This is a genomic window from Streptomyces iranensis, assembly GCF_017874715.1.
Taxonomy (GTDB): Bacteria; Actinomycetota; Actinomycetes; order Streptomycetales; family Streptomycetaceae; genus Streptomyces; species Streptomyces iranensis.
Map to the genome: position 1 here is coordinate 402,409 of NZ_JAGGLR010000007.1, position 47,925 is coordinate 450,333.

General features: G+C 70.8%; 38 protein-coding genes and 1 pseudogene (1 of these 39 only partly in view). 20 read left to right on the forward strand and 19 right to left on the reverse strand.

Annotated features, from left to right (window positions below; all coding sequences use genetic code 11):
* Positions 1–3,156 carry the 3' portion of an FxSxx-COOH system tetratricopeptide repeat protein gene (gene fxsT / locus J2Z30_RS15255; protein WP_044567980.1) on the forward strand. It extends 1,209 nt beyond the left edge of the window, so the window shows 3,156 of its 4,365 coding nt (coding positions 1,210–4,365); its start codon lies beyond the left edge, outside the window; the stop codon is at positions 3,154–3,156.
* Positions 3,157–3,214: 58 nt separating this feature from the next.
* On the opposite strand, the gene J2Z30_RS15260 is transcribed toward fxsT, so the two are convergent.
* The 3 genes from J2Z30_RS15260 to J2Z30_RS49585 all read right to left on the reverse strand — a co-directional run bounded on the left by J2Z30_RS15260 (position 3,215) and on the right by J2Z30_RS49585 (position 5,743).
* A complete protein-coding gene (locus J2Z30_RS15260) occupies positions 3,215–4,909 on the reverse strand; it encodes an HEXXH motif domain-containing protein (RefSeq protein WP_245387997.1) in 1,695 nt (564 codons plus the stop codon).
* Between the two features lie 132 nt (positions 4,910–5,041).
* On the reverse strand, positions 5,042–5,215 hold the full coding sequence (locus tag J2Z30_RS15265) for a hypothetical protein (protein ID WP_209468683.1): 174 nt from the start codon (positions 5,213–5,215) through the stop codon (positions 5,042–5,044).
* A gap of 162 nt (positions 5,216–5,377) precedes the next feature.
* Positions 5,378–5,743, reverse strand: coding sequence for a DUF4232 domain-containing protein (locus tag J2Z30_RS49585; protein ID WP_245387998.1), 366 nt, complete (start codon positions 5,741–5,743; stop codon positions 5,378–5,380).
* Between J2Z30_RS49585 and J2Z30_RS49590 the strand changes: the two genes are divergently transcribed.
* Both J2Z30_RS49590 and J2Z30_RS15275 read left to right on the forward strand, forming a co-directional pair.
* A complete protein-coding gene (locus J2Z30_RS49590; protein WP_245387999.1) occupies positions 5,736–6,125 on the forward strand; it encodes a hypothetical protein in 390 nt (129 codons plus the stop codon). The genes J2Z30_RS49585 and J2Z30_RS49590 overlap by 8 nt on opposite strands.
* Before the next feature lie 285 nt (positions 6,126–6,410).
* Positions 6,411–6,830 (forward strand): LysM peptidoglycan-binding domain-containing protein, encoded by a 420-nt coding sequence (locus J2Z30_RS15275; RefSeq protein WP_044580956.1) that lies wholly within the window; start codon positions 6,411–6,413, stop codon positions 6,828–6,830.
* Positions 6,831–6,917: 87 nt separating this feature from the next.
* On the opposite strand, the gene J2Z30_RS15280 is transcribed toward J2Z30_RS15275, so the two are convergent.
* Entirely contained in the window at positions 6,918–7,187 is a 270-nt protein-coding gene (locus tag J2Z30_RS15280) for a DUF1876 domain-containing protein (protein WP_037952439.1), read from the reverse strand.
* 35 nt (positions 7,188–7,222) lie between these two features.
* Positions 7,223–7,867: pseudogene (locus J2Z30_RS15285) on the reverse strand (phosphoribosyltransferase); the annotation flags it as partial.
* Positions 7,868–8,006: 139 nt separating this feature from the next.
* On the opposite strand from J2Z30_RS15285, the gene J2Z30_RS15290 reads away from it, so the two are divergent.
* Both J2Z30_RS15290 and J2Z30_RS15295 read left to right on the forward strand, forming a co-directional pair.
* Positions 8,007–8,246 (forward strand): hypothetical protein, encoded by a 240-nt coding sequence (locus tag J2Z30_RS15290; protein ID WP_044567983.1) that lies wholly within the window; start codon positions 8,007–8,009, stop codon positions 8,244–8,246.
* The gene (locus J2Z30_RS15295; RefSeq protein WP_044567984.1) at positions 8,243–9,001 is read left to right on the forward strand and encodes a DUF72 domain-containing protein; all 759 of its coding nucleotides are present in this window, start codon (positions 8,243–8,245) and stop codon (positions 8,999–9,001) included. The genes J2Z30_RS15290 and J2Z30_RS15295 overlap by 4 nt, the downstream gene beginning before the upstream one ends.
* An 18-nt stretch (positions 9,002–9,019) precedes the next feature.
* Here J2Z30_RS15295 and J2Z30_RS15300 read toward each other — a convergent pair whose 3' ends face one another.
* Genes J2Z30_RS15300 through J2Z30_RS15315 form a run of 4 tightly spaced genes read right to left on the reverse strand, consistent with a single transcriptional unit; the run spans position 9,020 to position 13,323 of the window.
* Complete coding sequence (locus J2Z30_RS15300) at positions 9,020–9,844, reverse strand: carbohydrate ABC transporter permease (RefSeq protein WP_037952443.1); 825 nt, start codon at positions 9,842–9,844, stop codon at positions 9,020–9,022.
* Positions 9,841–10,749 (reverse strand): carbohydrate ABC transporter permease, encoded by a 909-nt coding sequence (locus J2Z30_RS15305; RefSeq protein WP_044567985.1) that lies wholly within the window; start codon positions 10,747–10,749, stop codon positions 9,841–9,843. Before J2Z30_RS15305 ends, J2Z30_RS15300 begins: the two co-directional genes overlap by 4 nt.
* Entirely contained in the window at positions 10,746–12,164 is a 1,419-nt protein-coding gene (locus tag J2Z30_RS15310; protein ID WP_044567986.1) for an extracellular solute-binding protein, read from the reverse strand. Before J2Z30_RS15310 ends, J2Z30_RS15305 begins: the two co-directional genes overlap by 4 nt.
* A gap of 31 nt (positions 12,165–12,195) precedes the next feature.
* Positions 12,196–13,323, reverse strand: a complete 1,128-nt coding sequence (locus tag J2Z30_RS15315) for a carbohydrate kinase family protein (RefSeq protein ID WP_078956487.1) — start codon at positions 13,321–13,323, stop codon at positions 12,196–12,198.
* Positions 13,324–13,510: 187 nt separating this feature from the next.
* Here J2Z30_RS15315 and J2Z30_RS15320 point away from each other — a divergent pair, with 187 nt between their 5' ends.
* The 8 genes from J2Z30_RS15320 (at position 13,511) to J2Z30_RS15355 (ending at position 22,335) form a co-directional block, all read left to right on the forward strand.
* Entirely contained in the window at positions 13,511–14,272 is a 762-nt protein-coding gene (locus J2Z30_RS15320) for a DeoR/GlpR family DNA-binding transcription regulator (protein ID WP_044567987.1), read from the forward strand.
* On the forward strand, positions 14,269–15,621 hold the full coding sequence (locus tag J2Z30_RS15325) for a 6-phospho-beta-glucosidase (RefSeq protein ID WP_107073244.1): 1,353 nt from the start codon (positions 14,269–14,271) through the stop codon (positions 15,619–15,621). The genes J2Z30_RS15320 and J2Z30_RS15325 overlap by 4 nt, the downstream gene beginning before the upstream one ends.
* A 278-nt stretch (positions 15,622–15,899) precedes the next feature.
* The gene (locus tag J2Z30_RS15330; protein ID WP_044567988.1) at positions 15,900–16,661 is read left to right on the forward strand and encodes a DeoR/GlpR family DNA-binding transcription regulator; all 762 of its coding nucleotides are present in this window, start codon (positions 15,900–15,902) and stop codon (positions 16,659–16,661) included.
* Between the two features lie 51 nt (positions 16,662–16,712).
* Entirely contained in the window at positions 16,713–18,062 is a 1,350-nt protein-coding gene (locus tag J2Z30_RS15335; protein ID WP_044567989.1) for an ABC transporter substrate-binding protein, read from the forward strand.
* Positions 18,059–19,024, forward strand: a complete 966-nt coding sequence (locus J2Z30_RS15340; protein WP_044567990.1) for a carbohydrate ABC transporter permease — start codon at positions 18,059–18,061, stop codon at positions 19,022–19,024. Before J2Z30_RS15335 ends, J2Z30_RS15340 begins: the two co-directional genes overlap by 4 nt.
* On the forward strand, positions 19,021–19,899 hold the full coding sequence (locus J2Z30_RS15345; RefSeq protein ID WP_020866436.1) for a carbohydrate ABC transporter permease: 879 nt from the start codon (positions 19,021–19,023) through the stop codon (positions 19,897–19,899). Before J2Z30_RS15340 ends, J2Z30_RS15345 begins: the two co-directional genes overlap by 4 nt.
* A complete protein-coding gene (locus J2Z30_RS15350; RefSeq protein WP_044567992.1) occupies positions 19,896–20,885 on the forward strand; it encodes a zinc-dependent alcohol dehydrogenase family protein in 990 nt (329 codons plus the stop codon). The genes J2Z30_RS15345 and J2Z30_RS15350 overlap by 4 nt, the downstream gene beginning before the upstream one ends.
* 79 nt (positions 20,886–20,964) lie before the next feature.
* Positions 20,965–22,335 (forward strand): NAD(P)/FAD-dependent oxidoreductase, encoded by a 1,371-nt coding sequence (locus J2Z30_RS15355; protein WP_044567993.1) that lies wholly within the window; start codon positions 20,965–20,967, stop codon positions 22,333–22,335.
* A gap of 27 nt (positions 22,336–22,362) precedes the next feature.
* Here the strand turns inward: J2Z30_RS15355 and J2Z30_RS15360 are convergent, their stop codons facing one another.
* Positions 22,363–23,130: an HpcH/HpaI aldolase family protein gene (locus J2Z30_RS15360; RefSeq protein WP_044567995.1), complete on the reverse strand. Its 768-nt coding sequence runs from the start codon at positions 23,128–23,130 to the stop codon at positions 22,363–22,365.
* Between the two features lie 212 nt (positions 23,131–23,342).
* Here J2Z30_RS15360 and J2Z30_RS15365 point away from each other — a divergent pair, with 212 nt between their 5' ends.
* Positions 23,343–24,140: a DeoR/GlpR family DNA-binding transcription regulator gene (locus tag J2Z30_RS15365; RefSeq protein WP_245388000.1), complete on the forward strand. Its 798-nt coding sequence runs from the start codon at positions 23,343–23,345 to the stop codon at positions 24,138–24,140.
* Between the two features lie 102 nt (positions 24,141–24,242).
* Here the strand turns inward: J2Z30_RS15365 and J2Z30_RS15370 are convergent, their stop codons facing one another.
* Entirely contained in the window at positions 24,243–24,812 is a 570-nt protein-coding gene (locus J2Z30_RS15370) for a snapalysin family zinc-dependent metalloprotease (protein ID WP_044568001.1), read from the reverse strand.
* A gap of 158 nt (positions 24,813–24,970) precedes the next feature.
* Between J2Z30_RS15370 and recQ the strand changes: the two genes are divergently transcribed.
* Positions 24,971–26,851 carry a DNA helicase RecQ gene (gene recQ / locus J2Z30_RS15375; RefSeq protein ID WP_044568002.1) on the forward strand — a complete coding sequence of 627 codons (1,881 nt, stop codon included), beginning with the start codon at positions 24,971–24,973 and terminating at the stop codon, positions 26,849–26,851.
* A gap of 207 nt (positions 26,852–27,058) precedes the next feature.
* Here the strand turns inward: recQ and J2Z30_RS15380 are convergent, their stop codons facing one another.
* Together J2Z30_RS15380 and J2Z30_RS15385 are read right to left on the reverse strand one after the other, a co-directional pair.
* A complete protein-coding gene (locus J2Z30_RS15380) occupies positions 27,059–29,212 on the reverse strand; it encodes an OmpL47-type beta-barrel domain-containing protein (RefSeq protein ID WP_245388040.1) in 2,154 nt (717 codons plus the stop codon).
* Positions 29,213–29,274: 62 nt separating this feature from the next.
* Positions 29,275–31,695 (reverse strand): ThuA domain-containing protein, encoded by a 2,421-nt coding sequence (locus J2Z30_RS15385; protein ID WP_107073245.1) that lies wholly within the window; start codon positions 31,693–31,695, stop codon positions 29,275–29,277.
* A 280-nt stretch (positions 31,696–31,975) separates the two neighbouring features.
* On the opposite strand from J2Z30_RS15385, the gene J2Z30_RS15390 reads away from it, so the two are divergent.
* The gene (locus J2Z30_RS15390) at positions 31,976–32,980 is read left to right on the forward strand and encodes a multicopper oxidase domain-containing protein (protein ID WP_044568004.1); all 1,005 of its coding nucleotides are present in this window, start codon (positions 31,976–31,978) and stop codon (positions 32,978–32,980) included.
* Between the two features lie 102 nt (positions 32,981–33,082).
* On the opposite strand, the gene J2Z30_RS15395 is transcribed toward J2Z30_RS15390, so the two are convergent.
* Together J2Z30_RS15395 and J2Z30_RS15400 are read right to left on the reverse strand one after the other, a co-directional pair.
* Positions 33,083–34,276, reverse strand: coding sequence for a S1 family peptidase (locus tag J2Z30_RS15395; protein ID WP_044568005.1), 1,194 nt, complete (start codon positions 34,274–34,276; stop codon positions 33,083–33,085).
* Positions 34,277–34,418: 142 nt separating this feature from the next.
* Complete coding sequence (locus tag J2Z30_RS15400; RefSeq protein ID WP_044568006.1) at positions 34,419–35,129, reverse strand: FadR/GntR family transcriptional regulator; 711 nt, start codon at positions 35,127–35,129, stop codon at positions 34,419–34,421.
* A 232-nt stretch (positions 35,130–35,361) separates the two neighbouring features.
* On the opposite strand from J2Z30_RS15400, the gene J2Z30_RS15405 reads away from it, so the two are divergent.
* Positions 35,362–36,633: an SLC13 family permease gene (locus tag J2Z30_RS15405; protein ID WP_044568007.1), complete on the forward strand. Its 1,272-nt coding sequence runs from the start codon at positions 35,362–35,364 to the stop codon at positions 36,631–36,633.
* A gap of 39 nt (positions 36,634–36,672) precedes the next feature.
* On the opposite strand, the gene J2Z30_RS15410 is transcribed toward J2Z30_RS15405, so the two are convergent.
* The 3 genes from J2Z30_RS15410 to J2Z30_RS15420 form a co-directional block, all read right to left on the reverse strand.
* Complete coding sequence (locus J2Z30_RS15410) at positions 36,673–39,099, reverse strand: glycoside hydrolase family 65 protein (protein WP_044568008.1); 2,427 nt, start codon at positions 39,097–39,099, stop codon at positions 36,673–36,675.
* Between the two features lie 91 nt (positions 39,100–39,190).
* Positions 39,191–39,646 (reverse strand): lamin tail domain-containing protein, encoded by a 456-nt coding sequence (locus J2Z30_RS15415; protein ID WP_044568009.1) that lies wholly within the window; start codon positions 39,644–39,646, stop codon positions 39,191–39,193.
* A 255-nt stretch (positions 39,647–39,901) separates the two neighbouring features.
* On the reverse strand, positions 39,902–40,654 hold the full coding sequence (locus J2Z30_RS15420) for an SDR family NAD(P)-dependent oxidoreductase (RefSeq protein ID WP_044568010.1): 753 nt from the start codon (positions 40,652–40,654) through the stop codon (positions 39,902–39,904).
* Positions 40,655–40,907: 253 nt separating this feature from the next.
* Between J2Z30_RS15420 and J2Z30_RS15425 the strand changes: the two genes are divergently transcribed.
* Positions 40,908–43,469: a PA14 domain-containing protein gene (locus J2Z30_RS15425; RefSeq protein WP_372453279.1), complete on the forward strand. Its 2,562-nt coding sequence runs from the start codon at positions 40,908–40,910 to the stop codon at positions 43,467–43,469.
* Positions 43,470–43,526: 57 nt separating this feature from the next.
* Here J2Z30_RS15425 and J2Z30_RS15430 read toward each other — a convergent pair whose 3' ends face one another.
* Positions 43,527–44,192, reverse strand: a complete 666-nt coding sequence (locus J2Z30_RS15430; protein WP_044568012.1) for a TetR/AcrR family transcriptional regulator — start codon at positions 44,190–44,192, stop codon at positions 43,527–43,529.
* A 205-nt stretch (positions 44,193–44,397) separates the two neighbouring features.
* Between J2Z30_RS15430 and J2Z30_RS15435 the strand changes: the two genes are divergently transcribed.
* Together J2Z30_RS15435 and J2Z30_RS15440 are read left to right on the forward strand one after the other, a co-directional pair.
* The gene (locus J2Z30_RS15435) at positions 44,398–46,005 is read left to right on the forward strand and encodes a fatty acyl-CoA synthetase (RefSeq protein ID WP_044568013.1); all 1,608 of its coding nucleotides are present in this window, start codon (positions 44,398–44,400) and stop codon (positions 46,003–46,005) included.
* Between the two features lie 55 nt (positions 46,006–46,060).
* Positions 46,061–47,566, forward strand: a complete 1,506-nt coding sequence (locus J2Z30_RS15440) for an MFS transporter (RefSeq protein WP_245388001.1) — start codon at positions 46,061–46,063, stop codon at positions 47,564–47,566.
* Positions 47,567–47,925: the final 359 nt, after the last annotated feature.

Consider the following 47,925-nt stretch of genomic DNA (forward strand, 5'->3'; position numbering starts at 1 on the left):
CAGGGCATCCACCAGCCGGAGGGCAGTCCGGGCGATCTGGCCGAGGTCCTGCTGGGCGGGCTGCTGCGCAAGGTGGGGACCGCCGACCCGCTGGACGAGACGGGTATCGGCTACGAGTTCCACGACGGGGTACGCGAACTGCTGCTGTCCGCCGGGATGCGGGACGAGTCGCTGTACATCCTCGGCAGCGTCCTGGACCGGCTGGGCCGCCGCTGGAAACCGCTGCTGATGCTGCGGGATCTGCTCAATCACCCCTCGGGCTCGGTGGGGGACCTCCCCAGGACGGAGCGGCTGCTGCCGTACATCCGCCTCCAGGAGCAGGTCTACCAGGCTCTTTCTGGGCCGTACCTGGAGGGTGCGCGCTCCTTTCGCGCCCTTGTCCTGGCCCATCAGGCGCTCGCCCGCTCGGGGGAAAGCCCGCCCGATCCAGTTGAAGACGCATCACACAGGGGAAAATATGTGGTCTCCGAGGCGGTTGCGGCCATGACTGACTCCACGACTCCCCGACCAGACCCGCTGTCCCAGGCCGACGATTCACCATCCCCGCCGGCGCACGGCACGCCGGGCCCGGCGGGGGAGCATCTGAGAGGAACATTTGTGTCCGTGACCGCTGCCCGGACCCTGCCCACCGTGGAGGACCGCCAGCCCGGGGAACCCCCGTCCATTTGGGGAAATGTACCGCCCCGGAACAACAACTTCACCGGCCGGCAGACGTTGCTCGACACTCTCCACGAGCGACTGAAGAGCGAGGGCACCGCCGCCGTGCTGCCCGAGGCCCTGCACGGGCTGGGCGGGGTGGGCAAGTCACAGATCGCCCTGGAGTACGTCCATCAGCACGCCGCCGACTACGACGCGGTGTGGTGGATCCCGGCGGAGCGCCCCGAGCAGATCCGCCAGGCGCTGGTCCAGCTCGCCGACCGGCTCGGGCTGCACGCGGGCATGGAGGCCAACACGGCCGTGCCCAGCGTGCTCGACGCGCTGCGCACCGGACGGCCGTGCCGCAACTGGCTGCTGGTCTTCGACAACGCCGAGGAGCTGGAGACGGTTCGGCCGTTCTTCCCCGCGGGCGGGCCGGGCCGGATCCTGGTCACCTCGAGGAACGCCCAGTGGTCGCGCGCCGCCCGCACCGTCGAAGTGGACGTCTTCGAGCGCGAGGAGAGCATCGAGCTGCTGCGCCGCCGGGGTCCTGAGCTGCCGCGCGAACAGGCGGACCGGGTCGCCGACGCCCTGGGGGACCTTCCGCTGGCCATCGAGCAGGCGGCCGCGTGGCTCACCGAGACGGGGATGCCGGCCGACGAGTATCTCCAGGTCTTCGAGGACGAGCGGGCCGATGTCTCCACCCGCCGCAATGAACTGCTGGCGGCGGGCGTTCCGGTGGACTACCCCGAACCGGTCGCCGCCGCCTGGAACATGTCGCTGCGGCGGCTGGCCGAAACCCATCCCGGCGCCATCCAGCTCCTCCAGATGTGCTCGTTCTTCGCACCCGAGCCGATCTCCCGGCGGCTCTTCTCCGGCGTGCGCGGGGTGTCCCTCTCGCCCGAGCTGTCGGAGGTGCTGCAGGACCCCATCAGGCTCGGCCACGCGATCCGTGAGATCAACCGCTACGCCCTGATCAAGATCAATCACCGCAGCAACACGATCGAGATGCACCGGCTGGTGCAGGCCGTGCTGATCGGCCAGATGTCCACACAGCAGCAGGCGGACATGCGGCACAGCGCCCATGTGCTGCTGGCCTTCGGCGACCCCAACGACGTGGCACCCCCGAACTGGGGGCGGTATGCCGACCTCCTCTCCCATGTCCGGGCGTCGCGCGCGATGGAGTGCGATGACAAATGGGTGCGGCAGATGGTGCGGAACCTGGTTCGCTTCCTCCATGTCTGGGGCGACCACGACGGCGCGCTGGAGCTCGCCACCCAGGTGCGCCGAAAGTGGGTGGAGACGCTCGGCGAGGACAGTGCGGAGACGCTGGCCGTCTCCCGGTCCCTGGGCCATGTCCTGACCGTGCTCGGCCACTTCAACGAGGCCCGGGAGCTCAACCGCCGGACGCTGGAGCTCCAGCGCGCCCAGGAGGGCGACGACCACGAGAACACCCTGGTGACTCAGGGCGCGGTCGCCGTCGACACCCGCTACCAGGGCGAATACGCCCGCTATGTGGAGCTGGAGAAGGACCGCTGGACCAGGACCCTGCGGCTCGCCGGGGACGAGGACCCGTACTCCATCGCCGCGACGAACGACTACGCCGTGGCGCTGCGCGCGGCGGGGGACTACGAGCGCGCCCGGCAGCTGGACGAGAACGCCCGGCGCACCGCTGGTCTGGTGCTCGGCGAGGACGCCCTGCTCACCATCCTGGTGGAGGCCAACCTCAGCATCGACGTCCGCGAGGGCGGGGACTATCCGGCCGCCCGCGACATGCTGGAGCAGACCTGTAGCCGCGCCCGCCAATTGTTCCCGCCGAACACACCCACCGTGGTCTACGCCCTGCGCAACCTCGCCGTGGCGCGTCGTAAGGCCGGCGACCACGAGGGCGCCCTGGACCTCAGCCGGGAGGTGCTGGAGCGCTACCGGCTGCGCTACACCGAGCCCAACCTCCACATCACCACCACGGCCTTGGCCCTCTCGATGGATCTGCGGCAGACCGCAGATCTGGAGGGTGCCCGTGAGCTCGGCCGGAAATGTCTCGACGACATGCGCGTCCTGCTGGGGGAACGGCATCCGGCGACCCTGGGCGCGGCGGTCGACCTCGCCGTGACGCTGCGGCTGCTGGGCGAGACGGACGAGGCGCTGGCGCTGAACAAGGAGACGCTGCCGGTGCTCGTCGAGCGGCTGGCGGCCGACCATCCCACGGCGCTGGCCTGTGCCATCAACCTGGCCAGCGACCACTACACCCTCGCGGACTATCAGGAGGCCCATGACCTGGACGTCGAGACCCTGGCGGCCTGCCGGTCCCGGCTCGGTGAGGACCACCCCACCACGCTCGCGTGTGCGGTCAATCTGTCGGGGGATCTGCGTGCGCTGGGTGAGGGCAGGCAGGCGGAGGAGCTGCACCAGGACGCGCTCGGCCGGCTGCGCCGGGTGCTGACGGCAGGCCACCCGGCGACGGTCGCGGCGGCCCGGGGGATCCGGGCGGACTGCGATGCGGAGTCGATCTCCATCTGAGCCGTCGTCCGCGTCGCCGTTCGCGGGGCCCCGTGCGGGGCCCCGTGCCGCGCGCCGTTCACCCGCGCGTACGGGTCCCGATCCACCGCGCCAGCGCCACCGGATCGGGACCCGTGCCCGGTGCGGTGCGCAGCTCCCGGTGGACGGCCAGGACCAGTTCGGGGTGGTTCAGCAGCGTCGTCCTGGCCGCGCCGTCCGGCTGGCTGAGTGCGAGCCCCGCCCATGCCGCGATGTCGTCCGGGTCCGCGTCCAAGCGGGCCCGGTAGCCGCGCAGCGCGTCCGCGGTGTCCCCCGCGGCCCAGTCGAGATCGGCCCGGTCGGGGGCGTCACCGCCCCCGGGCAGCCCCGCTCCCCCGCCCTCGCACAGCCGCGCGAACCCCGCCGGATCCGCGAGCCGGAGCCGGGCGAGCGCGGGGCGTGCCGGCGCCTCGGGGCGGGTCGGCCGGACCGAGGTCCCGGGCAGCTCCCCGGGCGGGTCGGTCCGCTCCCGCCAGGCCCGCGCCCACCGGGCGGTCGGCTCCGGGTCCGCCGCCAGGTGGCGCATGCGGTGGACGAGCCGGTGGTCGTGGATCAGGTCGGACGCCAGGCGCGCCGGTACGGAGGGCACCCGCTGCGCGAGCCACAGGGTCAGCCGCTCCTCCAGCCGGTGGAGGAACTCCTCGCCCCTGGGCGTCAGTTCGGCGTGAGCGAGGAGCGTACGCAGCCCCGAGGCGGTCTGTGCCCGGCGCAGGGCGAACTCGAACGCGGCGGTGTCCCGGGCCGGTCCGGGCTCGGCGCGCCGCAGCCGGTCCCACCAGAATCCGGTCACGCCCAGGAACGCGTACACCCCCTGAAGGAGCCCGCGCAGGGGTCGCGGGTCCAGCCGCCAGGGCGCGTAGTGGATCTCCTCCAGGCCCCCTTCGATCAGGGGCACCAGGTCCATCAGGGCGCTGAGTTTGATGTGCTGGGCCTCGTGCACCAGCGCGGCGGCGAGGGTCAGTGGGTCCGCGGCCCCGTTGAGCAGCACACAGCCGTACGCCTCCGGCGATGAGGCGCTGAACGGTTCGGGCCAGGCGGCGTACGGCACGGGCACGACGGAGGACAGACAGGCGCCGATTCCCCGCGGGTCCACCTGACGCTGCTCCGAGACCAGCCGCCACGCATTGCCGAATCTCTCCTGCCAGCCCTGCCACTCTTCGTCGCCGAGCCGCTCGGGCTCCCGGATCCGGAGAAAGTCGCGATAGGGGTCGAGGTCGTCGACGAGGGGGGCGCACACAATCCCCTCGTGTTCTCCGCGCAGCCGCCGCAGTCCGTGCCAACCGGGAGCGTCCTCGGAGAAGTCGGCGGGCAGCGTCACCGAATACGGGCCGGATAACACCACCGACTTACGGCCGTATCTGACGACCTCGGCGACATCGGCGGTGTCCGGAATGCGGGCGAATCCCAGGGCGGGCAATATGACCCCGCCCTCGTGCACGGGAACGGTGCCGCGAAAGTCGATTCCGGCGAGAAGAGCGGCCGAGGCGGCTATGGCATGCAGATGACCCACCGCGCTCCACAGCGGCCCGTCCCCCGATTCCAGACCGCGCAGCCTGCGCAGACAGCGGTTGAGCCACACCCCCACGGACGGGTGCAGCAGCAGCGTCTCCACGGCTGCCGGGGAGCGGTGCTCGGCCCGAATCAGCAGGTGCCAGGCGTCCCGGGGCAGGGGAAGAGGGCCGGGCAGGGCGGGGTGCGCGGAGCCGATGTCCACCAGGGCGCGCAGCAGCAGCATGGCCCGGCTACGCTGTCCCGACCTCAGTTCGGCCACGGCCGAGGGGCCGCCCGAACCCCGCGCCAACTCGGCGAAACCCCCAGCCGATAAACGATGGTTGAGGCCCCGCGTGACGGAGGACGTCATAGCCGCCTAACTCACACAGGGTTCCGACGTCGACGAGTTGCCGATCGTCGGCGGGCGCTGGACGATGTCGAGCAGCCGCTCCGTCACCGCGGAAAGCCCTTCGTACCGCTCGAGGTCTTCGAGTGTCGCCCCCGAAAGGTCCAGCAGCTCTGTCTCGACCTCGGTCGCGACCCGCTCCATGACACCGTCCCCCTCCGGACGCTCCCTAACGGCTCGTATGAGGCATCCCTATGGTGGCCTACCCCTAATGATTGCGAAAGGGTGAACACGGCCAGTCGGCGCCTGCGTTGTCAAGATTTTCGGACACTTCCGCGCGCCTGGGAGCCCCCCGATATGCCGGTGTCATCCCCCCGTTCCGGATTGCATCGTCTCGACCTCGAACACGCCTCCGCACGCCCGGAACGACCGGGCCGAGACGTTCATCGCGTCGAAGGAATCCGGCGGATAGACCCGGATCCGCGCGGCGGTGCCGCGGCACGGGGTGTCGTTCATGCCCTCGTTGAGCGTGTGCAGACTGCTCGAGGCGCTGCCGCCGGGCGGCAGGGAGACCGGGGAGCGCGTGGGGCCGCGCCGGGTGGCGGGGTCGCCGATCACCGCGCCGGTGGAGTCGAGCAGCGAGACACCGGGGTATCCGGTGAGGGTGCAGGTCGTGGCGGACTTGTTGGTGAACACCAGGGGCAGGTACACATTGCCGGCCCCGATGTCCATCCGGCCGACCGCCAGCGTCAGCTGCGCCTTGGAGCAGACGCGGCGCTCCCCGGACGCGGCGGCGGGCCGTGAGGAGGACGGGTGCGAGGGCCGCGCCGAGGGCGGAGGGGACTGCGCGGTCCGCGAGGCGGGCCGTTCGTTCCGGGAGGAGCCGCTCTTGGAAGAGGCCGAGGAGGCGGCCGAAGGGGAGGAGGGTGGCGCGGCGGAGGAGGCGGAGGTGACGGACGAGGCGCGCCGCGCGGAGTCCCCGTCCCCGGTGTCGCTGCCGCACGCGGTGACCGTGGCCAGCGCGCCGATCAGCAAGGCGCATAAGACGGGCGGCCGGGAGCGCGCTGCCGCCGTGCGCCGAGTCGTACGCCGAGGAGCCGAACCGTTCCGTTGACTCATGTGACTCATGAGCGACCTCCCGAGGTCAGCCGTCTGCCGGGGGCCACCGGCATCGAGGGCGGGTGCCCCGATGCCTCAGGTGCGGTCCCCCTGGGACTCCCTTCCCCGCGCGCGGGCTCTTATGTACGGGGCACATTGATCGCGTCGGCGCTCAAATTCCTCACATTGGATTCTCTACCGCAAACATCCGAACACCTTGTCCACGCCGGAACCCTGGGATTACTGTTCGGCAGCCATCGCACTCGCCAACTGCCGTACCAGGACAGGAAGAAGGAACTCCATGGCCGCACGCGGACGCCATCGCCGGCCCCGGCCCCACCGTGTCTCCCGTACCTCGCTCGCGATCACCGCGGGCGGCGCGGGCGTCGCCCTGCCGCTCATCGGCATCGGCCAGGCGAACGCCGCCTCAGCCCCCACGCCCACCTCGCCGACCCCGAACGCCACCACCGTCTCGGCGGTCACGACCACGAGGGCCGAACCGCTGCTCATCGTCCCGAAGGCCGTGCCCGAACCACCGGCCAAGGCCCAGCCCCGGGCCGGGTCGTACACCGTCGTCCGCGGTGACACCCTCTCCCGGATCGCGGACAGGGAGCGAGTGGCGGGCGGCTGGGAGCGGCTCTACGAGATCAACCGCCAGGTCATCGGCGCCGACCCGGATCTGATCCGGCCCGGCCAGCAGCTCACCCTCGGCCACCGCTGAACGGGTCCGCACCCGGGCAGCGCATGCGCACAGAAGCCTCCGCCCGCGGTGGACCACCGCGGCGGACGCTCCTTCGCCTCAACGGCCTTACATCACCAAATGCGCCTTGGAATGGGTGACTTCCTCAATGTCGCCGCCCGCCTTGCCGATCAGCCGGTGCGCCAGATTGGTCAGTGCCCGCGCCGCCGCGATCTCCTCGCCGACTCTCGGCTGTGCCGGGTCGTCGGGGTTGCGGTTGGCACGGCCCTGGGCCAGCATCTCCGTGCCGTCGTGCATCCTCAGCCGGACGACCGCTTCGGTCAGCGGACCGATCTCACGGAACTCCATCTGAATGTCGCATCCCACGATCGTCTCCATCGCGCTCACCTCCTGCGTCACCTTCCAGGATGCGCCTCACCGGTCTCTCCGGTCGACCGGGACAGCAACTCCACCACCTCGTCGTCCGCGGTCTGCGAGAAGTCCTCGTACCACTCCCCCACCGCCGCGAAGTCCGAGGGGGTGGAGAGGGCCACCACCTCGTCCGCGTCCCCGCGCAGCGCGGCGACCGCGTCCGGTGGCGCCACCGGCACGGCGAGGACCACTCGCGCGGCGCCCTGGGCCCGCGCCACCCGGCAGGCGGCCTGGGCCGTGGCGCCGGTCGCGATGCCGTCGTCCACGATGATCACGGTGTGGCCCCCGGCCGGGATCCGCGAGCGGCCCTGGCGGAACCGGCGGGCCTTGCGGGCCAGCTCGTCCCGCTCGGTCCGCTCCACCTCGGCGAGGTCCGCCTCATCGGCCCGGCTCATCCGGACGATCGCCTCATGGATGACCCGTACGTCGCCCTCGCCGATGGCGCCGAACCCCAGCTCCCGGTGGTAGGGGACGCCGAGCTTACGGACGATGATCACGTCCAGAGGCGCATGGAGCGCGCGGGCTACCTCGAAGGCCACCGGCACCCCGCCCCGCGGCAGCCCGAGCACGACCGGTTTCTCATCCGCCAAGGGGCGCAGCGCCTCGCCGAGGCGCCGCCCGGCGTCCGTCCGGTCGGTGAAGATCATGGCTCACCCCCGCTCCTGAAGGACTCATCCACATATCAAGCCGACACCTGTCGAGCCGATGGTCCGCCCGTCCGCGAACCGGCGGTCCCCGGCCGGCGGCCGGGGCGCGCGGATACCGGAGACCCGGCACCCTGGAGGTATGGAGAACGCCACAGGTCCGGACGAGTCCGGTTACCCCGTCTTCGTCGAGTCAATCGGGGCCGACGGCCGCTACCGGCTGGTGCGGCTGCGTGGCCTGGGGTGCGAACCGCTGGAACGGGAGGAGTTCGAGCCGCGTGTCCGGCAGGTCTTCCCCGATATCGATCTGGACGACCCGGCCCAGGTGCACTGGGAGGACCGGCCCGGACAGTGGCCGCCCTGGCATCCGGGCGAGGCATGACCGCCCTGATCGGCACCTCGGGATGGCAGTACCGGGACTGGCGCGGCGATCTCTACCCCGAGGGCTGTCCGCAGCGGTTGTGGCTGGAGGAGTACACCCGCGCCTTCGCCACCGTGGAGAGCAACAACGCCTTCTACCGGCTGCCCTCGTACGACCAGTTCGCCACCTGGCGGGGGCGGCTGCCGGAGGGCTTTGTGATGGCGCTCAAGGCGAGCCGCTACCTCACCCACATCAAGCGGCTGCGCGATCCCGAGGAGCCGGTGGAGCGGCTGATGTCCCATGCGGCCGGGCTCGGCGACCGGCTGGGCCCGGTGCTGGTGCAGCTGCCTCCCACCCTGCGGGCCGACGGCGAACTGCTGGACCGCTGTCTGGGCTGCTTCCCCTCCGGGACGCGGGTGGCCGTCGAACCGCGGCACACCTCCTGGTGGACCGAGGAGATCCGCGCCGTGCTGGAGCGCCGCTCGGCCGCGCTGTGCTGGGCCGACTCCGGCTCCCGGCCGGTCACCCCGCTGTGGCGGACCACCGGCTGGGGGTATCTGCGCTTTCACGGCGGCCTCGCCCGCCCGGCCCCGCGCTACGGGCGCCGGGCGCTGGCCACCTGGGCGCGGCGGATCGGGGACACCTGGCCGGCCGACGCGGAGGTCTACGCGTACTTCAACAACGACACGGGCGGGGCGGCGGTGCACGACGCGGCCGTCTTCGCCCGCGCCGTGGCCCGCCTCGGCCGCCCGGTCAGCCACACCCCCTCGGCGTAGCGCGGGTGCGCTCCGGGCTCACTCCTTCACCGCCCCGCCCAGCATGCCCTCGATGAACCGGCGCTGCAGTGCCACGTAGACCACGACCACCGGCAGGGCGATGAGCACCGAGGCCGCCGCGAGCAGCGCCGCGTCGGAGCTGTGCTGGCCCTGGAAGAAGGCCAGGCCGAGGGGGACCGTGCGATGGGCCTCGTCGCTGACCATCACCAGGGCCATCAGGAACTCGTTCCAGGTCCACATGAAGGTGATCACGACCATGGTGGAGATCGCCGGGCGGCCCATCGGGACCAGTACGCGCCACAGCGTGGTCCAGGTGTTCGCCCCGTCGATCCGGGCCGCCTCGATGACCGACCGCGCGCTGCCGCGGAAGTACGTGCGCATCCAGAAGACCCCGAAGGCCAGCGACTGCGCGGTCTGCGGCAGGATCAACGCCCAGTAGCTGTCGGTGAGTTCGGCGTAGCGCAGATCGAAGTAGAGCGGGACTACCAGCGCCTCCTGGGGCAGCGTCAGCCCGATCACGAAGAGGTGGAACAGCACCGTGGAGCCGGGGAAGCGCATCACCCCGAAGGCGTACGCGGCGAGGATGGCCAGCACGGTGGTGGCCGCCACCACGACCGCCGTGACCAGCACCGAGTTCCCCAGATAGGTGCCGAAGTGGCCACGGCTCCAGGCGTCGGCGAAGTTACTCCAGTGCAGACCGTCCTTCGGCAGTGAGAAGCCGGTGTCCAGGGAGTTCTGTGAGCCGAAGGCCGTGGAGAGGATGCCGATCACGGGGGTGAGGGCGAGGACGGTGAAGAGGGCGAGGATGCCGTAGGTGACGTTGCGTTCCAGGCGTGTGGTCATGCCCGCCGCCCTTCCACGAGCCGGGAGACCGTGACGGTCAGGACGAAGATCAGGACCGTGAGGGCCACGCCGACGGCGGCGGCCGAGCCGACCTGGTTGGTCTCGAAGGCCCGGTGGTAGACCTCGTAGGCGGGGACGGAGGTGGCGTTTCCTGGGCCGCCGCTGGTGGTGATGTAGATCAGGTCGAAGTTGCGCAGCCCCGCCACGATGGTCAGGGTCAGCGCCACCGCGATCTGCGGCCGCAGACCGGGCAGGGTGACGGTGCGGAACTCGCGCAGCGGCCCGGCGCCGTCCATCCGCGCCGCCTCGTACAGCTCGCGCGGGATGCGCTGGGCCCCGGCGAGGAAGAGGACCATGCACAGCCCGGTGCCGACCCAGGTGCCGACGACGCCGACGGCGGGCAGCGCCCAGGTGTAGTCGCCCAGCCAGGGGCGGGCGAGGCCGCCCAGGCCGACGGCGCGGAGGGCGTCGTTGAGCAGCCCGTCGGGGGCGAGGATCGAGCGCCAGGCCACGCCGACCACGATCAGCGCCAGGACCTGCGGCAGGAACAGGACCGTACGGAAGAAGGTCATCCCCCGGACCCGGGCCCGGGACATCACGGCGGCCAGCAGCAGCCCGATCGCCACCGGCAGGGCCGCGTAGAAGACGAGCAGCAGCAGCGCGTGGAGGAAGGGGGCGCGCAGGCTCGGATCGGTGAACAGCGCGCGGTAGTTGTCGAATCCGGCGGGGGTGGCGACCGTCAGCCCGTCCCAGTGCACAAAGGACAGCCACACCGACTGCCCGAAGGGGTAGAGCAGGAAGACGGCGTACACGATCAGCGCGGGCAGGATGTAGAGGTAGCCGATGGCACGCGGCTCACCGGGCGCGCGGCGGCGGTATGCCCTGGTCAGGGCGGCGAGCCTCATCGGGGTCCCGCCGAGGTGTGCTGCTCGCGCTGCTTCTTCGTGAAGGCGCCGTAGTCCTTCTGGAGAGTCGCGGCGAAGCTGTCCGCAGAGGTCTTGCCGCTGACCACGCCCTGGAGGGCGGCCGAGAGGGTGTCGTAGAAGGTGGGGGTGGAGTAGTCCAGGTACGGGACGAGTCCATCGGCGGCGCTCAGCCGCTTCCACCCGGCGATCATCTGGCCGTCGGCGCTGTCCGGGCTCACCCCGGCCGCGGCCTTCGCGGGGACGGCGGGCAGCACTCCGTGCCGGGTCATCACGTCCGCGGCGTGTGCGTCGGTGAGGAAGTCCAGATAGGCGGCGGCCACTTCCGGGTGGCGGGAGCGGGAGGTGATGGACCAGGCGAGGCCCTGGCCGCCGGTGGTGACGGGGTCGCCGCCGGCCTTGGCGGGCGGGGGCGGCATGATGCCCAGCTTGTCCCCCATGGGCTTCTTCAGGTCGGCCAGCTGCCAGGTGCCGGTCAGCAGATACGCGCCGTCGCCGGAGGCGAACTTCTTGGCGGCGTCGTCGTAGCCGAGGCCGTTGGCGCCACCGGGGAGATAGCCGCGCTTCGCCCAGTCGGCGAGGGTGGCCGCGGCGTTCTTGGTGGCGGCGTTGTCGAAGCCGTCGCCGCGGCCGAGGACGGTGTCGCGGGCGTCGGCGGCGCCGAGCTGGTCGTGCAGCACCCCGAAGGTGTGGATGGCGGGGTACTTGTCGAGGTTGCCGAACTGGATCGGCAGCTCGCCCCGGTCCTTGAGCCGGGCCAGGCCGTCGGTGAACTCGCCCCAGGTGCGCGGGGGTTGGAGCCCTGCCTTCCCCAGTACGCCCTTGTTGTAGTAGAGGCCGATGTACTCGCCGGTCTGGGAGATGCCGTACAGCCGCCCCCGGCCGAAGTCGTCGCCGTCGGCGGAGACCCGGTTGAGGCCCAGGAGAGTGGCGGGGTAGCGGGTGTTCCAGTCGTAGATCCCGGCGTAGTTGTCCAGCGGGGCGAGCAGCCCGGCCCGGACGAAGGCCACCATGTCCGGGTAGCCCTGGTTGGCCTGGATGACATCGGGCGGATGGTTGCCGGAGACGGCCAGCTTCAGGGTGGTCTTCAGATCGGTGAAGCTCCGGGCGACCCGCTTGATCCGCACATTGGGGTACTTCCGCTCGAACTCCCGGTTCAGCTGCTGTATCTCGCCGTTGGTCCCGCCGCGTATCTCCTGGTCCCACACGGTCAGCGTGGTCTTTCCGGCCTTCGCCGGATCGGGTATGGCGGTGGCCGCGCCGGTCCCGGCACCGGCGGCCCCCGAGCCGTCGGTGCCGGGGACACACCCCGCGGCGAGCAGGACGGCGCCGATGGCGAGCGCGGCCGGGACGGCCCTGCGGCGTGTCCGGCGCGCCCCGGTACGGGCGAGTTCCATGGGGTTCTCCTCGATGCGGTGATCAGGACCGTCAGGACCGTTGGGCGCTGTCATGCACCCGGAAACCGATGGTGGGCAGGGCCCGCGGCCGGGGGCAGTCGCGCACCCGGTCCGGGATCAGATCGCCCAGGAAGGCGTAGCGGCGGGCGAGTCCGGACGCCTCCGCGCCGCCATCGGCCGCCCGGCGCACACGGTTCCACCAGGCGGCCACCTCCGGCCAGCCGGGCGCGGCCAGGGAGCCGCCGAAGTGCTGGACGGAGAGGGCGGCGGTGAGGTTGGCGAAGGCGAGCCGGTCGGCGAGCGGCCAGCCCGCGAGCGTGCCGGTCATGAATCCGGCCACGAAGACATCGCCGGCCCCGGTCGGGTCCAGCGCGTCCACGGGCAACCCGGGCACCTCGGCACGCTCCCCGGTGAGCGAGTCGATGGCCACGGCGCCCTCGGCGCCCCGGGTGACGACGGCGATCGGCACCAGCTCCGCCAGGGCGCGCACCGCCCGCTCGGGGCTGTCGGTGCGGGTGTAGCGCTGGGCCTCGGCGGCGTTGGGCAGGAAGGCGTGGGCGTAGGGCAGATCGGGGAGCGCGGCGGGGTCCCAGCGGCCGGTCTCGTCCCAGCCGACATCGGCGAAGATCTTGCTGCCCTGGGCGTGCGCCCGGCCCACCCAGTCCTCCTGCCGCCCCGGTTCGAAGGTGGCCACGCAGGCGCGGGAGCGGGGCGGCTCGCCCCGGACGGCGGGCGGCGGGGCCGGGTGCTCATGGGTGACCATGGTGCGCTCGCCCTCGTACGCCATGGAGACGGTGACCGGGGAGTGCCAGCCGGGGACGCGGCGGGAGGGGGTGAGGTCCACGCCCTCGCCGAGGGCCAGGCTCTCCCAGCAGTAGTCGCCGTAGACATCGGTGCCGAAGGCGGCGGCGAGCGTGGTGTGCAGGCCCAGCCGGGCCAGGGCGGTGGCCATGTTGGCGATGCCGCCGGGGCTCGATCCCATACCGCGCGCCCAGGACTCGGTGCCGCGGACGGGGGCGTGGTCGAGCCCGGTGAAGATGATGTCCAGGAACACGGTGCCGGTGAGGTAGACGTCGTGCTCGGGGTCCGTGGAGGCGCGCAGCGCCGCGAGCGGGTCGATCGGGTGGATCGGATCGGGGGTTCCGGCCGTGGTGCTCACCGACGTGCCTTTCCTTGTTCGGCGGGGCCTGTTGGCGCCCGGGGCCCTCCTGACGGACCTCCTTCGCCCACGGAAATCCGTCAGAAGGACCCTGGTGGCGTGAGCGACACCTTGCACCTGACTTGAGGTGAATGCAAGAGGTCGATCAGAGTCGCGCACACTCGCTCATCTGCAGTACGTTGCCACCATGCTGCGAGAGAGCCGCCACGAGAAGCTGCTGAACATCCTCGGCGAGGAGGGCGTGCTGCCCATCGGGGAGATCGCCACGCGTCTCGGCGTCAGCGAGGCCACGGCCCGGCGGGACATCACCGAGCTGGGCCGGGCGGGGCGGCTCACCCGGGTCTACGGCGGCGCGGTGGCCGCGCCCACTCAGGACGAGGAGCGCCCGTTCAGCGAGGTGGTGGTCGACGACCTGGCCGACAAGGAGGCCGTGGCCCGCGCCGCCGCCGAGCTGGTGGCGGACGGCGATGTGCTGCTGCTGGACATCGGCACCACCACCCTCCAGCTCGCCAAGCTGCTGCGCGGCCGTCCGGTCACCGTGGTGACCAGCAATCTCGCGGTCTACGACGAGCTGCGCGACGACTCGCGGGTGACCCTGATCCTGCTGGGCGGGCAGGTGCGCGCCAACTACCGCTCCGTGGTCGGCTTCCTCACCGAGTCCAATATCCGCCAACTGCGGGTCGGCCGGCTCTTCCTCGGCGCGAGCGGGGTGCTCCCCGACGGCAGCGTACTGGACAGCACCCATGTGGAGGTGCCGGTCAAACGGGCCATGCTCGGCGCGGCCCGGGAGGTGGTGCTGCTGGTCACCGCGGGGAAGTTCCCCGGCGATACGGGTCTCGCCCGGATCTGCGGACCGGAGGGCATCGACACCCTGATCACCAACAAGACGTCCGACCCGGTGACGCTCGCCGTTTTCCGCGAGGGCGATGTGGAGGTAGTGACCGTATGAGGCTGACTGTGCTGGGCGGCGGAGGGTTCCGTATGCCCCTGGTGTACCGGGCGCTGCTCGATGACACCGGGGACGCGGCGGGGCGCTGCACCGAGCTGGTGCTGTACGACACCGACCAGCGCCGGCTGGACGCGATCCGCGCGGTCCTGGCCGAACAGGCCACGGGCCGCCCCACCGCCCCCGCGGTCCGGGCCACCACCGATCTCGACCAGGCGCTGCGCGGCGCCGACTTCGTCTTCTCGGCCATCCGCGTCGGCGGCCTGGAGGGCCGGGCGAACGACGAGCGGATTCCGCTCGGCGAGGGGGTGCTGGGGCAGGAGACCGTCGGCGCGGGCGGGGTGCTCTACGGGCTGCGCACCCTGCCGGTGGCGCTGCGGATCGCCGAGCGGATCGCCACCGTGGCCCCGGACGCCTGGGTCATCAACTTCACCAACCCGGCGGGCATGGTCACCGAGGCGATGCAGCGGGTGCTCGGCGACCGGGTGATCGGCATCTGCGACTCCCCGGTCGGCCTGTGCCGCCGCGCCGCACGGGCGGTCGGCGCCGACCCGGACCGGGCCACGTACGACTATGTGGGCCTGAACCATCTGGGCTGGCTGCGCCGGGTGGTGGTGGACGGCCGGGACCGGCTCCCGGAGCTGCTCGGCGACACCGGCGCCCTGGAGTCGTTCGAGGAGGGCAAGCTCTTCGGCGCCGAGTGGCTGCGGGCGCTCGGCGCGCTGCCGAACGAGTATCTGCACTACTACTACTTCAACCGGGAGGCGGTGGCCTCGATCCGGCAGGCCCCGGCCACCCGCGGCGAGTTCCTGCGCGACCAGCAGGCCCGGTTCTACGCGACGGCGGGCTCGGGCGCACCCGGGGCGCTCAGGGAGTGGGAGCGCACCCGGCTGGAGCGCGAGGCCACGTACATGGCGGAGAGCCGCGAGGCCACCGGCGGCTGGGAGCGCGACTCCTGCGATCTGGACGGCGGCGGCTACGACCGGATCGCGCTGGCCATCATGCGGGCGATCGCCCGCGATGAGCGCGCCACGCTGATCCTCAATGTGCGCAACCGGACGGCCGTCCCCGGTCTCGACGAGGACGCCGTGGTGGAGGTGCCCTGTGTGGTGGACGCGGGCGGGGCGCGGCCGCTGGCGACCGGCGCGGTGGCGCCGGACCAGCTCGGCCTGATGCTGTCGATCAAGGCGGTGGAGCGCTCGGCCATCGAGGCGGCCACGACCGAAGCGGGCAGCGATTCGGGCATCGCCCGCGGTGCGGCCCTGCGGGCCCTGGCACTCCACCCGCTGGTGGACTCGGTCAAGGTCGCGGGCCGGATTCTCGACGCCTCCGGGGCACTGACCCGCCATTAGCACATGTCCGTTCGGGCATTCCCCAGTATCTGAACCCGCCCGGACGGGCTCCGTTCACGCCCTTTTTCGGAGAACGGGCGAGAAACGGGCCCGCCGGGTGGACAATCAGGCAGCCGAGTTCCTCACCGTCCGTTGCCTCATCCGCCATGACCTGCTCTTATAACGGTTGTGAAACGGGCGCATACGGTCACGATCTCTGTGGTGCCAAGACTGGCTTCCCCTGTTGCACGCTTGTAAAACTGCCACGCAAGCCGAAAGACCTAGGCAGGAGGTGCGGCGTGGACGCGGAGGAACGCCGTCGGGAGATCCTCGACACGGCTCGCCGTGCCGGCGTCGTCGACGTCGGCAAGCTCGCCGCCGATCTCGGGGTGTCCAAGGAGACGGTCCGTCGCGATCTGCGGGTCCTGGAACAGCACGGACTGGTGCGGCGCACCCATGGCGGCGCCTACCCGGTGGAGAGCGCCGGTTTCGAGACCACCCTCGCCTTCCGCACCACCATGCACGTACCGGAGAAGTCGCGGATCGCGACCGCGGCGGCCGATCTGCTGGGCGATGCCGAGACGGTCTTCATCGACGAGGGATTCACCCCGCAGCTGATCGCGGAGGCCCTGCCCAGGGACCGGCCGCTCACCGTGATCACCGCTTCCCTCACCACCGCCACCGGCCTCGCCACCCGTGACAACACCACCGTGCTGCTCCTCGGCGGACGGGTGCGCGGGGGCACGATGGCCACCGTCGACCACTGGGCGACGCATATGCTCTCGGGCTTCGTCATCGACCTGGCGTTCATCGGCGCCAACGGCATCTCCCGCCAGTACGGCCTGACCACCCCGGATCCGGCGGTCAGCGAGGTCAAGGCGCAGGTGGTGCGGGTGTCCCGGCGCAAGGTCTTCTCCGGGGTGCACACCAAATTCGGAGCCGTCAGCTTCTGCCGGTTCGCAGATGTCTCGGACTTCGAAACGATCGTGACCGACACGGGTCTGCCGCTGACCGAGGCACACCGCTATTCGCTGCTGGGCCCCCAGATCGTCAGGGTCTGACGCCCTTCCCCCGCTGTTTTCCTTCCCCACGTCCCTTCGATTGGACCCGTTATGCCAGTCCTGACTCTTCGTGCTGCCCGGATACCGGTGGTGGCCCTGACCGCGGGCGCGCTCCTGACCGGTTGCGCCGGTATGGGGGGCGGCAGCTCAGGCGACAAGACCATCAATGTCCTGATGGTGAACAACCCCCAGATGGTGGACCTGCAGAAGCTCACCAAGAAATACTTCACCAAGGAAACGGGCATCACGGTCAAATTCACGATGATGCCCGAGAACGAGGTCCGCGACAAGATCAGTCAGGACTTCGCCAATCAGGCGCGCCAGTACGACGTGGCCACCATCAGCAATTTCGAGGTGCCGTTCTACGCGAAGAACGGCTGGCTGATGCCGCTCGACGGCTACGCCGCCAAGGACAAGGCATTCGATCAGAAGGACGTCCTCCCCTCGATGCGGCAGTCACTGACCGCCGAGGACGGCAAGCTCTACGCCGAGCCCTTCTACGGTGAGTCGTCGTTCCTGATGTACCGCAAGGACGTCCTCGCCGAGAAGCATCTGAAGATGCCCGAGCGGCCCACCTGGCAGCAGGTCGCGGACATCGCGGCCAAGGTGGACGGCTCCCGCAAGGGGATGAACGGCATCTGCCTGCGCGGACTGCCCGGCTGGGGTGAGCTGATGGCCCCGCTGACCACTGTGGTCAACACCTTCGGCGGCACCTGGTTCACCAAGGACTGGAAGGCGCGGCTGGACTCGCCGGAATTCACCAAGGCGACCAAGTTCTATGTCGACCTGGTGCGCAAGCACGGTGAGGCCGGTGCGGCCCAGTCGGGCTTCGCCGAGTGCCTGAACAACCTCACCCAGGGCAAGAGCGCCATGTGGTACGACGCCACCTCGGCCGCCGGGTCGCTGGAGGCGAGCAAGTCCCCGGTCAAGGGCAAGATCGGATATGTCCAGGCACCAGTGGTGAAGACCCAGAGCTCGGGCTGGCTCTACACCTGGGCATGGGGCGTCCAGAAGGCGTCGCGCCACCCCGACAACGCGTGGAAGTTCATCTCCTGGGCATCCAGCAAGAAGTACGAGGCCCTGGTCGGCAAGAACTTCGGCTGGGCCAATGTGCCCGCGGGAAAGCGGTCGTCCACCTACACCTCTCCGGAGTACCGCGAGACCGCCGGCAGCTTCTCCGAGGAGACCCGCAAGGCGATCCTCAGTGCCAAGCCGCGTGATCCGGGAGTGCAGCCGCGGCCGACCATCGGCATCCAGTTCGTCGACATCCCCGAATTCGCCGATCTCGGCACCAAGGTCGCCCAGGAGATCAGCGCGGCCATCGCCGGAAAGCAGTCCGTCGAGTCGGCATTGAAGAATTCGCAGAAGCTGGCCGAGAAGGTCGGCGAGGAGTACCGATGAGTAATCCGACGACGGCAGTACCCGTGAGTGGCCAGCGGCCACCGAGCGCGGCCCCCGCCTCCGCGGGGCGCCCCAAGGCGACCCGGAACCGGGCCCGGGAGTGGGCCACCCGGGCGCCGCTGCTGCCCGCGCTGATCTTCCTGATCGTGGTCACCCAGCTGCCGTTCGTGGCCACGCTGGTGATCTCGCTCTTCGACTGGAACTCCTTCCGGCCCGACCGCCGCGCGTTCGCGGGGCTGGAGAACTACAAGACGGTGCTCAGCGACGAGTCGCTGCGCGAGTCCATCGTCACCACCGTGCTGCTGACCGCCTCCGTGGTGATCGTCAGTGTGGTGCTGGGGCTGCTGCTGGCGCTGCTGCTGGACCGCAAGTTCCGCGGCCGGGCCCTGGTCCGCACCATGCTCATCGCGCCGTTCCTGCTGGTGCCGGTGGCCTCGGCGCTGCTGTGGAAGCACGCGCTGTACAACCCCGAGTACGGCCTGTTCAACGGCGTACTCAACTGGCTGGGCGGGCCCCAGCCGGAATGGCTCACCGATACGCCGCTGATCGCGGTGGAGGCGTCGCTGATCTGGCAGTGGACGCCGTTCATGATGCTCATCCTGCTGGCCGGGCTGCAGAGCCGCCCGCTGGACATGGTCGAGGCGGCCCGGCTGGACGGGGCCGGCAGCTGGCAGATCTTCCGCTTTCTGACGCTTCCGCATCTGCGCCGCTATCTGGAGCTCGGCACCCTGCTGGGGTCCATCTACATCGTGCAGAACTTCGACGCCGTCTTCACCATGACCCGCGGTGGCCTGGACACCGCGAACCTCCCCTACACCATCTACGAAACCTTCTACAACGCCCACGAGTACGGGCTGGCATCGGCGGCGGGAGTCGTGGTGGTGATCGGCACGATCGTCATCGCCACCTTCGCGCTGCGCGTGGTGTCGTCCCTCTTCCGTGAGGAGGCGTCCCGCGCATGACCGCCGTGAGCACCCCGGTGCCCATCACATCCGTTCCGGAAGCCACCCGCCGGGCCAAGCGGCGCGGTGCCGCGCTCGGCGTGCTGGCCTGGTTCGTCGGCATCGTCTTCGTACTGCCCGTGCTGTGGATGCTGCTGACCTCGTTCCACTCCGAGGCCGACGCCGCCACCAACCCGCCGTCGCTGGCCGCCCCGCTGACCCTCGACGGGTACAAGGACTTCTTCGGTGTGGGCGGCGGGGCGAGCCCCTGGCCCGCGCTGCTCAACTCGGTGGGCACATCCCTCTTCTCCACCTGCTTCGTGCTGCTGCTGGCGCTTCCGGCGGCGTTCGCGCTGTCGATCCGGCCGGTGCGCAAGTGGACGGATGTGATGTTCTTCTTCCTGTCCACGAAGATGCTGCCGGTGGTGGCCGGACTGCTGCCGGTGTTCCTGTTCGCCAGGGACATCAACTTCCTGGACAACGTCTGGCTGCTGGTCATCCTCTACACCTCGATGAACCTGCCGATCGCGGTGTGGATGATGCAGTCCTTCCTCGCCGACATTCCGGTGTCGATCATCGAGGCGGCCCAGATGGACGGGGCTCGGCTGCCCACCATCCTGTGGCGGGTCGTGGCCCCGATCGCGGGGCCGGGCATCGCCGCCACCTCGCTGATCTGCTTCATCTTCAGCTGGAACGAGATGCTCTTCGCCCAAGTGCTCACCGGTGTGGTCGCCCAGACCGCCCCGGCGTTCCTGACCACCTTCGTCACCAGCCAGGGGCTGTTCCTGGCCAAGGTGTGCGCAGCGTCGATGGTCATTTCCCTGCCGGTGCTCGCCGCCGGTTTCGCCGCCCAGGACAAGCTGGTCCAGGGCCTGTCGCTAGGAGCAGTCAAATGAGGGCCGCAGTCATCGAAGCCCCCGGGAAGGTCACCGTCGCCACCGTCGCGGACCCCACCCCGGGCCCCCGTGAGGTCGTGGTGGACGTGGCGGCCTGCGGACTGTGCGGCACCGATCTGCACATCCTGCAGGGGGAGTTCGCGCCCACGCTGCCGATCGTCCCCGGGCATGAGTTCGCCGGTGTGGTCGTCGGTCTCGGCAGCGATGTCACCGAAGTGGCGGTGGGCGACCGGGTCGCCGTGGACCCCTCCCTGCACTGCCACGAGTGCCGCTACTGCCGGATCGGCCGGGGCAATCTGTGCGACAACTGGAACGCGATCGGGGTCAGCGTCCCCGGCGGGGCCGCCGAGTTCGCGGTGGCCCCGGTCGCCAACTGCGTCAAGCTGCCCGAGCAGGTGGACGTGGCCGACGCGGCCCTGATCGAGCCGCTGTCCTGCGCGGTGCGCGGCTATGACGTGCTCAACGGCAACCTGGGCGCCGAGGTGCTCATCTACGGCTCCGGCACCATGGGGCTGATGATGCTGGAGCTGGCCAAGCGGACCGGCGCCACCAGCGTGGACATGCTCGATGTCAACGCCGAGCGGCTGTCCACCGCCACCACCCTCGGCTGCTCCCGGTCCGCCGCCTCGGCGGACGAGCTGGACCAGCCGCGGGGCTGGGACGTGGTCATCGACGCCACCGGCAACCAGGCCGCCATTCAGGACGGCCTGGGCCGGGTGGCCAAGGCCGGAACGTTCCTGCAGTTCGGTGTCTCCGACTACGCGACGCGGGCCACCATCGAGCCGTACAAGATCTACAACCAGGAGATCACCATCACCGGCTCGATGGCCGTGCTGCACAGCTATGAGCGTGCCGCCGGGCTGTTCGCGAGCGGGGTGCTGGACCCGAAGATCTTCATCAGCCACCGGATGCCGCTGGACGAGTACCCCAAGGCGCTCGACCAGTTCAAGGCGGGTGTGGGCCGGAAGATCGTGGTCGTCCCGTAACCGTGTGTGGTTGACGGCCCAAGCCCGGGGTACCAGGCTTGGGCCGTTATCGATCACGGTCGGCGGGAGGGGCGGGCATATGGGCAAGGGCGACGCGGTGGTGGTGGGCGGGGGTCTTGCGGGCACGCTGGCGGCGGGCGCGCTCCTCGGCCACGTCGACACGGTCACCCTGGTGGAGCGCGACCGCTACCCGGAGCAGCCCGCCTTCCGCAAGGGCGTGCCCCAGGGCCGCCATCTGCATGTCTTCCTCAGCGGCGGGCGGCGCGCCCTTGAGGAGCTGTTCCCCGGGCTGAACGGCGAGTTGGAGTCGGCGGGCGCGCACCGTCTGGAGGCGCCGCGCGATGTGATCACCAAGGGCGGCAACGGCTGGCAGCGCCGCTTCCACGAGGGCAGACACGCCACCACCAGCTGCACCCGGGGGCTGTTCGACGCCACCGTACGGGCGCGGGTGCTCGCCGAGGCCGAGGGATCCGGGACCCGGGTGGAGGTGCTCCAGGGCACCGAGGCCATAGGGCTGCTCGGCGACGCGGACCGGGTCACCGGCGTACGGGTGCGGGCGCGGGACGCCGGGCGCGCCGAGCGGGAGTTACCCGCCGATCTGGTCGTCGACGCCTCGGGGCGCGGCTCGCGCGCCCCCAAGTGGCTGACGGAGCTGGGCGCTCCGGCGCCGCGCGAGGAGGTCGTCGACGCCGGGATCGGCTACTGCACGCAAGAGTTCCGGCCCGCCGAGCCGCTGGACATGACGATGGTCATCCAGCCGCGCCCGGACTGTCCGCGCGGCGCGGCCTGGTCCCCGGTCGAGGGCGGCATCTGGCTGCTGACGCTGGGCGGGGTACGCGGTCACCATCCGCCGACCGAGAGCTCGGAGGTGCCCGGCTTCGTCAAGTCCCTGGACGAGCCCGCGCTGTACGAGCATCTGCTGACCTGTGAGCCGGTGTCCCCGCCGTACGGGTTCCGCGACACCTCCAACCGCCGCCGCCACTACCACGCCCCGGGCGGGGTGCCCGAGGGGTTTCTCGCGGTCTCGGACGCCGCCTGCACCTTCAACCCGATCTACGGTCAGGGTATGGCGGTGGCCGCCCTCAGCGGGCTGGCCCTGCGCGGCTGCCTGGCCGAGGGGGGCCTGCGGCCCGGTTTCGCGGCCGCGGCGCAGCGCGTGGTGGCCCGTGCGAGCGACACCGCCTGGCTGACCGCCGTCGGCGCGGACCGTCCGTACGCCACGGACGCGGACGCCACACCACCGGGGGCGGCCGAGCGGCTGCGGAGCTGGTACTTCGGGCGGCTGGCGGACCGGGCGGCGATCGACCCCGTGGTCGGCGCCGCGTTCCGCGATGTCACCTATCTCGCGGCGAAACCGTCCCGGCTGCTGTCCCCTTCGGTCGCCCTGCGGACGGTGCTGCTGCCGAGGGCCCGGGGCCTGCCGGACCCGCCGCTGCGGGTGGAGAGCTGACCCGGGACGGCGTCCGGGAGGATGCGCTCAGCCGCTCGCGTCGCGCAGATGCGCGGCCGCCGCCTGCTCCAGGTGGGCCAGGTCGCTGCTGACCGTGGCGAAGGTGAAGCCCTGGGCCAGGCGCCCCGCGGCGGTGGCCCCGTCGGGGCAGTGGATACCGGCGGCGATGCCCGCGGTCCGTGCCTCCTCGGCGACCTTCGCCAGCGCCGCCTCGAACTTCTCCGCCACCGACGTGTCCGTCGAAGTGCGGCCGCCGAGCGCGATGGTGAGGTCGGAGGGGCCGATGTAGACGCCGTCGAGCCCGTCCGTGGCGCAGATCTCCGCGGTGTTGGCCAGCCCCTGGGCCGTCTCGATCATCACGACGCAGGCCACTTGCCGGTTGGACTCGGCCGGGGCGGGGCCGATACGCAGACCCGAGCGCATCGGGCCGTAGGAGCGCACCCCGAGCGGGGGGTAGCGGCAGTAGCTCACCGCGGCGGCCGCCTCCTCGGCGGTGTCGACCAGCGGGACGATCACCCCGCGGGCGCCGGCGTCGAGTGCCTGGCCGATCCAGAAGCCGTCGTTGCCCGGGACGCGCACCATACCGGCGGCGGTGCCGCGGGCGTCAATGGCGGTCATCGCGCCGAGGATGCCCTTGTAGTCGAGGAGGCCGTGCTGGGCGTCGACGCAGATGTAGTCGTAGCCGAGCCCGGCCAGGCGCTCGGTGCCGACGGGATTGTCGAGGACGACCCAGTAGCCGATGATCCGCCCGCGGGCGCGCAGCCGGTCCGCGAAGTCGGCGGGGGAAGTGTTCATGCTGTCAGCATCTCTCCTTCGGAGAGTTGTGTTCGGCGAGTTGCGCGGCCTCTTCGCTCTGTGCGTGTTGTGAGCGGCACGCTCGCATGATTGCACGTAACACGCAAGACTCTCCCCAGCGCCTGCGGCGAAACAGCGCGAAATGCGCAGACTGATAGGGTTGCTCAGGGCTGTGCAGAGTCGCACAGAGTTACGGAAGGATGGGGGCCGCGATGCGTCAGGAGGTCGGGGCGGAGGAGCGCAGACGGCTGCGCGCCGGGGACCGCCGGGAACTGATCGCCCGGATGATCCAGACCGATGGCACGGTCGTCGTGGAGGAGCTGGCCCGCTCGCTGGAGGTGACGCCCTCCACCATCCGCCGGGATCTCGCACTCCTCACCGAACAGGGCACCATCGCCCGCACCTACGGCGGCGCGATGAGCGCCGGTCACACCGCCGAGCCCACCCTGGGGCAGCGCAGCGGACTCGCGGTCGCCGAGAAGGACCGCATAGGACGCTGGGCGGCCGCGCGGATCGGACCGGGCGACACCGTCATCCTCGACGCCGGCACCACCACCGGACGGCTTGCCCACCATCTGCGCGCCCGCGCCGATCTGACCGTGATCACCTGCGGGCTCACCGCGCTGCGCGAGCTGGCCGAGTCGGACGGCATCGAGCTGATCACCCTCGGCGGGACCCTGCGCCATGTCAGCCAGGGCTTCGTCGGGCCGCTCGCCGAGCTGACCCTGTCCCGGCTGACCGCGGACAAGGTCTTCCTCGGCGCCGACGGGCTGGACGCGCGGCTGGGGATATGCGAGGCGAGCCTCCAGCAGACCTCGCTCAAGGAGATGATGGCCGACCGCGGCAAGGAGGTGTACGTCCTGGCCGACAGCAGCAAGCTGGGCCAGTCCCCGTTCACCGCCTGGGCCCCGCTGGACCGGCCGTGGACGCTGGTCACCGACAGCGGCGCCACCGATGACCAGCTCGGCCCGTTCCGGGCACTGCCCGACACCGAGGTGATCACCGTCTGACGGCGCACCGCCACGGTGACGGGGACAGGGACGGGGTGAGCGGGCCGGGAGCCTGGCTCCCGGCCCGCTCGGGTCAGTCCCGGTGTATCCGGCCCGCTCGGGTCAGTCCCGGTACATCCGCGGCGTCGCGGCGGCCGTCGCGCCCGCGCCCACGAGGCCGAAGCTGTCCTCGACCTCGGCCTTCTCGGCGGCGTTCGGGTTGGGGTTGGTGCAGGAGACCCCGGCGGTGGAGCCGGACATCAGGCTCGAGCACGGCCCCGGCTTCATGTCCGGCAGACCGAGGATGTGGCCGAGCTCGTGCGAGGAGATCCGCACCGTGTTGTAGCCCTCGTCGACGGCCTCGCGACCGAAGTAGATCGTGCCGCTGCCCAGACCGGTCGAGAGGGTGCGGGGCCAGCCGTTGTCCGCGATGATGCGGACGTTGGCCCGCTGTCCGGACGCGACCGGCTTCAGCTGGACGTTGACCACGCTCTCGTTCCAGACCGCCGCGCCCTTGGCCACGGCGTCCTTGAACTCGGCGGCCCCGCTGGCGTCGTAGGTCACCGTCCGCGCGGCGGCGGTGTGCTCCGCCGGGGCGGCGGAGGCGGGGGCGGCCACGGCCTGTCCGGCCGTCAGGGCGAGCACCGCTGTCACCGCAGCGGGTAAGGCACGTACGAACTTGCTGGATCTCACGATCGGCCTCCTCGTGGGGGAAGGATGGACGGTGCAAGTGGGCATGAGCATGGCATGTCGCCGTCTCATCGGCCACTGTGCCCGCCCACCTTGCCTCATCCGGCCGGTTGTCCACAGGTGGTCACCGCGAGTACCTCCCGGCACCCTAGAATCGCCGGATGGCTCTCCCCGACACCGGCACCGGCCCCGACATGAGCGACGACGCGCCCGGCCCCGAGACGAGCGAGGCGCTCGGCGTTCTGCACCGCGTCTTCGGCTACGACTCGTTCCGGGGAGGGCAGCAGGAGATCATCGACCATGTGGTGGCCGGTGGTGACGCGCTCGTCCTCATGCCGACCGGCGGTGGCAAATCGCTGTGCTACCAGATCCCGGCGCTGGTGCGGAAGGGCGTCGGCGTCGTCGTCTCGCCCCTGATCGCACTGATGCAGGACCAGGTCGACGCGTTGCGGAACCTCGGGGTGCGGGCCGGGTTCCTCAACTCCACCCAGGACCTGGACGAGCGGCGGATGGTCGAGGCCGAGTTCCTCGCGGGCGAGCTGGATCTGCTCTATCTGGCCCCGGAGCGGCTGCGGGTCGAGCACACGCTGCGGCTGCTTGACCGGGGCACGGTCTCGCTGTTCGCCATCGACGAGGCACACTGTGTGGCGCAGTGGGGGCACGATTTCCGGCCCGACTATCTGGCCCTGTCCGAGCTGCACGAGCGCTGGCCCACCGTGCCCCGGATCGCGCTGACCGCGACCGCCACCGAGGCCACCCACACCGAGATCGCGTCCCGGCTGAAGCTGCAGGACGCGCTGCACTTCGTGGCCAGCTTCGACCGCCCGAACATCCAGTACCGGATCGCCCCCAAGAACGAGCCGAAGAAGCAGCTGCTGGAGCTGTTGCGCACCGAGCACCCGGGCGAGGCGGGGATCGTGTACTGCCTGTCCCGCTCCTCGGTGGAGAAGACGGCCGAGTTCCTGGTGGCCCAGGGCATCGCCGCGGTGCCGTACCACGCGGGGCTGGACGCGCGGACCCGCGCCGAGCACCAGGCGCGCTTCCTGCGCGAGGACGGTCTGGTCGTGGTGGCCACGATCGCGTTCGGCATGGGGATCGACAAGCCCGATGTGCGGTTCGTGGCCCATCTGGACCTGCCCAAGTCCGTGGAGGGCTACTACCAGGAGACCGGCCGGGCCGGGCGTGATGGACAGCCCTCCACCGCATGGCTGGCGTACGGGCTCCAGGACGTGGTCCAGCAGCGGAAGATGATCGACACCTCCGAGGGCGACGACACCCATCGGCGCCGCCTCGGCGCCCATCTCGACGCGATGCTGGCGCTGTGCGAGACGGTGGAGTGCCGCCGGGTGGGGCTGCTGGCGTACTTCGGCCAGCAGTCCACCCCCTGCGGCAACTGCGACACCTGCCTCACGCCCCCGGAGACCTGGGACGGCACCGTCCCCGCGCAGAAGCTGCTGTCCACGGTGGTGCGGCTCAAGCGGGAGCGCAACCAGAAGTTCGGCGCGGGGCAGATCATCGACATCCTGCTCGGCAAGAAGACGGCCAAGGTCATCCAGTTCGACCATGACGCGCTGTCGGTGTTCGGCATCGGGACCGAGCTGCGCGAGGCCGAATGGCGCGGGGTGGTACGGCAGTTGCTGGCCCAGGGAGTGATCGGCGTCGAGGGGGACTACGGCACGCTGGTGCTCACCGACGCGAGCGCGGAGGTGCTGGGCCGACAGCGCGAGGTCAGGCTGCGGCGCGAGCCGGAGAAGGCGCCGCGCGCCGCGAAGGGGAAGTCGGGGGGCTCGGGGAAGGCCAAGAAGGCCCCGGTGGATCTGCCGGAGGAGGCCGTGCCGGTCTTCGAGCGGCTGCGCGCCTGGCGGGCGGCGACCGCGAAGGAGCAGGGCGTCCCCGCGTATGTGGTCTTCCACGACGCCACCCTGCGCGAGATCGCGACCCTCGCCCCGGCCACGCTCGAGGAGCTCGGCACGGTGAGCGGGGTCGGTGAGAACAAGCTGGTGAAGTACGGGCAGGGGATTCTGGACACCCTGGCGTCCTGACCGCTCCCACCTACTGACGGTATGTCAAACCCCCGCTCCCGCAAGCCGGGAGCGGGGGTTTGGCAGGTCTGGAGCACAGGGGTTACCGATGAGTGTTACCTGAGGTAACGTCAGGGCCCGTGGCCCATGGTCCGTGGCCGCCGGGGACTGGGGTGCTCCGGCGGCCACTCACCCTCGCGCCGTTCCTCATGCCGTACGCGGCAGCGCCTACAGCTCCTTGATGCGGATGTCGCGGTACGAGATCACATCATCGGTGCTGTGGACCTGGAGACCGATGTACCCGGAGGAGTACCGACGGCCATCCGTGCCGGGGTCGTCCGAGCGCGGCGGGGTGAACTCCTGGCCGCCGGTGTTCTCGAACTCATTGAGCAGCACACCGTTGCGGTAGATCGAGAAGTGCTGACCGACCACCCGGATCTCATAGTCATTCCAGCTGCCCTTGGGGGTGACCCCCGCCCCGGCCAGCCCGACCCGGTCGAAACCGTAGACCGATCCGGTCTTGTACATATCGCCGTCCGGGCGGTCGAGGATCTGCACCTCGTGCCCGTACTTGATGGCGACCCACTCCGGGCGGGACTCCTCGGGGTGGTCATGGACGTACGGGAAGCGCACGAAGACGCCTCCGTTGGCATTGCCCGTCCCGGGTGCGTCATCGCGGAACTGGAGCTTCAGCGAGTAGTCGTCGAAGGTCCGCTGCGGGAACCACAGCATGCCCATGCCCTCGACCGAGGTGCTGCTGGTGATGCTGCCGTCGTCATTGAGGCCGAAGGCCCCGCCGCCCACGTGCTGCCACTTGTCGAAGGACTTCTTGGTGCCGTCGAACAGCGGACGGTAGCCCTCGTCCTGACCGGGCTTGCCGATCCCGGACTGCTTGGCCGCCTTGTTGATCGCCCGGTATTCGCGCTGGTCGACGACGCCGTCGGCGAGCAGCTTGTCGGTCACGGAGGTGACGTGCTTGAGGAACAGAGCGTGGGAGGACCAGTCCTTCTCGTCCTCGATCAGCTCGTTGATGGTGCAGCGGCTGCGGGTGATGCGGTTGGGGACACCGGTGTCCACCATGCCGACGATCACCGTGAGGCGCTCGTCCCACTCCGGACACGCGGGTGCGGGCACCCCGCCGCCCTCGGCCACGGTGAAGGCGATCTGGCGGGCCTCGGAGGTGTTGCCCGCCTTGTCGGTGGCGCGGTACGCGACGGTGTGACGGCCCACCCGGTCCACTACCACGGGGGTGGCGTAGGCGAGGTACGGACCGCTGTCCAGGGAGTACTCGACCTTCTCCACCCCGGAGTCGTCGTCCGCGGCGGTGAGCGTGACCTTGGCGCTGCCCACATAGGCGCCGTCGGAGTTCTTGGTGCCGTCGACCTGCGCGGAGGTCGACGGGGGGATGGTGTCCTCGGCCGGCGGGACCACCACCGTGAAGTCCACCGACTTCACCTCCGACACGTTCCCCGCCTTGTCCGCCGCCCGGAAGCGCACCGTGTGCGCACCCGCGTCATGGACCATCACCGGACCGGTGTAGGGCTGGAACTCCCCCTGGCCCAGGGCGTAGTCGATCCGGTTGACCCCGGAGCCGGTGTCGGAGGCGGTGACGGTCACGGTGGCCATCCCGATGTACGCACCGGACGGGTCCTTCTCACCGGAGACCGTGGCGGAGGTCTCCGGCGGTGTGGAGTCGTCCGTCGGCGGCGCCACCACGGTGAAGTCCACCGACTTCACCTCCGACACGTTCCCCGCCTTGTCCACGGCCCGGTAGCGGATGGTGTGCTGCCCGACCTGGTGGACCATCACCGGGGCGGTGTACGGCTGGAACGCCCCGTCGCCTTCGGCGAACTCGATCCGGTCCACGCCGGAGCCCTCGTCGGTGGCGGACACGCTGACGGTGGCCATCCCGATGTACGCGCCGTCCGCGTCTCGATCGCCCTCGACCTTCGCCGAGGCCTCGGGCGCGGTGGTGTCCTCGCCACCGCCGCCGTCGGTGACCACCAGGATGCCCTGCATCTGGCCATGGCCGGGGATGGTGCAGTGGTAGCGGTAGCGGCCAGGGCTGAGGGTGACCTCGGCGGTGTGCTTGCCGCCGCTGTCGTCCGAGGGGTTGGCGAGGATGTTCAGCGGGACGTCGTTGTTGTACTCGGGGTCGGAGACATCGAAGGTCAGGGTGTGCGGCATCCCCATGGTGTTGCCGGTGGCCGTGCTGTTCTCGAAGACGATGGTGGTCTTCCCGGCGACCGCGGTGGTGGGCGCCGAGGCGTACTTGGTGATGTCGTCACCCGCGGTCCAGGTGAGGGTCTGCTGGGCGGCCTGCCGGGTGTCGTCCTGGCCGTAGGCCACCGTCGCCGTCGCCGAGCTCAGCCCGAGGAGCATGAGCAGCGCGGCGAGCAGTGGCAGCCAGGGTCTGATGGGTTTGGGGCGCCTTCGTTTCACGGTCACTCCGCCTTCCTGGCCAGATCCTGGGCGAGCGGAGTGGGCTCGCCGCCGGTGTACGTGATGTGCCACAGCGCCGACTTGGAGTCGGAGGTGAAGAAGCCGCGCCCGTAGTCGAGGACGTAGAGCGAGCCGTCCGGGGCGAACTTCCAGTCCATGAGGTTGCGGATGCCGTCGGCGCCCACCGGGATGATCTTCTTGAGCGATTCGGCGTGCACCGGCAGCCCGCCCTTGCCGACGGTCTTCGGGTCGGTCACCACGGCGTGGCGCGGCTGGTCGGCGTCGTAGAAGTCGCCGACGAACCACTTGCCGTCCCAGTACTGGGGCCATTTGGTGGTGGAGTCGCTGGTGGCGTCATAGCGGTAGACCGGGCCGTTCATGGTGGCCTGGCCGCCGCCCTTGAGCCACGGCAGCAGGTACTTGGCCTCCGACGTCTTGTAGCTGGGGATGCCGTTCGCGTCCCGCGGGTAGTCGGGGGCGCCGCCCTGGGGCGAGTACCAGATGGTGTTCCCGGTGATGGGCGGCAGGTTCACCAGACCGTCGTTGTTGGGCGACTCGTTCTTGGGGTGGTCGCAGTCGTACCAGCCCAGCGGTTTGCTGGGGTCGGGCAGATTGCGGTCCCGGTAGGGCTGCTTGTTGCCCATGCAGTACGGCCAGCCGTGGTTGCCCGCCTTGGTGATGGCGGCGAAGGTGTCGTACTTGGCCGGGCCCCAGGTGGTGCTGGGCTCGCCCGCGTCCGGGCCGACCCAGCCCGCGTAGAGGATGTCGGTCTTCTGGTCCACGAAGATCCGGGCCGGGTTGCGCACCCCCATCACATAGATCTCGCCACGGGTCTTCCCGCCGCCCTCGTCGGGCTCCTTGCCGGTGAAGAGATTGCCCTCGGGGAGGGTGTAAGTGCCGTCGTCCTCGGGGTGGATCCGCAGGATCTTGCCGTTGAGGTTGTGGGTGTTGCCCGCGGTGCGGCGGGCGTCGGAGAAGGAGACGCCCTTGTAGTTCGGCTGTGGGTTGTTGCCCGAGTAACCGTCGCTGAACTGGGAGGAGTTGTTGTCCCCGGTGGCGATGTAGAGGTTGCCCTTGGAGTCCCAGGACATCCCGCCGCCCGCGTGGCAGCAGCTGTGGATCTGGACCGGCCAGGAGAGCAGGACCTTCTCCGAGCCCAGGTCCAGCTTGTTGGTCTTCAGGTCCAGGGTGAACCGGGAGACGCGGCGCTCGGCCATCTGGGTGTCCCGGTTGATCCGGGAGTGCGGGGTGTAGTGCAGATACACCCAGCCGTTGGTGAGGAAGTCCGGGTCCAGCTCGATACCGAGCAGCCCCTCCTCGACCTTGATCAGCTCATCGCCGCCGCCCTTGTTGCCGAAGACGGTCAGGGCGCCCGCGAGCGTCACCTTGCCGGTGGCCGGGTCGTAGACATGGATCTGGCCCTGGCCCTTGCCGATGTCCGGGTCGTTCCAGTCGGTGACCACGGGCGCGCTGTTGTCACCGCCGCCCCGGCCGATGTACAGCACCCGGCCGTCCTTGGCGGTGACGAGGCCGTGCGGCTCGCCGATCTGGTCGGACTGGCCCGGCTGATTGGGCTTGGTGACGCGCTCGGCCTTGTAGTTCGCGTTGATGGTGGCCTTGCAGTCGGCGCGGGAGAGACGGGTGGTCCACAGCAGCGCGCCGCGCAGATGGGCGCGGAAGTCGGTCTCCTGGAAGGTGGACACCGTGCCGCCCATGCCGGTGTAGAAGGAGCGGCCGCCGTCGTAGTCACGGCACCAGGAGATCGGGTGGTCCCAGCCGTTGGCGCCCGCGCCCGGCTGGTAGCTGGACTCGCGGACCCGGGCCACGGTGTGCACCGTGCCGGAGGGGTTGTCCTTCCAGTTGGTCCAGGTGTCGGTGCGCTTCCACTCCAGCGGCAGCTCCTTGGTGGCCGGGTGGACGCGGTCGCCGACCTCCACCACGGCCCGCTGGGCGTTGGCCGGGGAAGTGGTGGCCGGGCGGGCACCGATCAGCCCGCCGAACCAGTCGGAGTACGGCTCGTTGCGGGCCGCGTCATGGATGCCGAGGAAGCCGCCGCCCGCCTCCATGTACGCCTCGAGCCCCGCCTCCTGATCGGGGTCGAGCACATCGCCGGAACCGGTCAGGAAGACCACGGCGTTGTACTTGCCCAGCCGGGGCTTGGTGAAGACCGAGGCGTCGGCGGTGGCGTCGACGGTGAACCGGGTCGCCGCGGGGCCCTGGTTGCCGATCCGCTCGATGGCCTCGATGCCCGCGTTCACCGTGTCCGGCTCGTCCCCGGCCGAACCGTGGAACACCAGGACCCGGACGTTGTCACCGCCCGGCGGCGACGGCAGCGTGAGTGGCGCACGATCCTCGGGCCGGGCGCTGGCGGGGGTCCCGCCGAGCAGGGTCGCGGTGAGGGCGCCGAAGAGCAGTGCCGCCATCCCCGCGCGTCTCCTTCGCAGCCGACCGGCTGTCAGCCCTCTCCTCTTTGAGGGCATTTGGTACGGTATGTCCCGCATTGGTCACCCATCCCTCTCACGTACCTATAACACCGCTGAAGGAAGCTAGACGGCTTTTCGCAAGTCGCCAATAGCTATGACCGCAACTCAACGAACTTTGTCCTGAGTGTGGATGAACGAGGCTCCCCCGGCTACCGTGAAAGCACCCCGGGGCATCTGCGCATCGTCAACGGCAGGGGATCCACAGCGATTTGGGAGAACGATGAGCGACGCACCCGGCTTCACCTCCAGACGCGGTCTCAGCAGACGGCTCTTCACCGGCGGCGCGGCCGCCGCGGCCGTCGGACCGCTGGCCCTCACCTCCCCCGCCGCCGCGAAGGCTGCGAAGGCCCCGTCCGGCGGGGTCAGAACGGCGGCCGCGGGCGGCGCGGTCCGCCATCTCAAGCTCTACGCGGAGCAGCTGCCGGACGGATCGATGGGGTACGGGCTCGAGAAGGGCAAGGCCAGCATCCCCGGTCCGCTGATCGAGCTGACCGAGGGCGACACTCTGCACATCGAGTTCGAGAACACCATGGACGTCACGGCCAGCCTCCATGTGCACGGCCTGGACTACGACGTCGCCAGCGACGGCACCCAGCTCAACCGCAGCGCCGTGGAGCCCGGCGGCACCCGCACCTACACCTGGCGCACCCACACCCCGGGCAAGCGCGCCGACGGCACCTGGCGGCCGGGCAGCGCGGGCTACTGGCACTACCACGACCACGCGGTGGGCACTCCGCACGGCACCGGTGGCCTGCGGAAGGGACTGTACGGACCGGTGGTGGTGCGGCGGGCGGGCGACATCCTGCCGGACAAGCAGTTCACAATCGTCTTCAACGACATGACGATCAACAACAAGGCGGGGCATGACGCCCCCGAGTTCCGGGCCACGGTGGGCGATCGCGTCGAGATCATCATGATCACCCACGGCGAGTACTACCACACCTTCCATATGCACGGGCACCGGTGGGCGGACAACCGCACCGGGCTGCTGGCGGGCCCGGACGATGTGAGCCGGGTCATCGACAACAAGATCACCGGGCCCGCCGACTCCTTCGGCTTCCAGGTGATCGCCGGGGAGAACGTCGGCGCGGGCGCCTGGATGTACCACTGCCATGTCCAGAGCCACTCCGACATGGGCATGGCCGGGCTGTTCCTGGTCGCCAAGGCCGATGGCACCATCCCCGGCTACGACCCGCACCGGCTGTCGGCACACCGCCCGGGGTAGCCGCCGGAGCGACACGACGGGGCGGGCCGCCGGGCCCGCCCCGTTGTCTTGTCGCCGTATCGCCGTATCGCCGTATCGCCCGTCAGGCGGTGTGCAGCGCCGTCAGGCGGTGTGCAGCCGCAGGCCGTACACCGAAAGGATCTCGTTGACCGGCTGGTACCAGGTCTCGCCGCCGCTGGAGCAGTTGCCCCAGCCGCCCGAGGTCACGCCCTGGGCCTGGTCGCCGCTGATGAACGAGCCGCCGGAGTCGCCGCCCTCGGCGCACACACTGGTCTTGGTCATCTGGTGCACCGCGCCCTGGCTGTAGTTCACCGTCTCGTTCTTGGCCAGGACCGTGCCGCAGTGCCAGTGGGTGGTGGAGCCGGACCGGCAGATGGAGGCGCCGATCGGGGCCTCGGCGGAGCCGCGGACCAGCTGGTCGGGGACGGTGCCCCAGCCGAGCACCACCGGCACGGTCCACCAGCCGCTGCCGACGCTGACGTAGGCGTAGTCGTTGCCGGGGAAGGAGGAGCCCTGGAAGTTGCCGATGTACGAGCCGTCCCAGCCGCTGACGGAGCCCCCCGCCTGGCCGCAGTGCCCGGCCGTGACGAAGCCGCCCTGGACCGAGAAGCCTATGGAGCAGCGGACGTTGCCGGTGTAGTACGGGTCGCCGCCGACCGTGCCCGCGGCGAAGGTCGTCGGCGCCTGGGCGGGGGCCTTCTCGACGGTGACCGGGACGGCGGCCGAGCGCTTCGCCTCGCGGAGGAACGCGCGGACGGCGGTGTCGCCTTCGCTCCCCTGCCGGACCCGGACCACGACGGCGCCCGCGCGGGGGTCGGTGCTCCAACTGCTCACCCCGGCGGGGGCGGCCTGCTTCCGGGCCTTCTCATCGAGGCGCGCCTTGGCCGCGTCGAGCGCGTCGGCGCTGTGCCCGACGATCCGGGTGGTGGCGCCCGTGGCCCGTACCGACGCGGCCCGCTCGGCGCTGGTGACGCCGACGACCAGCTTCCCGCTGCCCGTGTCGAACCACGAGCCGCCGTAGGAGGCGCCCGCGGCGCGCTTGGCCTTGGGCTCCAGCCTCATGGCGGCGGCCTCCTGGCCCAGCCGTTCCCGTGCCTGGTCCGCGGTCAGGCCGAGGTCCCGGCCGAGCGCGCGGACGAGGGTGGCGGACGGCGCCGACGCGGCGGCGGGCTTCGCCGCGGGGGCGTCGGCGCCGGATGCCGCGGCGGCGGTCGAGAAGGCCCCGCCGGCGCCCGAGAGGGCGCCGAGGACGAGGAGTGCGGACAGTCCGGCACGGACAACGGGCTTCCGTCTCATGGAAGTTCCCCTTCTGCTCGGCAGGTGAGAGCGCTTTCACGTGTCGATCGCGCAGAGCCTAGCGAGCCACCGGGGAAAGTCCAGACCAAAGCCGTGATCGGTCACGGTCGGGCAGAAGGTCGGGCAGGATACCGCCGCGGGCTCAAGGGGCTTCGTCCGGATTCCAGTTGAGCAGCCGCACCTGGGCGACCGTGCGGACATGGCGGCGCATGGCCGCGGCGGCGGCCTTGGGACGGCGCTCGGCGATGGCGTCCAGGATGCGCTGATGCTGGTCGAGCGAGCGCCTGGGGCGGCCGGGCTGGCGCAGCGACTCCTCGCGGCTCTCGGCGATCTGGTCGGCGATCGAGCGCATGAACTCGGCGAGCAGCGGGCTGTGCGCGGCGGCGGTGACGGCGGCGTGGAAGCGGCGGTCGCCCTCGACGCCGTGACGGTCGGACTCGATCTCGTCCTCCATCCAGTGCAGGGCCTGCTGGAGGGCGATGAGATCGTCGTCGGTGCGGCGCTCGGCGGCGAGTTCGGCCAGCTTGGTCTCCAACGCCTCGCGGGCGTCGAGCACATCGGGCAGCCGGCGGCGGCGCTCCACCAGCCGTTCGACGGGCTCGGTGTCGAGGCTGTCGCGCAGCAGGCACATCCCGCCGCCCTGGCGCACCTCGACGAGCCCCTGCACCTCGAGGACGACGATGGCCTGTTTGACGGAGGCGCGGCTGATGCCAAGGCGCTGGGCCAGTTCGCGCTCGGTGGGCAGCCGGTCGCCCGCCTTCAGGCCGCCCTCCTCGACGTAGGCGCGCAGCCTCTCCAGCACCTGCTCGTACAGGCGCTGACGGTTCATCGGGCGCAGCGCGTCCTCGACCATACGGGCTCCCCCCATCGCGGCTTGTGATGGCCCCGATTCGCAGCGTAGCACCGGGTGGCCGGCCGGTGTGGTGGTTGTGCGGTCCGATGGAGCATTGGTCAATTGGCTGAGCCAATCTGCCACCGATGTCTTGACGGCCGAACCGCCCGGCCCTCAACGTGAGTCAGCCAGCAGGCCACTTGGCCAGACCGTCCCCGGTCCGCCGACCGGGTCCCCGTGACGGGAGCGCTCGATGTCAGACGAATTGATCTCGATACTCGTGCTGGTGGTGGTCTTCGTCATCGCCACCACCCGGTCGATCAACATGGGCGCCCTGTCCTTCGCCGCCGCCTTCGGCGTGGGCGAGCTGGTCGCCGACTTCAGCGCGGACCACATCTTCGCCGGGTTCCCGGGCGATCTGTTCGTGGTGCTGGTGGGGGTGACGTATCTGTTCGCCCTCGCCCGGTCCAACGGCACCACGGACTGGCTGGTGCACGCCTCGATCCGGCTGGTGGGCGGGCGGGTCGCGCTGATCCCGTGGGTGATGTTCGCGGTCAGCGGGGCACTGACCGCGATCGGGGCGGTGAGCCCGGCGGCGGTGGCGATCGTCGCCCCGCTCGCGCTCTCGTTCGCCGCGCGGTACCGGATCAGCCCGCTGCTGATGGGTGCCATGGTGGTGCACGGCTCCCAGGGCGGTGGCTTCTCCCCCATCAGCATCTACGGATCGATCGTCAACGGCATCGTGGACCGGGAGAAGCTCCCCGGCAACGAGATCACGCTGTTCCTCGCGAGCCTGGTGGTCAACCTGATCATCGCCGCCGTCGTCTTCGTCGTCTGCGGCGGGCTGAAGCTCCCCAGGACCGCCGTCGCCACCGATCAGGAGCGGGAAGACGGGGCGGAGGAGGCACCCGCCGACCCGGCGGGCCGTCTCACCCCCGCCCGTATCGCCACGCTGGCCGCGCTGGCCGCGCTGGTGGTCGCGGTGCTCGCCTTCGATCTGGACGCCGGGCTCACCTCGATCAGCCTCGCCGTGGCCCTGAGCGTCTTCTGGCCGGATCACGGCAAGAAGGCGGTGAACGAGGTGACCTGGCCCACCGTGCTGCTGATCTGCGGTGTGCTCACCTATGTCGGGGTGCTGGACGAGATGGGCACCATCGACTACGCGGGCAGGGCGGTCAGCGACATCGGGATTCCGCTGCTCGCCGCCCTGCTGCTCTGCTACATCGGCGCGATCGTCTCCGCCTTCGCCTCCTCGGTGGGCATCATGGGCGCGCTGATCCCGCTGGCGGTTCCCTTCCTCGCCCAGGGCGACATCGGCGCGGTGGGGATGATCGCGGCCCTCGCGGTGTCGGCGACCGTCGTCGACATCAGCCCCTTCTCGACCAACGGGGCGCTGGTACTGGCCAACGCGCCGGACGTGGACCGGGACCGGTTCTTCCGGCAGCTGATGATCTACGGCGGGATCATGGTCGTGGCGGTGCCGCCGGTCGTCTGGCTGGCGATGGTGGTTCCCGGCCTCGGCTGAGCGGGCCGACGGGCAACCGGCCGGGGCCGGAAGACGAGTTCAGCCCGGTGGCAGCGGAACCCACTGGGACTCGCCCGGGGCCACGGTCAGCGAACGGTCGGCGAGCCGCACCTCGATCGGGCACTCCTCCGAGTCCGGCACGCTGATCCACAGCCGCCCGGCCCGCACCCGCAGGGCGACGCCCCAGTGGCCGCGATAGCGCATCGAGAACCGGTACTCCGACAACCCTGGCAGCCCGGACGGCTCGGGCAGCGGCACCGGGTCCAGCCACAGGGCGTCCTCGCGGGTCTCGAGACCGGTCAGCCCGCGCTGCACCAGATCGAGGGTGCCGCCCATGGCACCGAGGTGGATGCCCTCGCCGGTGGTGCCGCCCTGGACGTCCGCCACATCGCCGAGCAGCGCCTCCTGGCAGTGCCGCCATGCCTCGGTCCGGCGCGCCCGCGCCAGCACCCAGCCGTGCACCAGCTCGCTGAGGGTCGAGCCGTGGCTGGTCCGGGACAGGTAGTACTCCACGGTGGCCCGCCAGATGTCGTCGTCCAGGGTGTAGCCGAGCCGCCGGAAGAGGCCGGACAGTTCGGCGGGGCCGAAGAGATAGCCGAGCATCAGCGCGTCGGCCTGTTTGGAGACCTGGTAGCGGTTGACGGAGTCGCCCTCGGACTCCAGGATCCGGTCCATCCGGCGGATGTCGCCGTAGCGGGTGCGGTAGCCGTCCCAGTCGAGCTCGGCCAGCTCCCCGTAGCCGTCGAACTGGCTGATGACGCCCTGGTGGAAGGGGACCAGCAGCCGCCGTGAGACGTCCTCCCAGCGCTCCGGCTCCGCACGGTCGAGGCCCACCCGCTCGAACAGCTCGCAGCGGCGCGGCTCGGGCAGGGTCCGGGCGAGTTCCAGGGCCCGGTCGAGCGCCCAGGCCGCGGTGACGTTGGTGTACGCGTTGTCGTCGATCCCTGGGCGGTCGGCGCCGGGATAGCCGTCGTGGTACTCATCGGGCCCGACCACCCCGCGGATGCGGTACCGCCCCCGCTCCGGATCGGACACGGCCGTGTCCGCCCAGAAGCGGGCGATCTGCAGCAGCATCTCCGCGCCCTTGGTGTGCAGGAATTCGGTGTCGCCGCTGGCCTGGCAGTACTGCCACACGTTGTACGCCACCGCCGAGCCCACATGGTGCTGCAGCCGGGAGTTGTCCGGCAGCCAGCGGCCGGAGCGCGGGTTCAGATGCAGGGTCTGGGTCTCCTCGCGCCCGTCGCTGCCACTCTGCCAGGGGTACATCGCCCCGGCCCGCCCGGCGTCCGCGGCGGCGCGGCAGGCCTGGGGCAGCCGCCGGTGGCGGTAGTGCAGCAGGGCCCGGGACACCTCGGGGAAGTGGAGGTTCAGATACGGCAGCACGAACAGCTCGTCCCAGAAGACATGTCCGCGGTACGCCTCGCCGTGCAGGCCCCGGGCGGGGACGCCCACGTCCAGCTCCGCGGTGTGCGGGGAGAGCGTCTGGAGGATGTGGAACAGGTGCAGCCGCAGGATGTGGCCCGGCTCGCCGGGGACCTCCAGCGCCGCCTCGCGCCACAGGTGTTCCCATGCGGTGCGGTGGGAGGCAAGCAGCTTCCCGAACTCCGGCGCCCGAGCCACCCCGTCGAGGGCGGCCTGGGCCGGATCGCTGATCGCGGGGTCCTTGGAGGTGTACAGCGCCACGGTCTTCTCGACGGTGGCGGGGGCGTCCGGCGCGAGCGGCACGGCCAGGGTGCGCATCGCCGCGCCGTGGGTGAGCCGCTGCCCGGTGCCGGTGGGTGTCCCGCCGCGCACGGCCAGGGTGCGCGCGGCCATGGCCACGCGCACCTCGGAGCCGGTGGTGCGGCAGCTCAGCCATACGGTGTCGGGGCCAGCGGCGCCGGTGCGGTGGTCGATGAGATGGCGGCCGGCCAGCGCGTCGTAGCGGACCACGCCGCTGTTGGCCACGGCACCGTCGAGCCCCGACTCCAGCTCGACGGTGCCGGACCAGCCCTCGGCCCGGAAGGTGGTGCGCAGGGCCGCCAGATGCGGATCCCCCATGTGGACGAGGCGCTGCTGCTCGACGTGGAGCACCCGGCCGTGGCCGTGGGTGAACCGCAGCCGCCGCACGAGGGTGCCGTGCCGGAGGTCGAGGGTCTGCCGGTAGCCGGTGAGCTCGTCCCCGTCGGGGGTGAGCCAGCCGCCGGGGCCCGCGGGCCGGTCCGGGTCGCGGACGCGGTAGCGCAGCGGCAGCCAGTTCGGCAGGTTGACCATGTCCTCGTTCTCGACCTGGCGTCCGCCGACCACCGAGGTCAGCCGGTTGTAGCAGCCCGCCACATAGGTGCCCGGGTAGTGGGTGTCATCGGCGGCCGTCTCGGGGGCCGCGCCCCGGGTGGCGACATAGCCGTTGCCGAGCGTGCACAGCGACTCCCGCAACCGCTCCTCGCCGGGCTCGTAGCCCTCGTACTCCCACACCCAGTCCGACACGGCCGATCACCGGCTCTCCTCCTCGACACCCCCATTGTGGTCCGGGCCGGAGGACTTCACCGGCTGCGCCGCGCCCCCGCGCGGCGCGCGCTCAGCAGTTCGTGTAGTCGACCCGGCTGTTGTTGTACGAGCAGGTGTCGACCGTGGAGCCGCTGGTCTTGCGGAGGGTGGCCTTGTCGCGGTCGTTGTTCCAGACGTACGCCCGGCGGTCCTGGTACCTGGTGGCCGAGGTGTCGGAGCCGGAGCCGGTCCGGACGGTCACCGTCTTGCCCGCGCCGAGGGTGTAGCCGGGGAAGGTGTACTTGTGGTTGCTCGAGTCGACGAGCACCCAGCCCTTGAGGCTGACCCCGCGCGAGGTGGAGTTCTTGATCTGGACGTACTCGCCGTTGAGGCTGGAGTTGCTCCGGTTGTCCGTGCCGGGCGAGTCGTAGTAGATCTTGGAAAGGTGTACGGAGCCCGCGGCCCCGGCGGGTGTGGCCGGGTACAGCAGGGCGATCGCGCAGCCGGCGGCGAGCGCCGCGCCGATGCGGACGGTGTGTGCGGACATGAGTCCCCCCTTGCGTTGGTGCGTGGTGAAGCAGCGTTAACGCAGGACGGACGGGCGGCCGCGCCCGAAGATGGTTTGGAGTCAGCGAGCTGACTCCTTCGGTGCGGCCGTCCGTCCGTCTTCCCCCCACCTGTGTGGAGGACCAGAGTGAACCATGGCCGGAACGCGGCGGCAGGGCTGCGCGGCCCTTGCTCCAGGGCCGTACGGCCCTAGCGCGAATCCGATTGCCCGCCCCCGGCGCGGGGTGAGACGGGGTCAGCGGCCGTACTGCGCCCCGCCGTTGATGTGCAGCACCTGGCCGGTGACATACGCGGCCTCGGGGGAGGCCAGATAGCGGATGGCGGCCGCGATCTCGACGGGCGTCCCGGGCTGCCCGGTGAGCGTCTGCCCGATCTGCTGGGCGATGAACTCGGGGGTGCCGCGCTCGCCGAAGAACTCGGTGTCCTCGACATAGCCGGGGGCCACCGCGTTGGCGGTGGCCCCCTCCGGGCCGAGCCGCCTGGCCAGCTCGAAGGTGTAGGTGTGCAGCGCGGCCTTGGTGCCGCCGTACGATCCTGGGCCGCGCAGCGACGCGACCGAGGACAGGTGGACGATCCGGCCGCCGGGCCGGGTGAGGTGGGGCAGCAGCGCCTCGGTGAGCAGCACGGCGGTCAGCACGTTGGCCTCGAAGTTCCGCTGGTACTGACCGGCGATGCCCTCGAGGGTGCCGTCGTTGGAGGGCGCGACATTGCCGCCGGCGTTGGTGACGAGGACATCTACATCGCCGCCCTCAGCGTCCGCGGTGATGAACTCGGCGGCACGCCGGGTCTGCTCCGGGTCGCTGAGGTCCGCGCTGGTCCAGGTGACCAGGTCGGCGCCGTGGGCGGCGTTGAGCTTGTCGGCCGCGGCGCGCAGCACCTCGGCGCGGCGTCCGAGGATGACCACCCGGTCGCCTTCGGCGGCAAAGGTCTCCGCGGTCGCCAGTCCTATGCCGGTACCGCCGCCCGACACCACGATCCGTCGCCCCATCACGGGCCTCCTCAGTGCAGCTTGTTGAATACTGGTCACATCTATGAACAAGCACGCTAGGAAGAAAGCGCATTCCCGTCAAGGCTCAGCACCCAACGGCCGAGCTGTTGCCTTGCGTTCGCTATTGACAGGTTCTGTTGGGGATGGCGCAATAGCGGCGCCCCACTTGTCCCAGCAGCAGCCACAAAAGCTGTTCCAGCAAGGAGGACATGTGCGTTTTCGTTCATCTTTCGCCAGATCCGTGGTCGCGACCGTGACCTTGGCGCTTGGCGCGCTCGGTCTGCTGACCGCTCCCGGTCCGGCCGCGGCCGACACCCGCTCCGACGACCCCTCGGTCGTCCATGGCCTCCGCGGCGACTACTACCTGCAGTCCGCCCCGGGAGCCTTCGACTTCGACGAGCTGAAGGCCACCAGCCTCGACCCCGCCCTCGACTTCGGCAATCTGGAGCCGCGGCTGCAGGCCACCACCGGACGGTCCGACGACGTCAGCGTCCGCTGGACCGGCCAGATCACACCGGAGCGCTCCGGTGCGCACACCTTCTCGATCACCGCCGACAACGGCTTCCGGCTGTGGATCGACGGCAAACCGGTCATCGACCACTGGGTGGACGACTGGGACAAGGAGCAGACCTCCCAGCCCGTCGAGCTCACCGCGGGCAAGGCGTACGACATCAAGGTCGAGTACTTCGAGCACTACGGCGGCTCCAACTTCCACCTCTCGTGGACCCCGCCGGGCGCGGCCAAGGCGCCCGTGCCCGCGTCCGCCTTCCGGCTGCCCGCGGACTTCGACTACGACGGCCCGGTGGCCGGCGCCGTCCAGCCCGACGGCCGGACCCTGCTGCTGGACTTCGCCAGGCCCCTGACCACTCCCCCGGCCGATCTGACGTCGCATCTGTCCGCCGTCATCGGCGGCGCGCAGTGGCCGCTCGGGCGCGCCCGGCTGGACGCGGCCGATCCGTCCCGGCTGCTGCTCTCCCTGAAGGAGCCGGTGGTCGGCCACGGCGGCGAGGCCATCGTGCGCTACGACGGCGAGGGCGGCCTCGAGGACGGCGACGGCGCCATCGACCCGTATGTCTCCTTCGGTGGCAACAAGTCGACGTATCAGCTGAGCACGCCCTGGGCCAAGGACGTCGGCCCGGACAACGCCCACCCCGAGTACCCGCGCCCCCAGCTGACTCGCGATCAGTGGCGCAACCTCAATGGCAGCTGGCAGTTCGCCGCCGCCAAGGAGGGCCAGAAGCCTCCGGTCGGGCAGAAGCTCAAGGAGCGGATCCTGGTGCCGTACCCGGTGGAGTCCAAGCTCTCCGGTGTGGAGCGCCATGAGGACCGCATGTGGTACCGGCGGACCTTCACCGTCCCGGCCGACTGGAAGGTCGGCCAGGACAAGCGGTTGCGGCTGAACTTCGACGCCGTCGACTGGCGGGCCGAGGTGTATGTGAACGGCACCCGGGTGGCCGACCACCGCGGCGGCTACGACCGGTTCAGCGCCGATGTCACCGACGCCCTGCGGCCGGGCCGCACCCAGGAGCTGATCGTCGGCGTCTACGACCCGACGGACGCGGCCGACGGCGAGAACCCGCCGATGGGCAAGCAGCGCCTCGACCCGAGCGGCATCTTCTACACCCCCTCCTCCGGGATCTGGCAGACCGTCTGGATGGAGCCGGTCGCCACCGACCACGTGGACACCCTCAAGCTCACCCCGGACGTCCCCGGTAAGGCCCTCACCACCGAGGTCCGCGGGGTGCGGGACGGCGTCCCGGTCACCGCGACCGCCTACGACGGACGGCGCGTGGTCGGCACCGCCACCGGGCGCACCGGAAAGCCGCTGACCGTCCCCGTGCCCTCCCCGCACCTGTGGTCCCCCGACGATCCTCATCTGTACCAGCTGAAGGTGACGGTCGGGCGGGGCGCCTCGGCGGACCGGGTGGAGAGCTACTTCGGCATGCGGAGCATCGCCGTCAAGGAGGTGGACGGCAAGCAGCGCACCGTGCTCAACGGAAAGCCGATCTTCTCCATGGCCACCCTCGACCAGGGGTTCTGGCCCGACGGACTGCACACCGCGCCGACCGACGAGGCCCTGGCGTACGACCTGAAGATGCACAAGAACATGGGCTTCAACTCGGTGCGCAAGCACATCAAGGTCGAGCCCGACCGCTGGTACTACTGGGCCGACCGGCTGGGCCTGATGGTCTGGCAGGACATGCCCGCCATGAACACGGTCACCCCGTCCGAGAAGGCGCAGGCGCAGTACGAGCACGAGATGAAGCGGATGATCGACCAGCACGTCAGCAGTCCGTCGATCGTCATCTGGGTGACCTTCAACGAGGGTTGGGGCCAGTACGGCGGCCCGAAGGTGCCGACGCTCGCGAAGGGCTGGGACCCCAGCCGGCTCATCAACGGCGCCAGCGGCTGGAACGACACCGGCAACGGCGACCTCGCCGACATCCACGCCTACCCCGGCCCGGGTGATCCGCGCCCGGACGCCTCACGGGCGGGCGTCACCGGCGAGTACGGCGGTCTTGGACTGGCCGTCCCGGGGCATGCCTGGCCCGTGCAGCACACCTATGTCGGCGTGGACAAGGACCAGTACACCGACGAGTATCTGAAGCTGCTGGACAAGGTGCGCGGGCTGGTCGCGTGCAACGGCAGCAGCGGGGCCGTCTACACCCAGATCACGGATGTGGAGGGCGAGCTCAACGGGCTGCTCACCTATGACCGCAAGGAGATCAAGCCCGATGTGAAGCGGCTGCGCCAGGCCCATCAGGCGCTGATCCGCGACGCGGCGGACCCGGCGGCCATGGAGTGCACCGGCTAGCCGCACACCCCGGCCACCAGTGATGACCCGTTCCGGGGCGCGCGTCCCCGGGGCGGGTCATTCCGCCGCCAGCGCCTCGACGGCGGCCACCGTACGGTCCACCACCACGTCGTACAGCCTGCTGTACGCCCGCGGCAGCCGCGCCAGCAGCGGGGCCACCGCCTCCCGCTCGTCCGGGGGGTAGAGGGCCAGCGCCTCGCTCAGGGCGTCCAGCTTGCGGGCGGAGACCGGGCCGCGGTGGGTCTCGTAGACCGCGTGGCCGATGACGGTGGAGCCGATGAGGGTCACGGCCAGCGCAAGATCGTCCTCGGTCAGCTTCAGGGGGCGCAGCATCCGGATGAGGGTCACCAGGGAGGAGATCCGGGCGGGCTGCTGGGTGGCGGCCATATAGGGGAGCAGCTGGCGGTAGGGCAGCAGATAGTCGCGGCTGGTGTGCATCCAGGCGCGCAGCCGCTCCTGCCAGGTGTCCCCCGGCGGGTCCTTGTGCTGGGCCTCGGCCAGGACGCGGTCGGCCACGGCCTGGAGGAGGTCGTCGCGGTCGGGGAAGTAGCGGTAGAGCGCCATGGGGGCGGAGCCGACCGCTTCGGCGACCCTCTTGACGGTCAGCGCGGTCTCCGGCTCGCGGACCGCGAGCTCCGCGGCGCTGCGGACGATCTGCTCGCGCGACAGACGGGGCGGGCGCCCACGTCCTCTGCGGACGGTCCCCTCCGCGGTCCCGGCCATCCGGTGTCCTTTCGCTCGCCCCCGTCGTACCAGGCCCCAAGGCTACGCAAGGTCGCTCGGGCGCCGCTCGTGGCCGTCCGACGCCGTGGACCTCGTGGCCACTGACACCGTGAACCTCATGGCCGTCCGAGGCCTTGAACGCCGCCCCGCGCCGTGCCAGCGTGACGCCCTGTCCGGCCCGTCCGAGCCCCCGGGAGACCTGACGATGACCGCATCCGACCTGCCCGTGGACATCGTGCGCGCCCGCCGCCACGGCATCGCCGATCTGCTGGCGCGCACCGCGGCCCGGCTGCCCGCCAGGACGGCGGTCGTCGAAGGACCGCTGCGCCAGACCTACGCCGAGCTGGACGCGCTGGTGAGCCGGACGGCCGGGGCCCTGGCGGCGCGGGGCGTCGCCCAGGGCGATCGGGTGGTGCTCTTCGCCCGCAACTCCCACGGCTTCGTGGTGGCCTACTTCGCGCTGGCCCGGCTGGGCGCGGTGTCGGTGCCGGTCAACTTCATGCTGACCACCTCCGAAGTGGCGTATGTACTGGACCATTCGGGAGCGGTCGGGATCATCGCGGGCACGGATCTGCTGGATGTCGCCGCGGGCGCGCTGGCCGAGGCCGCACCGCCCCGGATCGCGCTCCGCGCGGCGCTGGGAGGCGGGCGCGCGGGGTGGGAGGACTTCGCCGCGCTGGGCGCGGAGCGGGGGCATCCGGTGCCCGATCCCGCTCTGGAGGACGACGATCCGGTGCAGCTGATGTACACCTCGGGGACCGAGTCACGGCCCAAGGGCGCGATCATGACGAGCCGCAATCTGATCGCGCAGTATCAGACGGCGATCGTGGACGGCGGGATGTCGGCCGACGATGTCGAGATCCATGCGATGCCGCTCTACCACTGCGCCCAGCTGCACGCCTTCCTCACCCCCGACATCCAGCTGGGCGCCACCTGTCTGGTGCTGCCGGGCCCGGACCCGGCGACGCTGCTGGCCACGATCGAGGCGGAGCGGGTGACCAAGCTGTTCGCCCCGCCCACGGTGTGGATCGCGCTGCTGCGCCATCCGGAGTTCGGGACCCGCGATCTGTCATCGCTGCGGAAGGGGTACTACGGGGCGGCGCCGATGCCGGTCGCGGTGCTGGCCGAGCTGCGCCGGCGGCTGCCGGGGCTGGCGCTCTACAACTTCTACGGGCAGACCGAGATGTCCCCGATCGCGACCGTACTGGGCCCGGCCGACCAGGAGCGCAAGGCCGGTTCGGCGGGGCGGGCCGCGCTGAACGTCGAGACGCGGGTGGTGGACGAGGCGGACCGGCCGGTGGAGCCGGGCACGGTCGGCGAGATCGTCCACCGGGGCCCGCACACCATGCTCGGCTACTGGCGGGACCCGGAGCGCACCGCGGAGGCGTTCCGGGGCGGCTGGTTCCACAGCGGCGATCTCGGGGTGCTGGACGAGGAGGGGTGCCTGACGATCGTCGACCGCAAGAAGGACATGGTCAACAGCGGTGGGGAGAACGTCTCGGGGCGCGAGGTGGAGGAGGCCGTCCACGCCCATCCGGCGGTCGCGGAGGTCGCCGTGTTCGGGGTGCCGCATCCGTACTGGATCGAGGCAGTGACCGCGGTGGTGGTGGCCAAACCGGGCCATGAGGTGACGGCGGAGCAGATCCTCACGCACTGCCGGGCGCGGCTCGCGGGGTTCAAGGTGCCCAAGTTCGTCCGGCTCACCGAGGCGCTGCCGAAGAATCCCAGCGGCAAGATCCTCAAGCGTGAACTGCGGGAGATCTACCGGGACATGGCCGAGGAGCCGAGCGGCGACCGGGGCGGCCATATTTGACGTACCTGCTACACAAAATTGTGCGACACTGCTGCCGCACTGATGTGAATCGGCCATGCCCCGACGAAGGACCACCGTGACTTCCTCACCTCCGACCCCCGATGCCCCCGAAGCGGCGACGACCGCCCACCCGCCGCGCTCCGGCCCGGTGGTCGCCGTCCTGGCGTTCGGCGGGATCGTCGTCTCCCTGATGCAGACCCTGGTGGTGCCGCTGGTCCCGGACCTTCCGGAACTGCTGCACACCTCGGCCTCGGACGCCTCCTGGGCGATCACCGCCACCCTGCTCGCCGGTGCCGTGGCCACCCCGGTGCTGGGCCGGCTCGGCGACATGTACGGCAAGCGGCGGACGCTGCTGCTCAGCCTGGCGATGCTGGTGGTCGGATCGGTGGTGTGCGCGCTCTCCGACACGCTCGCACCGATGATCGTCGGCCGTGCGCTCCAGGGCTTCTCCGCGGGCGTGATCCCGCTGGGCATCAGCATCATGCGCGATGAACTGCCCGCCGAACGGCTCGGCTCGGCGATGGCCCTGATGAGCTCCTCGCTGGGGGTCGGCGGCGCCCTCGGCCTCCCCGGCGCCGCGGCGCTGGCCGAACACGCCGACTGGCATGTGCTGTTCTGGGTCTCGGCGAGCCTGGGCGTGGTGGTGATCGCGCTGGTGCTGGCGCTCGTACCGGAGTCCCCGGTGCGCGGCGGCGGGCGGTTCGACCTGGTGGGCGCCGTCGGGCTGTCGGCCGGGCTGCTCTGTCTGCTGCTGGCCATCTCCAAGGGCGCCGACTGGGGCTGGGCCAGCGGTGTCACCACCGGGCTGTTCGCCGCGGCGGTGGTCGTGCTGCTGCTGTGGAGCCGGTGGGAGCTGCGGGTGAGCGGGCCGCTGGTGGATCTGCGCACCACCGTGCGCCGTCAGGTGCTGCTGACCAATCTGGCCTCCATCGTCATCGGCTTCGCGATGTTCGGGATGTCTCTGGTGCTGCCGCAGCTGCTTCAGATGCCCGAGGCCACGGGGTACGGACTGGGACAGTCGATGATGACCGCCGGTCTGTGCCTGGGCCCGTCCGGTCTGGTGATGATGGCGATCTCCCCGCTGTCCGCGCGGATCACGGCCACCTCGGGCCCCAAGACATCGCTGATGCTCGGCGCCGGGGTGATCGCCGTCGGATACGGCATGGGTATCTTCCTGATGGACGCCGCGTGGCAGATCGTGCTCATCTCGTGTGTGATCGGCGCCGGGATCGGCCTCGCGTACTCCGCCATGCCCGCGCTGATCATGTCGGCGGTGCCGGTGTCCGAGACGGGCGCGGCCAACGGGCTCAACACCCTGATGCGGTCCATCGGCACCTCGACCGCCAGTGCGGTGGTCGGCGTCGTCCTCGCCCATATGACCACCGCGTTCGGGCCCGTCGAGCTCCCGTCCCTGAGCGGCTTCCGCACCGCCTTCGCGATCGGCGGCGGCGCCGCGCTGGTGGCGCTCGCGGTCGCCTCGCTGCTGCCGGGCCGCGGTCCGGACCGGCTCACGACCACCTCGGAGCGACCCGGCACACCGGAGCCGGTGGCGGGCCGCTGACCGAGGACCCACGGGGACGCCCGGCGGACCACACGGCATCGCGACACGGCTCCGCCGCATGGCGGAGGCTTCGTCCCCGGGCCCCGGGGCCCGGACCCCGGGGCCCCGCCTCTCACCCCCTCCGGCATTTGAGGAGCGGGGCCTGAGGCTGAGCCCCGCCTACCACCCCCTCCGGCAATTGAAGAGCGGGGCCCGGGACGGAACCCCGCCTACCACCCCTCCGGCAATTGAAGAGCGGGGCCCGGGACGGAACCCCGCCTACCACCCCTCCGGCAATTGAAGAGCGGGGCCCGGGACGAAGCCCCGCCTACCACCCCCTCCGGCAATTGAAGAGCGGGGCCCGGGACGAAGCCCCGCCT

Coding starts and splice junctions, on each gene's coding strand:
- J2Z30_RS15260 (WP_245387997.1), bottom strand. CDS start 4,909: ATGCTGCTGCTGCGCGCCCTGGTGGACATCGGCTCCGCGCACCCCGCC.
- J2Z30_RS15265 (WP_209468683.1), bottom strand. CDS start 5,215: ATGGAGCGGGTCGCGACCGAGGTCGAGACAGAGCTGCTGGACCTTTCG.
- J2Z30_RS49590 (WP_245387999.1), top strand. CDS start 5,736: ATGTCCATCCGGCCGACCGCCAGCGTCAGCTGCGCCTTGGAGCAGACG.
- J2Z30_RS49585 (WP_245387998.1), bottom strand. CDS start 5,743: ATGGACATCGGGGCCGGCAATGTGTACCTGCCCCTGGTGTTCACCAAC.
- J2Z30_RS15275 (WP_044580956.1), top strand. CDS start 6,411: ATGGCCGCACGCGGACGCCATCGCCGGCCCCGGCCCCACCGTGTCTCC.
- J2Z30_RS15280 (WP_037952439.1), bottom strand. CDS start 7,187: ATGGAGACGATCGTGGGATGCGACATTCAGATGGAGTTCCGTGAGATC.
- J2Z30_RS15290 (WP_044567983.1), top strand. CDS start 8,007: ATGGAGAACGCCACAGGTCCGGACGAGTCCGGTTACCCCGTCTTCGTC.
- J2Z30_RS15295 (WP_044567984.1), top strand. CDS start 8,243: ATGACCGCCCTGATCGGCACCTCGGGATGGCAGTACCGGGACTGGCGC.
- J2Z30_RS15300 (WP_037952443.1), bottom strand. CDS start 9,844: ATGACCACACGCCTGGAACGCAACGTCACCTACGGCATCCTCGCCCTC.
- J2Z30_RS15305 (WP_044567985.1), bottom strand. CDS start 10,749: ATGAGGCTCGCCGCCCTGACCAGGGCATACCGCCGCCGCGCGCCCGGT.
- J2Z30_RS15310 (WP_044567986.1), bottom strand. CDS start 12,164: ATGGAACTCGCCCGTACCGGGGCGCGCCGGACACGCCGCAGGGCCGTC.
- J2Z30_RS15320 (WP_044567987.1), top strand. CDS start 13,511: ATGCTGCGAGAGAGCCGCCACGAGAAGCTGCTGAACATCCTCGGCGAG.
- J2Z30_RS15325 (WP_107073244.1), top strand. CDS start 14,269: ATGAGGCTGACTGTGCTGGGCGGCGGAGGGTTCCGTATGCCCCTGGTG.
- J2Z30_RS15335 (WP_044567989.1), top strand. CDS start 16,713: ATGCCAGTCCTGACTCTTCGTGCTGCCCGGATACCGGTGGTGGCCCTG.
- J2Z30_RS15340 (WP_044567990.1), top strand. CDS start 18,059: ATGAGTAATCCGACGACGGCAGTACCCGTGAGTGGCCAGCGGCCACCG.
- J2Z30_RS15345 (WP_020866436.1), top strand. CDS start 19,021: ATGACCGCCGTGAGCACCCCGGTGCCCATCACATCCGTTCCGGAAGCC.
- J2Z30_RS15350 (WP_044567992.1), top strand. CDS start 19,896: ATGAGGGCCGCAGTCATCGAAGCCCCCGGGAAGGTCACCGTCGCCACC.
- J2Z30_RS15355 (WP_044567993.1), top strand. CDS start 20,965: ATGGGCAAGGGCGACGCGGTGGTGGTGGGCGGGGGTCTTGCGGGCACG.
- J2Z30_RS15360 (WP_044567995.1), bottom strand. CDS start 23,130: ATGAACACTTCCCCCGCCGACTTCGCGGACCGGCTGCGCGCCCGCGGG.
- J2Z30_RS15365 (WP_245388000.1), top strand. CDS start 23,343: ATGCGTCAGGAGGTCGGGGCGGAGGAGCGCAGACGGCTGCGCGCCGGG.
- recQ (WP_044568002.1), top strand. CDS start 24,971: ATGGCTCTCCCCGACACCGGCACCGGCCCCGACATGAGCGACGACGCG.
- J2Z30_RS15380 (WP_245388040.1), bottom strand. CDS start 29,212: ATGCTCCTCGGGCTGAGCTCGGCGACGGCGACGGTGGCCTACGGCCAG.
- J2Z30_RS15385 (WP_107073245.1), bottom strand. CDS start 31,695: ATGGCGGCACTGCTCTTCGGCGCCCTCACCGCGACCCTGCTCGGCGGG.
- J2Z30_RS15390 (WP_044568004.1), top strand. CDS start 31,976: ATGAGCGACGCACCCGGCTTCACCTCCAGACGCGGTCTCAGCAGACGG.
- J2Z30_RS15395 (WP_044568005.1), bottom strand. CDS start 34,276: ATGAGACGGAAGCCCGTTGTCCGTGCCGGACTGTCCGCACTCCTCGTC.
- J2Z30_RS15400 (WP_044568006.1), bottom strand. CDS start 35,129: ATGGTCGAGGACGCGCTGCGCCCGATGAACCGTCAGCGCCTGTACGAG.
- J2Z30_RS15405 (WP_044568007.1), top strand. CDS start 35,362: ATGTCAGACGAATTGATCTCGATACTCGTGCTGGTGGTGGTCTTCGTC.
- J2Z30_RS15415 (WP_044568009.1), bottom strand. CDS start 39,646: ATGTCCGCACACACCGTCCGCATCGGCGCGGCGCTCGCCGCCGGCTGC.
- J2Z30_RS15420 (WP_044568010.1), bottom strand. CDS start 40,654: ATGGGGCGACGGATCGTGGTGTCGGGCGGCGGTACCGGCATAGGACTG.
- J2Z30_RS15430 (WP_044568012.1), bottom strand. CDS start 44,192: ATGGCCGGGACCGCGGAGGGGACCGTCCGCAGAGGACGTGGGCGCCCG.
- J2Z30_RS15435 (WP_044568013.1), top strand. CDS start 44,398: ATGACCGCATCCGACCTGCCCGTGGACATCGTGCGCGCCCGCCGCCAC.
- J2Z30_RS15440 (WP_245388001.1), top strand. CDS start 46,061: ATGCCCCGACGAAGGACCACCGTGACTTCCTCACCTCCGACCCCCGAT.